The sequence below is a fragment of the Kitasatospora sp. NPDC127111 genome (genome assembly GCF_042677465.1).
Lineage (GTDB): Bacteria > Actinomycetota > Actinomycetes > Streptomycetales > Streptomycetaceae > Kitasatospora.
The window spans coordinates 57,312-113,658 of record NZ_JBHXTG010000014.1 but is presented as its reverse complement, the minus strand read 5'-3'; the positions used below and the strand labels follow the sequence as shown (position 1 = coordinate 113,658).

Below are 56,347 nucleotides of genomic sequence, written 5' to 3'. Positions count from 1 at the left end.
GACGGGTCGACACCTCAGCCGGGTCGAACCGGTTCCAGTCCCACGTGTACGGAGTGTCGCAGTCGGGGCAGCGCAGATTGCACCGGGACAGGCGGACAAACAGGGATTCCTGTCCGGCGGTCGGGCCCTCTCCTTGGAAGGTCGGGCCGAAGCACTCGGCAACGAGCAGGCCCCTGCCGATGGGCACGGCCACGGTCGCGCTCACCGCTCTACCTCGAACTGCGCCCAACTGCTCGCGGTCTCCGAGACCCGCACCGCGGCGAGGCGGCCGGGCACGCCGGGCTCGACGTTCTCCACGAACCAGCCGGCCAGGTAGGCGGCCAGGTTCTCCGAGGTCGGCACGAGATCGGGCAGCACCTCGTTCAGGACCTGATGGTCGAGGACGCTGTCGATCATCGCCTTGACCGGCGCCAGGTCGCCGAAGTCGCTGACGAATCCGGGTCCCGTCAGCTGGTCGGCGGTCAGGATGAACTCGGCCTCGTAGGAGTGGCCGTGCATCCGAGCGCACTGGTGCCCCGCGGGCAGGCCCGACAGCTGGTGCGCGGCCTCGAACCGGAACCTCTTGCCGATCCGGTACCTCCCCCTCAGCGCGGTCACGCCCCTACCTCCGGGCGGACGTAGACGGTCGGGTCGGCGACGCCGGCCAGGGAGAACGCCTCGATGCGCTCGGTGCAGGTGCCGCAGGTCCCGCAGTGCACCTCGCCGCCCCGGTAGCACGACCAGGTGTCAGCGAACGGGACTCCCAGCGCCTGGCCCGTCTCGACGATGTCGGCCTTCGTCAGGCCGATGAACGGGGCCAGCAGCTGGAACTCGTTTGCGAGGAAGCCCTCGTTCCCGGCCCGGGTGACGGCCTCGAACTGGTCGAAGAACTCGCGGCGGCAGTCCGGGTAGATCGCGTGGTCACCGCTGTGGGCACCGAAGGCGACCGCGTCCGCACTGGCGGAGACCGCCGCGGCGACCGCTATCGACAGCATGATCGTGTTGCGGTTCGGCACGACGGTGCTGCGCATGTTGTCCGCGGTGTAGTGGCCGTCCGGAACGGGGACTGCGGGGTCCGTGAGGGCGGAGCCAGTGAACAGTTTGCCGAGCCCGCTGAGGTCCACGATCTCGTGCGGGGCCTGGAGGTGCTTCGCGATGCGGCTGGCGTACTCCAATTCGGTGCGGTGGCGCTGGCCGTAGTCGAAGGACAGCAAGGTGACCTTGCTTCCCTGGCCGACGAGCCAGTAGGCGACGGTGGTGCTGTCGAGCCCACCGGACGCGATCACTACGGCGTGGCTGGGCGAGGTCTTGTTGTTCATCTCCATACTTTCGGTAGTTCTCCGCGTGGAGGGCGGAGAGGTTCTGGCCGGGCAACTTGTAGGTCTGTGTCGCCGGTTGGTTGCCGCTGCGGGAGTTCGTGCGGCTCGCCACTGATACGGGGCAAGCTGCGAGCTACGGGTGTGCGGTCGAGGTGGCTGGCGCTCGGCTCCCCCGCCCCCACCTGACCCGGGGTGCTGCGCCAGCGGTCTGAAGGCCGGATTGCCCGGATGGCTCAGGCGGCCCGCCGGTCAGTGGCTGCCAGGGTGGGGGCCACCTGCGCGCGTTGATCCGACGGGGAAGCCGGACCAGGCACCCCGCCGCCCTCTGGACGGACGTCTCTCTGCGCGCGGACAGCACGTCGTGTGGGCGATGGACGTCCTGGTCCGCGGTGCTCGCGGCGAGGCTGGAACTCGCGGGAAGGGTGACGTTGAGTTCGAACCAGACTGCACGCAGGAGTTTCCCGTCGTCGCCGGCCAACACCTCCGAGCCGATCTCGTCGGTGATCGTCTCGACAATGAACAGGCCGCGTCCCGACTCCGCGTTCGAGTCCGTCGCAGCAGTGGACCGGGTGGCCGGGATCTGGCGGGTGCGGCACGGGTTGATGACGGTGACGCGCAGTCTGCTGCTGGCGCGGTCCACGGTGACCTCGACCCGCAGGTCTTGGCTCGCGTCTTCCCTGCCGACCCCGTGCGTGAGGGCGTTGGTGACGACCTCCGACGCCGCGAGACGCATGGTGTCCAGCTGGTCGGGGGTCAGCGGCAGGCCGCTCAGTTCGCGGAGGAGCTTGTTGCGGACTCCGCCAACGCAGGCGTGCGTGGCGGGGGTGGTGAATGAGGTGATGACGTTGTGCATGGCAGATCCTCCGGGCCGGTCTGGTGGTGCGGCTGGGGGCGAAGCCGGCGAGGTCCCCGCCCGAGTTGATGGTGCGAGGTCGTCGCGTGCTCAGAGAGGGTCGCGGGATGGTCGGTCTTCCGGCAATCAGAAGAAGTTGGGGTTGCGAGCCGAACTCACTGCCTTGGGTCCTCACCGGCCCCCAAACCCGTAACTAGTTGCGGTTTATGGCTCACCATCAGTGAGTTCGCCTACTACGCTGACGGCATTGCGGTCCCCAGGGAGGTCGTCCAATGCCGCACAAGCCGTCCTGTGCCGCGCGGATCAGAGCGACCGCCGCGACGAGTAGCTGGACGCTGGACAGGACGGTCGCGGCGATCGTCGAGTGCTGTGGTGTCAGTCGGCTGCGCGCGCATCGCCTTGCCCGTGGGTGGACACTCCGTCACGCGGTCGACGAGTTGCGTCGGCTTTGTGCTCGGGACGGCATTCCTCAGCCCGGCGTGGACGAAGACCAGTTGGCCGCGTGGGAGAAGGGCCGGATGCCTCGCGGCGGGACCATGGACCTGCTGTGCCGCCTGTACGAGACAGATGCACAAGGGCTCGGACTGGCGGGTGCCTACCATCCGGATACGCAAGCACTGCCGCCGGCTCGCCCGGCGCCACTGCAACAGGCAAGCCCCGGGCCTACGGCGCTGGGCCTTGCCGATCCCGTCAACGAGGCCATCGAGGCGTACCGGCGCGCACTGGACAGCACGCTGGCCAGCACTACCGCCAGCGCCACACACCTGGAGGTCTTGGACGAACAGGTCATGGACCTTCGCCGGGTCTACATCTCCGCGTCGCCGGCCGAGATGCTGTTGCGGCTCCTGCGGACGCTCGAAGAGGTCCGGCTGCTCGCCAGCGACCGACAGCCGGCAACGGTCCAGGTACGGCTGTCGGAGATGATCGCGGTGCTGGCCACTCTCGTGGCCGATGCGCTGATGAAACTGGGGCGCCTCGACCAGGCCCGGATGTGGTACGGCACCGCGCGAGCAGCGGCCGATGATGCCGGCGGAATCGAACTTCGGTCCCGCGTGCGGGTTCAGGCCGCGATGCTGCCGTACTACTACGGGCCTCTCGAACGTGCAGCAGGCCTGGCACGGGACGCCAGGCTGCTGAATCGCGGCCGGGCCACGTCGACCGGGGCCTTCGCTGCCGCAGCCGAGGCTCGGGCTCTGGCGAGGCTCGGCGATGGCGAGGCAGCGCGCACCGCCATCAGCCAAGCACTCGATCTGTTCGAGCGTGCCCCGGCAGGTCCCGATGACGATGCGTGGGCGTTTCCCCGGCGTCGGCTGCTGCTCTACCTGTCGGGCGCGTTCACCGCCCTTGGTGAGGTTCAGGAAGCACTTCGCGTGCAGCAGGAGGCGCTGGCGCTGTACCCCGATCGGACCGGCATCGACCCCGCACTGCTCCGGCTCGAAGAAGCGATGTGCATGGTCCACCAGCGGAGTGCCGAGGAGGCGTGCCAGCTCGCCAGCAGCACCTATCTGGAGGTTCCGGAGGAGCTGCGGACGGAGATCCTGGGCGTGCGCACCATGGAGGTGATCCGCATACTGCCAGTCAAGGTCCGCGAGACTCGTGCGGCTCGGCAGCTCGGTGAACTCCTCGCCCTGCCCGCCAGCCGGATGTGACAGGATCGGCTCCGTACCGGCAGCCTTACGGGTATGACTGTTCCGGGAACCCGGATCGGCGGATTCGCCGAGTCCGAGGTGTTCGCCGTCCTCGAAACCGCCTGCCGTCGAGTCGGCATCGACGCGGCCGACGCCAAGCTGCTGCGAGGCCACACCAACGCCGTCTACCTGTTGGCGTCTGCTGGCGCCGTCGCCAAGGTCGCCAGAGCGGGGACGGCGATTGACGATGTCTGCCGGACCGTCGAGCTGGTTCGGTGGTTGATGGACTTGGAATTCCCCACCGTCGAGCTGCTGCCCGTTGAGCAGCCGGTTGTGGTCGGGCAGCACGCCATCACTTTCTGGCGGCATCTCCCCCAGCCCCAGCGACCCGTGCCGGCGGTCTCCCTCGCCGAGCCTCTGCGCGCCCTGCATCAACTTCCCCATCCTCCTTTCGGGGTCCGCCTGCTTGACACCGTCGCTGCCATCCGGCGCTCCATCGGCGTCACGGTGGCACTGCCGTCTGCTGATCTCGCTTTTCTCAGCGAGCGCGTGTCGGCACTCGAATCGGCTCTCGACAGCGTGGAGTACCTGCTCAAACCCGGTCTTCTGCAGGGTGATCCGCAGCATCGGAACGCGCTGCACTGCGGTGGCGGCGCCGTGCTGTGCGACTGGGACACTGCGTGCTTCGGCGCGCCCGAACTCGATCTCGTGACAGTGGAGATCCACTGCCGGAGGTTCGGGTACGGTCGGGCCCACTACGAGGCGTTCGTAGACAGGTACGGCTTCGACGTCACCGCGTGGGACGGCTACGCGGTCCTCCGTGATCTCCGCGAGCTTCGGATGGTGACGACGAACGCCAAGCGGGCGCCCGCCGGAAGCAACACCCTGGCGGAGGTCCGGCAACGCATCGACGGACTTCGCCGCGCCGATGCCGGGATGCTGTGGAACATCCTCTGAGGAAGGTCACCGGCCGGGTAGCTGAGGCACGGCCCTCGGCATTTCGGCGACTACCCTGCCGTTCGGCCGCGCACTATCACCAGCCGGATGCCCGCGCCGACAATCTGCCGACGGCGCCGGGCGGCGTCCGTTCTGACCCCCAGGTGCGATTCCGTGGGCAGGACCACGGCGTACAAATCGTCCTCTCGGGTGATCCGAGCGACCACGTCGTCGAGGCCGGCACCGTCATTGGTGATCACTTCGACGAGGTTCAACTCCCGGAAGCCACAGAACTCTCGCAGGACATCCGAGAGCGCCGCTTTCCGCCCCGGCGTCCCGGCACCCGGGCTTCGCAGGAGCCCGATGACGCGCGGCGGCGGGATGGCCCGCTGTTCGGTCAGCACTTCGTCGCCTCTCCTCCCGGCAGATGAATCGCTCTTCGTCGCTGAAGTCGAGACTGCCGCAGCGCGGCCGTCGGCGGGAGCACCTAGCGTGGCAGTTGCGTGGCAGTTTTGACGCACAGCCAGGTCGCGGGGTGCTTCGATGGTCGCCGAGCCAGGAGGTGGTCATGGCGCCGGTGGGTGAGTGGACCGGGGTGGAGGCGCGGGCCCTGCGGGAGGCTAGCCGTAGGAGCGTGCGCGGCTTCGCCGCTGAGCTGGGTGTGGCGGTGCGCACGGTGACGAACTGGGAGCGGCTGGGTGCCCAGACGCGGCCGCGCCCGGACACGCAGGCGATCTTGGACACGGCGCTCAGTCGCCTCGACCCGGCTGGGGTGCTGCGGTTCGAAGCGATCTTGTCTCGGTCCGGTCGCTCCACGGTCGCCGTCGTCCAGAGCGGTCCCCACGCGTGGGACTACGAGACGTGGACCGAGGACATCGAGCGCGCCATCACCGCGGCAAGCCGACAGGACTTCACGGCCGCGTCCAACCTGCTCGAACGGTGGCGAACGCGGTGGTCGCCCGGGGAGCTGGATGACCGGGGCCTCTACCTGTTCGCACGGACGACGACTCTGGCCGGCGACTTGCAGCGCGACCGGGGGGTGCTACTCGGACCGTGGTCGGCAGCGCGGTCCTACGCGGACGCGAAGGTGGTGTTCAACCAGCTCGGTATCCCCCGCCGGGTCGCGCAGCTGGACTTATCGCTGGCGGTCATCGCGGAGATGTCCGGTGACCTTCGCGGTGCCGCGTCACGCTACGAGGAGCTGTCCCGCGACGGGCGGCTGAGCGGCCGGGACCAGCTCCGGGCGCAGCTGTGGGTGGGCACCGCGCTGGACAAACAGGGTCTCCATGGGGAGGCGATGCCGCTGATGGCGTCGGCGATCCGGGGGTTCGAGGCGGTCGATGAGCAGGAAGATTGGGCGACTGCGCACCAGAAGCTGGCACTCGCGCACCGCGGCGCCGGGAACCTCGGGGAGGCCACGCGGTTGATCTCGGTGGCGCAGTCGGCCGGCGGCGGCACGTCGCCGTTGCACCAAGTGCGGCTGGCCACCGCACACGGGCATGTCTTGCTGTCCGACAGGGCGACCGTCGATGAAGGACTTGCGGCGCTCGGTAAAGCGGCGGCCACGGCCGCCACGTACGGTATGAGCCACCAACTCCGCAGCATCGAAGGCATCCGCAAGGGCTTCGAACGAGGAGGTGGGAACACCAAGTTCAGGTAATCAGGAGAGAAGAGTTACGTGACAACGACGAAGCGCGAGATCACAGACCAGCAGTGGGCGGACACCGCGCTGCTCTGGGACTACCAGCAGATGAGCCACGATCCGCGGCCGTGCGACGTCGCGATCGGGCTTGGCTCCCACGACCTCGGAGTGGCGGCCGAGACCGCCGACCTGTTCCTGCGCGGCCTGGTGAAGCAGATCGTGTTCACCGGCGGGCCGAACCCGTCCCGGCCGGACCACTTCCCGCGAGGTGAGGCCGTGCACTTCGCCGAGCACGCCATCTCCCTCGGAGTGCCTGAGAACGCGGTGTTGATCGAACCGAAGGCCCGCAACACCGGGCAGAACATCGCTTTCTCCCGCCAGATGCTGGCCGACGCCGGGATGGTCGTGTCGTCGGTGCTGCTGGTGTCCATGCCGTACATGGAGCGGCGGGCCTACGCCACGTGCCGCCAGGTGTGGCCCGAGGTGGACGCGGTGTGCGCGTCCACGCCGATGGACCTGCACGACTACGTGAAATCGATCGGCGACGACCAGCTCGTGATCGACAGCCTGGTGGGTGACCTCCAGCGGGTCATCGAGTACCCGAAGCTCGGCTTCGCCGTCGCCCAGGAGGTACCGGAGAGGGTACACGATGCTTACCAGCGGCTCATCGATGCTGGGTTCACCAGCCGACTTCTCGCCTGACCAGCCGCCCGTCGCGAGCGCGGGGCCGGTGTGTGCGATCCACCAGCCGAACCTGCTGCCGCGGCTGTCCACGGTGGCAAAGATCTTCGCGGCGGACGTGTGGATTGTGCTGGACGACGTCCAACACAACCGTCGCGACTACCAGCACCGTGCCCGCCTCGGCTTCCTGCACGGCCAGGCCACCCGCTGGTTGTCCTTGCCCACCCACCTGCCAGCGGGCCGCGCCACTCTGATCCGGAACGCCCGCCTGGTCAACCCGGCGGGCAGCCGCCGCCGGGTGGAAGGCGTCCTGCGGGAGCAGTACCGGGCGTCGCCGTTCTGGCCATTGTTCGCGGAGCAGCTGCGCCCGATGCTCGACCTGTTCGACGTGACCGACCGGACCGCCGAGATCACCCAGGCGTCCACCATGCTGCTCCTCGACACCCTCGGCTGGACCGGCCAGGTGGTTCGCAGCAGCGAGCTGCCGGCCGGGGCCGGCCGCACCCAGCGGCTGGTGGACCTGTGCCGGGCGGTCGGCGCGGACACCTACCTGTGCGGTACCGGCGGTAGTCGGTATGTCGAACCGGGTCGGTTCGCTGGCGCCGGGATCGAGCTGCGGTGGTTCGCAGCGCCGGGCACCGGGGTCTGGGCTGACTCCCGGTCGGTCAGTGCGGTTCACGCACTGTTGCTCCAGGGCTCTGCCGAAGTGCGGCAGCACCTCGAAGCCGCGCGGTCAGGATCACCGGCCGTGGTTCCTCCGACCCGGCCGCACATCCTTCCCACCCCCAGTCCGCGCATAGGCCGCTTCGACCTGCCCGCCCCACCACGCCGATGACCGTCTCCTGGAGCCCAAGGAGCACGCTTCGTGATCAACTACGACCTGCTGGCCCGCCAGGCGGTGGATGATGGCTTCGACAAGCTCGCCGGCGGGACCGTGGTCCGCAACCCGGCCTGACGGGTGATGCTGCTACGCCGCCGTCCGGACGATGTCCTACCCAGAACTGGGGCTACCCGGCGGGCGGACTCAACTACGGTGAGGATCCGCTGCAAGGCGCCCTACGGGAACTGGTCGAGGAGGGCGGCACCCGCAATGCCGCCCTGGAGTGGACCGACCCCGCTACGCCGCCGATCGTCCTGTCGCGAACGTCCGGAATCTCATCCGTCACCGTTCAACCGAGGGCGGTCGCCATTCACCCAACCCACCGCCGAGGTGCGGATCGAAACGTCGACGGGGCCGACGGCCCAACGGCTTGGGACAACGACCAACGCGCCGGACGCCACGGTGGGCCCTCCGACTCCGGAGAATAGAGCCAGCACTCTGCATTGAGTGTTCACGGATTCACGCCACTGCAGCGGCGGCCCCCATAGCACAAGATCGGCTCGATACGTCGAGCCATCCACCACGAACACTCTGCATGTGCCCACCGATCGGTGTGCATCTCATTCGTTCGCATGGGTGGAATGCAGCATGGAACCGCGCAAGCGCGCCCTGATCGGAGTCCGGCTGTCGGTAGCCACCGATGAAAGTACGTCGCCGGCGCGCCAGCGCGAAAAGGGCCGGCTCATGGCCCAGATGAAGGACTATCAAATCGTCGGCTACGCCGAGGATCTGGACGTCTCTGCCACGAAGTTCCGGCCGATCGATCGTCCACAGCTGGGCGATTGGATGAAGAATCGCCACCACGAGTTCGACGTCATGATCTTCTGGAAACTGGATCGGATCGTCCGAAGTCCGGCCGACCTTTCGGACATGATCCGCTGGTGCGACGAGCACCGCAAGAACCTCATCTTCGTCGATGACACATTCGACCTCTCCAGCGATCTGGGGGAGGCGATGGCCTACATGGCTTCCGTATTCGCCCGAATGGAGGCACGGAAGATATCCGCACGCGTCGCGGATGCCCACCGCTTCCTCAAGGGGACACGTCGCTGGGCCGGCGGCCGACCGCCCTACGGGTACCGGGTCGTCCCGCTGGACAGTGGCGGGAAGGTTCTTGAGATCGACCCGGTGACGTCCGCCATCGTCCGGGAGATGTACGGCTGGGCCATCACCGGGATATCGCAGAGCGAGATGGCCCGCAGGCTGAGCCAGCGAGAAGTGCCGACACCGCGGAACTGGATCCGGCTGCAGAACGGCCTACCCGTCACGCCGGCCCGGTGGAATCCTGCGTCGATCGGGAAGATCCTCACCTCGCCCGCCTGCCTCGGCCTGAAGATGACCGGCGGGTCCACGGGATTCCACAGGATTGTCTACGACGCGCAAGGAGATCCCGTTCGGGCCGCCGACGCGATCCTCACTCCAGATGAGTGGCAGCTCCTGCAAGCGGTTCTCGAGGCGACACGCCCCACTCGAAAGAAGCGGGTGAATGAGTCCTATCCGTACCTTGGCTCGGTCTTCTGCGCCAAGTGTGGACATGTGGCTTACCGCTGGATAAACCGGGTGGGAGGAACGGAGTACGGGTACTACCGGTGTGGCGTCACCGCCGGCAGTTCCGCGAAACGGTGTAACACTGCAGCCCCCATGGACTTCGTCGAGGAGCAGTTCAACGCCATCGTCGCCCAGCTGTTCTCGGCCGTTCCGGTCGTCGAGCCCATACCACCCGGTACTCCTCTGGATAACAGCGAGACAGTGGAATCCATATCCAGGGCAATGACGGATATCCGGGCCGAGAAGGACATGGGCCTCTACGAGTACGAGGGCGGGAAGGAGGAGTATCTTCGCCGTATCAACGGGCTGGCAGAACGTCGCAAGACTGCGGCGCAAGCGGCGCACGTGAGCCCCAGGACATTGCGCCCCACTGGATCGACGTTCGCTTCGGAGTGGGCCAGTAGCGATATCGCTGGCCAGCGGCAGCTCCTCCTGAAGTCCAAGGTGAAGGCCTACATCTGCCGGAACTCCCTCAGTTTTCTCTTCCCCGAGGACCTACGGAAGGAGCTGATCGCTGCCTGAGCGTTCCTCGGGTGCACCGCGGAGATCGGGGTCGCCGGGCCTCAGTCGGCCATCAGGACGGCAACACCGGTGATTCGGTCGGCGGCCAGGTCGGCGAGGGCCGTCGGTGCCTGGTCCATGGGGTAGGGCTGGACATGAACGGTGGGTCGGTGGCGGGTGGCCTCGGCAAGGTAGGCGAGGCCGTCTGCACGGGTGTTGGCGGTGACACTGCGCAGGTTCCGTTCCTGGAAGAGGTGTTGTTGGTAGTTCAGGGTTGGGATGTCGGTGAGGTGGATGCCGGCGACGGCGAGGGTTCCGCCTCGGTCAAGCGCCGCCAACGCGACAGGGACGAGGTCGCCGACCGGAGCGAAGAGGATCGCCGAGTCGAGGGCTTCCGGCGGAGCGTCGTACGCGCCACCCGCGGAGGCCGCGCCGAGATCGAGAGCCAGTCGACGGGCTTCCTCCGCTCGGGCCGCAGGCTACGACCTCGACGAGTAGGTCACCCGCTCCGATCGCAGGCAATGGGCGTTCAACCAGGCGCAGTGGTCCCTCGGCGGCCGGCGCGGTGTGGTCGACGATCCAGGCGGTGGTGGTGGCTGGTGTCGGACGGGCAGGGGCTGACATCTCCGTGCGTCCTTACTCGGCTGCTGGGCGTGGGTACGACAACTCGGACGTCATCGGATCAGTGCAGGTGGCTGTCCGGGCCGATGGTGCCGATGCGCCGACCACTGATCGTGTCCGGCTGGATGCGCACCCAAAGCGGTCGGCTTCCGCCGGCCCACGGTTCCGCCCGCTGCTCCGTCTCGAGTCGCTGGATGGCGTCGACGTCGTCGATGTGCTCTACGGCGCCCGTGATGAGGACGCTCCATCCCGTGCTCAGGTGGTCGTCGACGTGGTCGACCTGGAAGGACACCGTCGTCCCTGGCGTGGGCGCCGCGGCGCCGTTGGGGTCGGTGCGGTAGACGATGGTTCCGGCATCGACGGCGTAGTTGACCGGGAGGACGATCGGGCCCGGCTCGGCTGGCAGTGCAATCCGACCGACTCCCTTCGATCCGAGCCTGTCCCAGCATTCAGGGATCGTGAGGTGGACCAGCGCAGGGCGTGCCGGTGCCGGCCCTTGTCCTGGCGGCGGGTCACTGCGGCCTTCGAGCAGTTCCTGGTAGGTGAGGTCCAACGCGGCGGCGATGCGCAGGAGGCTCGCGGGGTCGAAGTCCGTCCCCGCCGTCAGGAGGAGACGTAGGTAGGTGGGAGCCATGCCGGCCCGTCGAGCGAGTGCTTCCTCGGTGAGTTCAAGTCGGCCCTGCCGTTCGGCGATGCGTCGGACGACGTCCGCGGGGTTCGGTGGGGGTGCGACAGGTGTGCTGGGATCGGCTCGGCGGTTCACGGTGGTTCCTCCTCGCGCGGGCTGAGGCCCGTTCAGGTGCGGAAGAGGGCGACCTTCAGCGCCCCGCTGGCTTCAGCGTCGGCGAAGACGTCGTAGGCGTCCTGCATCTCGTCCAGTCCGAAGCGGTGGGTGATGAGGCCGCCGGCGTCCAGGCGTCCGGCGGCGAGCATGTCGAGCAGCAGCGGAGTGCTGTGGGTGTCGACGAGTCCGGTGGTGATGGTGACGTTCTTGATCCAGAGCTCCTCGAGGTGGAGGGTGGCGGGCCTGCCGTGGACGCCGACGTTGGCCACCCGCCCGCCGGCGCGGACCACTCGCGTGCACAGTTCGAAGGTCTCCGGGATGCCCACGGCCTCAATGGCGACGTCGGCGCCGAGCCCGTCGGGGCTGAGGGCCCGAATGGCGTCCGCGTCCACGTCTCCGGCGTTGACGGCCTCGTCGGCGCCGACCCGTTTCGCCGCGTCGAGGCGGCTCTGCGCGAGGTCGACAGCGATGATCCTGCCGGGACTGTAGAGGCGGGCGGCGGTGATCGCGGCGAGGCCGATCGGCCCGGCTCCGACAATGACGACGGTGTCGCCAGGGCCGACCCGGCCGTTGCACACCCCGACCTCGTACGAGGTGGGCAGGATGTCGGCGAGCAGGAGGGCCGCCTCATCGGTCACCCCGTCGGGGAGCTTGTGGAGCGAGTTGTCCGCGAACGGGGTGCGGACGAGCTCGGCCTGCGTCCCGTCGACAAGGTGGCCGAGGATCCAGCCTCCGCCACCGGTGCACTGCCCGTAGGCGGCCGAACGGCAGAACGGGCAGCGGCCGCAGGCCGAAATGCACGAGACCAGCACGCGGTCGCCCACGGCTGTGGTCCGCACCCCTGGGCCCGTCTCGACGACTGTTCCGACCGCTTCGTGGCCGAGGACTCGGCCTTCGCTCACCTCTGGGACATCACCCTTGAGGATGTGCAGGTCGGTGCCGCAGATCGTCACTGCGTCCACCCGGACGACGGCGTCCTCAGCATCGCGGACGGTCGGGTCGGGGACCTCTCCCCAGGTTCGGCGGCCCGGTCCGTGGTAGGTCAGCGCCTTCATGTCCGATCCACTCCCGTCTCGAATCGCTGGTGCGGGGCGACCTGCGCCGTCGCGCCCTTCTTCCAGCGTTCGCCCGCGAGCACGCGAACGCCATGGGACGATCCGACGAGCTCCTGGTGCAGATCGCCGTCGGTCTGGGGGAACGGGAGCACCGAGGCCTGGTGCTGCCCCTGGAGGGCTCGTTCGTCGGGGCCGCCGCGCGACCCGGCGCGCTGGTAACAAGCACCGATGTCCAGAAGGACCCTCGGATCACGGCAGGCCCGCCCCGCTGGGCGGGCCTGGGTCCGGCGGTGGCGGTGCCGATCGGCACTCCGGAACACGGCCTGCGCGGCGTGCTGATGCTGGCCCGGGCCGCGGGGGCTCCGCTGTTCGAGGCTGCCGAATCGACGCCACCGCCCCAGCGCGATTCCCCTCCATGCTGCTGCCCGGGTCAGGGGTGGGCCGAGAGGCAGGTGGCCCCGTGCGCTGTGGGCCTGTCGGCCCTCGCGGCCGATCGCTGCCGGACTTACGGTGCCGGTATGGGCACGGCGGTCGGCCACGGCTCGCCGGCCCCGCCTACGGGTGGAGGAGCGCCTACGCAGGTGCAGCAGGAGGGTGACGCAGAGCATCCCGGTGCCGTCGACCAGCAGCGGTCCGCCCTCGGCACCGCGGGCCCGGGTCACGCGGCCCCGGCCTCGACGGGATAGTCGGCCAGACGCCATTCGAGCATGCCGTCGGCCAGGCGGGCAGCCTGGCGGCCGCTGCCGGAGAGCAGGCGGACCGCGTCGTGGGAGAGCACACAGTTGGTGCCTCTGCAGTAGGCGACGACCTCGACACTGTCGGGGAGTTCGGCGAGGCGGGCTTCGAGCTGGTCGAGGGGGATGGACAGGGCGCCGGGGATGTGGCCGGCGGCGAACTCCTCGGCGGGGCGGACGTCGATGATGGTGGCGGTGCCGGCCTTAACGCGTTCCAGGAGCTGTTCGCGGGTGAGGTGGTCGGTGTCGTCGGAGCCGAGGTAGGCGGTGCGGGCCTGGCCGGTGGCGGCCCGGTGGGTGCGGGCGACCTGCTGCAGGAGTGCGTACAGGGCGGCGACGTCGTCGCCGGCAAGGCGGTAGTAGATGCGCACGCCGTCGCGGCGGGTGGTGACGAGTCCGGCCTGCTTGAGGGTCTGCAGGTGCGCGGAGGCGGTGGTCAGGCCGAGCCCGGCGGCCTTGGCGAGGGCGTCGACGCTGCGCTCGCTCTGGGCGAGCAGATCGAGCAGTTCCAGGCGCTTGCCGTTCGACAGGGCCTTGCCGGTCTGGGCAAGGGCGTCGAACAGCTGTGCTTTGCGGGTGGGGTCTCCCATGGCATCCTCCATGAATCCATGGAATATTGTATGAGTAGCCGGGCGGGGATGCCACCCCGACCCCTGCCATCCTGGAGGACGCCGTGAGCTTCGCCGCCGAGCACCTGATACCCCTGGTCGACGACGGGCTGGGCAACAGCGCCTACCTGGTCGACCTCGGCGACGGCCGCGCCCTGGCGGTGGACGCTTCCCGGGACCTGCGGTCCCTGCGCCAAGCGGCCGGGCAGCGAGGCCTGACAGTGGCGTTCGCCGCCGACACCCACCTGCACGCCGACTTCCTGACCGGCGCCCTCCAGCTGGCCGCCGGCGACGGGGCCGCCGTGCTCGCCTCGGCTGCCGGCCGCCGGGCCTTCCCCCACACCGCGCTCGCCGACGGCGACGAGGTCGACCTCGGCGGGCTCACCCTGCGGGCGCTGGCCACCCCGGGCCATACCGACGAGCACCTGTCGTTCTTGCTGCTCGACGGCGCCCGGGAGCTCGGCGTGTTCACCGGCGGGTCGCTGATCGTCGGCTCCGCCGCCCGCACCGACCTCCTCGGGGCGGAGCGTGCCGAGGAGCTGGCCCGCGCCCAGTACCGCTCGCTGCGCCGCCTCACCGAGCTCCCGGATGCGACGGCGGTGTGGCCCACCCACGGCGCCGGCTCGTTCTGCTCCGCCCCGCCCGGAAGCGAGCGCACCACCACCATCGGCGCTCAGAAGGCCACCAACGACCTGCTCGCCGCCCCCGACGAGGACACCTTCGTCCGCCGACTGCTCGGATCGCTCGGCTCCTACCCCGCGTACTTCGACCGCCTCGGCGAGATCAACCGCCGGGGCCCGGCCGTCCTGACCACCGCGCCGGCGCTGGAACCACTGGCCCCGGCCGCCGTCCGTTCCTTGATCGCGGTCGGCGCGCGGTTGGTCGATGCCCGCCCGGTCGCCGAGTTCGCCGCCGACCACATCCCGGGTGCGGTCTCGAATCCGCTGCGGCCGGCGTTCGCGACGTGGCTCGGCTGGCTGCTGCCCGACGACGCCACGCTCGTCTTCGTGCTCGGCCCCGGTCAGGACCAGGCGGAGCTGGTCTGGCAGGCCGCAAAGATCGGCTACGACCGGCTCGCCGGGCAGCTCGCGGGCGGCATGGAGGCCTGGCGCGCCGACGGCGGCCCCACCGGGACGATCCGCCTGGTCACGGCCGAGCAGATCGGGGAGCGCCCGGTGCTGGACGTCCGCCAGGGCACCGAGTACGCCGCTGGCCACATCCCCGGCGCAGCCCACGTAGAGCTCGGTGCGCTCGCCGCCCACACCCATGGCGCCGCCGACGGCGCGGTGGTGATGTGCGGTCACGGCGAGCGCGCGATGACCGCCGCCAGCCTGCTGGCCCGCACCGGCGCCCGCGACCTCGCCGTCCTGGCCGGCGGCGCGGACGACTGGGTGAAGGCGACCGGCCAGAGCCTGGAGGACGGCGCATGACCGTCCCGACCGCCGCACCCACCACCCCGAACGGCCCCCTCCGGCTGGGCCTGCGCGCGAACCTGGCCCAGTTCTCCCTGCTGGTCGCGGTCAACGCCCTGGTCGGCGGCATGCTCGGCCAGGAGCGCACCGTCCTGCCGCTGCTCGCCGACCGGACGTTCCACCTGTCCGCATACACCGCCGCCCTGACCTACATCGTTGCGTTCGGCGCGACCAAGGCCGCCACCAACTTCTTCGCCGGAGCGTGGTCCGACCGCTACGGCCGCAAACCGGTCCTGGTCGCGGGCTGGCTGATCGCCCTGCCGGTACCGCTGCTGCTGATCTGGGCGCCCTCCTGGGGCTGGGTCGTCTTCGCCAACGTCCTGCTCGGCGTCAACCAGGGCCTGACCTGGTCCACCACCGTCATCATGAAGATCGACCTGGTCGGCCCCGCCCGGCGCGGCCTCGCGATGGGCCTCAACGAGGCCGCCGGCTACGGCGCCCTCGCCGCCACCGCGATGGCTACCGGCGCCATCGCCGCCCACTGGGGTCTGCGGCCACAGCCGTTCTTCCTCGGCATCGCCTACGCGGCCCTGGGGCTGGGCCTGTCCGTCCTCGCGGTGAAGGAGACCCGCGAGCACGCCCGCGCCGAAGCCGCCCGACACCCCGTGCCGAAGAACCCCGGCCACCACGGCGACTTGACCACCGGACAGATCGCCCGCCTCACCAGCCTCACCGACAAGGCGCTGTCCTCCGCCAGCTGGGCCGGCATGGTCAACAACCTCAACGACGCCCTCGCCTGGGGCATCTTCCCGCTCCTGTACGCCGCGCACGGCCTGTCCATCGCCCGGATCGGCCTGCTTGCCGCCCTCTACCCAGCCGTCTGGGGCCTGGGCCAGATCCTCACCGGCTGGTGGTCCGACCGCATCGGCCGCAAGCACCTCATTACCGGCGGAATGCTGCTGCAGGCCGCCGCCATCGGCCTGGTCGCCGCCACCACGACGTTCCCGGTCTGGGCGACCGCCCAGGTGCTGCTCGGCGCCGGCACCGCCATGGTCTACCCGACCCTGCTCGCCGTCATCGGCGACGTCGCCCACCCCGCCTGGCGGGCCCGCGCGGTCGGCGTCTACCGGCTGTGGCGCGACGGCGGGTTCGCCGTCGGCGCCGTCCTCGCCGGCGTCCTCGCCGACGCCTACGGCCTCACCGCCGCCGTCTGGGCCGTGGCCGCCCTCACCGCCGCCTCCGGCATTCTCGTCGCGGCGCGCATGTACGAGACCCACCCGCGCACCTGACACCCGTACAGCCCGGGCCGGCCGACGGCGCCTCGTGGTCCGGCCACGGCGCCCGTCCCCGAACCGCCGGAAGCCCCGACAACCTGGACGACAGATCGAGCATCCGTGCCACCTCGCTCCCGACAGCCTCCGGCCTACCTCCAGAATCAGAATTCCCGCAAACCAACCAACCGGACCCTCATGGCCGACCAGGTCATCACCGCTGTCCTGCCCTGCGCCAGCGCCGCCCGGCCGGGGAGGCGGCTACCGCCCGGTGACATCCAGCTCGGCGTACATGCCGGCCGCGTAGTGCCAGGGCAGGTTGCACAGCAGCTCGTAGCGGCCCGGCTGCATCGTCAGCGTGGTCCAGCCGGTCGCACCGGAGGCGATGCCGTCCCCTGAGTCGGCGCCGCAGCTGCGCGACGCCTCGCCGACGGCGCCCGACTCGTCGACCTCACCGTCCGCGCCGATGGCGCGCTGACCGGTGGCCTGCCCGGCCGGCAACGGCAGCACGACCACCTCGTGCGGGCGGGCGCCCGCGTTGAACACCCGCAGCGACACCGTCCCGGCCCCGACCGCCGCCGGGCTCGTCGACAGCCGCATCATTCCCATGCCGTACGGGCCAGCGCCGCCCATCATGCCCCGGCCCATGTCGGCCGTCGTCACGTCAACCACCCGCCCCGGCAGCGCCGGGACAGTGCACCGCGCTGCGGAAGCCGGGCCGCGGAAGGCACCGGCCGCCGCGAGCAGCCCGGTCGTCGCGATGCCCAGCGCCACTGCGGCCGTCGCCAGCAGCGCCACCAGCCGGCCGCCCCGCAGGCGCGGCGCGCTCACCTCCGCTCCCGCAGGACCGCCAGGCGCCGCCGGTACTCGATCTTCCCGCGGGCGAACCGCTCCGCGAGCACCTCCTCGGCCCGCCTTGCCGCAGGCGGCGCACCCGGCAGGTCGGGCCGACGGGGCCCGGCGGTGTACCGGACGAGCGCGACCACGCCGGCGGTCAGCCCACCGAAGAGCATCATCATCACGGCCATCATGAACCAGCCGCCCCAGCCCCACCCGTTCCCGTCCCACCACATCATCACGATCGCCATCCCGAACCAGTGCGGCCAACCAGCCCCTCAGCTCCAACAATGCGCCTCCATGGCTCCCGGCAGCAGAGACCGTCGGGCCCACCGGGCGGCCCGAACGGCCCTGCTCCACAGGTGAACGGCGCGTAGCGTCCCTCCCGGGCAACCCCGACACTGAGCCGCCTCTCACCGGGGAGGAGCAAGCAGACATCAAGGCTCTCTGCTCGGATGCGGCAACTGGGTCGGTCTCCACGCCCCATGAGTGTCCGCGGCATCGCAACCTGAACGGGCACCTGCGACCGTCTCCGCCCAGGGGCCCGCAGAAGCATTTCCGGCGCCAAGGCGGGCATCACCAGAGCCCGGGAGCATCCGGACTCCGAGCGAGAACTGGCCCGCCATGACGAACGCGCGACCGATGGACCGGCAAGCCGTATACGACGAGTACCAGCGCGCCGGCAGAACCTTCCACCGCCTCCTCGACACCGCGACCGGAGCCGACCTCGCCCGACCGACGCTCGGCACCCGGTGGACCAACGAGCAGTTGCTGTGGCACATGCTCTTCGGCTACATCATCACCAGGGTGCTGCTCCTCCTGGTGCGGTTCTTCGGACGGCTTCCCCGCAGCGTCGGCAAGGCGTTCGCGCGGCTGCTGGATGCCGCCACGGTGCCGTTCGACTTCGCCAACTACATCGGCCCCACCGGGGCGGTGAAGCTGTTCGGGCGGCATCGGACGGGAGCGGCGTTCGACCGCGTCGTCGCTTCCCTGTGCCGGCGGCTCGCGGCCGAGACCGAGGCCGATCTCGCTCGGGGCATGCACTACCCCGTCCGGTGGGATCCGTTCTTCAAAGACTTCATGACCCTGGCGGACCTCTACCGCTACCCCACCCAGCACTTCGACTTCCACCGCCGCCAGCTCACCCTCGGCAACGGGAACGACTGACTCCCACTCAGCCCGACGTGACCGAAAGCACGCACGCACCGGCTCCCGCCACCGGGGCAAGCCGGCCCCCGTCACCGCGGCCCGTCGAAGGGTCGACGACGGCCGCCGCCTACGGCACGCCGAGGACGCGTCGTAGATCCTCAGGAGTCGGAGCGCCACCGACGCGGCCGTCGGCGGCACGGTAGAGGCGGCAGGACACGCTGGCCAGCCTGCCGGGAGCGGCGAACGGGTCAGTCCCGTCGAGCAGCAACGTGGGCGAATCGTGCATGCCCAGCCGCTCGGCCTCTACCACTACGTGCTGCAGCACCCGACGCCCGGAAGTTCTGCCAGCACCATGGCCAGCCGCTCCGCGAGACCCGGGCCGTTCGGGCACCGAGGAAGGCGTGCGCGTCGCCACCACCGCCATGACCGCGCTCGAAGCCGACGACGAACACATCCACCGAGCCCGGATCAAGTGGGGCCTCTCCCGCATCGACGTCCTCAATGTCACCCTTGAGATCGCGGACCAGGCCACCACCCTGCTGCGCACCCACCGCCTGCACGGCCACAAGTACGCCATCGACGCCGTCCTCGCAGCCATCGCCCGCACCGCCCCGCCCCGTCACCATCATCGACGTCCGCCCCCGAAGACCTGACCCACCTCTGCGGCCCGGCCATTGAGATCATCACGGTCTGAACGGACGCCGAGCTTTCCGGCCGGGCGGGCCGATCACAGAAGTCCTGGTGCCGCTGCTCCCTGGTGACGTACGCGGTCCTGGAGGTGTGGGCTGGACGTGTGGACGGACAAGGGATCAGCGTGGAATTCGACGGTTCCTGCCTTCATGTGCGACCGGCCAACATCATCGAGCAGGGCAGACTCGGTACCGACCACCTGGTCGTACCGGCGACCGAGATCGCATCCTCCGACATCAAGGCCCCCGGCCTGCTGTCGGACGGCCACCTCGATGTGTCCACTCACAGCGGGAAGTGCCACCGACTCTGCTTCACGCGCAGGCAGCATTCGGACTTCCAGGACCTCCATCGCAGGCTGCTCGACGCCATCGGACCGGCGCATGACGCCCCTCCCCCCGATGCGGCATCGCCGGACGACCGACCCCCGTCCCCCACGATCCCCACCGACCGACCACACCGGGAGCCGGTAGGGACGCCGTGGCAGCTCCACACGGCTGGATTTTTCCGTCAGAATGTGGCAGGCGAGTCGTACCACGACGTCGAGCTGAGACGTATCGTGGGCCCGGAGCCGGCAGGCGAGAAGCTGATGGTCGCCGAGCTGCGCCGTGAACCGCGCAACCCACACGACCGCAATGCCATTCGAGTACTCATCGACGGCAACCTCGTCGGTTACATCCCCCGCGAAGAGGCCCCGGCGTACCAGCCCGAGCTGGAGGCCGTCGAGAGCTGGGGCTACCCGGCTCAGTGCCCGGCGCGGGTGTGGTGGCGCAGAGACCAGTGGGACTTCGTGGCTTCCGTGTCGCTCGACATGGCCGAGCCCGGGAGGCTCGTCCCCCTCGCCCGAGCACCAGAGGGACAACTGCTCATGCCACCCGGCCGGTGGTTCCAGGTGAGCGGAGAGGCCGAGCACATGGACGTCCTCCTGCCACTACTCGGCAGGGCCTACTTCCCTGGCAAGGCTTTCGCCCACGCCCGACTTGAGCTGATCGACCGCCCCCGCCCCCGATCGGCGGGCTGGGCCGTGCAAGTCCTCATCGACGGTGATGTGGTGGGCGAGCTGAGCGCGCAGACGTCGTCGAGGCTGCGGCGCCTGTTGGGACCGCTGCGGGACGCACAGGTGCCGTGCTACGCCGAAGCCGAGCTGACCGGCAATTCCCTCGCGGTCGAGGTTCGGGTGTCCTTGACGATGCCCGAAGAACTGTCGCAGGAGTTTGTGAAGCGGGTCGACGCCGCAACCAGCCACCGGGCGTCAGGGATCCCTGAACCGTAGCCGAACCGCCGCGCAGCCATAGGGTGGCGACGGCCCAGCCGCCCTGACCGCCCCCGCCCCGCCCCGCCCCGAGCGGCTCGGGCCAGTGGGCGTCCCTCCCCACGACCCGATTCGAGCAACGCCTTGAGCCCTGTACGGCTGCGCCCCGGACCGAATGCCCTCGTGTCCTGCGGGTGAAAGTGCGGGGCGCGGCCCTGGAAACCCCAGGTGCCCGCCCGCCTTCTCGGCAGGATTACCGTCGGAGCCACCGGAGGTTCAATGTCTCCTCCCCGGCTGCGCCGTAGGTACCACCTGTCGGACAGCTCGGCTGCGAGATCGAGGCTCCGCGGCGAGAGGATGCGCATGGGCTGGCTGGCAACGTCCGCGGGGACACTCATGGTGCTGCTCATCCTGCGGGACGTGTTCCACACCCTGTGGCACCCCACCCGGCACGGCGGCCTCAGCAGACTGGTCATGACACTCGCCTGGCGGACGTCCGCACGGCTCAGCCACCGCCGCCGCAGGTCCGGTCTCGCGGGCCCGCTCGCCATGGTCACCGTGGTGGTCCTCTGGGCACTGACCATCACCACCGGCTGGGCCCTGGTCTACTGGCCGCACATGCCGGACTCCTTCACCTACACAGCCGGTCTCGTGCCCGGCGAGCACACGGGCTTCGTGGACGCGCTGTACGTCTCCCTGGTCAACCTCACCACCCTCGGACTCGGCGATATCGCCCCGACCACCGGCTGGCTGCGCATCGTCGCCCCGCTGGAAGCCCTCATCGGTTTCGCCCTGCTGAGCGCCACCGTCTCGTGGATCCTCGGCATCTACCCCGCCCTCGCCCGGCGCCGCGCACTGGCCCTGCGGCTGTCCCACCTACAGCCGGGCCAGACCCAGGGCGCGGCACCCCGCCCCGAGAGAGCGGACCTTCTCGACAGCCTCGCGAAGAACATCGCGGTCATCTCCGTCGATTTCATGCAGTACGCGGAGTCCTACTACTTCTACGACGGCGACGACCGCACCTCGCTCGCAAGCCAGGTCGACGGCGCGCTCAAGCTCGCCGACCTCGCCGCAGTATCCGACGATCCAGCGGTCCGGCAGTCCGGGAAGGTCCTCGAAGCCGCCCTCGAAGACCTCGCGGCCATCCTGGACGAACGGTTCCTCCGCACCGCTGGCACGCCGCGACAGACCCTCACGGCGTACCGACTCGACCACGGACAGCACGCCGGTACTCCGGCTTGAGAGGACTCACCCACCCCTTGCCCTTCCGGACAGGCTGCATTCCCGGGCCGTGCCGGTCGAAGGCCGGCTGGCCGCGGCCGGCTCCGTGATGGACAGCGCGGACGGCCTCACTCTCCTTCCCGGACAGCACCGAGCACGCACCCATCGGCTGGACCGCCGACCGGGAGACGGCGTGCAGAGAGCGGGTCATCGCGGCGCTGCAGCGCTCCGTGACGCCACATGGCCCGGGTATCCGCGGCTGGGCCCCGTTTTACCAGAAGACGCAGCCGCGCCCCGGGCCTCGTCGCCCGGACGACGCTCGCCGCGGGGCGTGAGTTGACGGTCCTGCCCTGATGCAGGACTGGATGTCCAGCCCTCGCAATATACCCGTCGGGGTATATTGGAAGTGGAGGGAATGCCCTCCTTCCAATTGATCGCAAGGAGTTCTGCCATGTGTCGACGTACCACGTGCCGCACCTGCGGCAAGGCCACCTATGCGGGGTGCGGCATGCACGTCGACCAGGTGCTTGCCGGAGTTCGCAAGGCTGACCGCTGCAGCTGCGACCGGAGCGCAGGCAAGGGCGGAGGCTTCCTGGCGAGGCTGCTGGGCCGCCGCTGAGCGGGCGAGCGGGCGCCAGTTGATCGGGCCGTGTCGGGAATCCCCGACACGGCCCGATCCATCTCCACCAGCCGCTGCTCGGCCGCAGGCGCGGCGGACCACCGCGTGGACGTGCGGTTCGGCCCAGTTTCTCCGTCCATACGCCCGTTGCCTGCAGGCCGCGCATCGGCGGCCCCAACGAGCCCACCTGACGAGACGGCAGGACTGCCGGGAGCGGGAGCGCAGTTCGGCGCTCCCGCTCCCGACAGTCGGTGTCCGGGTCAGCCGTGGGAGAAGGTGACCTTCGGCAGGACGCGGTCGAGCCAGGCCGGGGTGTGCCAGGCGGCCCGGCCGGTCAGCCGGAGGATGACCGGGAGCAGGACGAGGCGGACCAGCGCCGCGTCCAAGAGCACGGCGACGCCGAGGACGATGCCCATCTCCTTGGGCGGCAGCGGACCGGACAGGGCGAAGGTGAAGAACACCGCGACCATGACGCCGGCCGCCGCGAAGATCACCCGGCCGGAGTGGGCGAGGGCGCCGACCATCGCCTCCTTCGGGTCACCGCTGCGTTCGTAGTGCTCCTTGGCGGAGGCGAGCAGGAAGACGGTGTAGTCCATCGCGATCGCGAAGATCATCGCGAAGAAGAACACCGGCGCCCAGCCGTCCAGGAAGCCCTGCGGCTTGAAGCCGAGCAGCCCGGCGCCGTGCCCGTCCTGGAAGACCAGCCGGGCGACACCGAACGCGGCGCCGGTCGACAGCAGGCTCGCCGCCGTGCCCAGCGCCGAGATCAGCGGCGCGCGCAGGGCGACGAGCAGCAGGACGAAGCCGAGCGCCATCACCACGCCGATCACCAACGGGGTCTTCTCGGTGAGCAGGTGCTGCAGGTCGAGGTTCTCCACGGCCGCGCCGCCGACCAGGGTGTCCGCGGGGAGTTCGGCCCGCAGGGTGTCGACGGTGTGCGCGAGGTCGGGGCTGGACGGGTCGACAGTCGGCACGGCCTGGATCATCGACCAGCCGGAGCCGTCGGCGGCGCCCTGCGCAGGCATCACACCGGCGATGCCGGGCGTGGCCGCGACCTGCGCCGCCACGTCTGCGGCCTCACCGGCGGGGGTGACGATCTGCAGGGTGCCCGGGGCGCCGGGGCCGAACGCCTGCTGGACGGCGGTGTAGCCGGCGCGGGCGCTGTCGTGGGCGGGGATGACGGTGATCGAGGGCATCGCGGTGCGCAGCCCGATGACCGGTGCGGCGAGCGCGATCAGGGCGGCCAGCGCGAGGGCGCCGTAGCGCAGCGGGTGCTTCCACAGGCGTTCGCCCCAGGCGGCGAAGCGCGGTGAGCGGTGCTCGCCGGACTTCACCCACGGCAGGGCGAGCGCGTCGACGCGGTACCCGAGCTTCCCCAGGACGGCGGGCAGCAGGGTGAGGGTGGCGGCGAGCACGAACAGGACGGCGAGCATGATGCCGCCGGCCATCGAGCGGAACGCCGGGGAGGGGACCAGCATCACGGCGGACAGGCTGACCAGGACGGTCGCACCGGACAGCAGGACGGCCTTTCCGGCGGTGTCCATCGTCTCGGCCACCGCTTCGGCGCTGCTGAGCGAGCGCCCCATGCGGGCGCTGCGGAAGCGGACGACCAGGAAAAGCGCGTAGTCGATGCCCAGCGCGAGGGCGAACATCATCGCGAAGTTCATCGCCCAGATGGAGACCGGGAACAGATGGCTGATCAGGACGAGCGAGCCGGCGGACGCGGCGAGCCCGGCCATGGTGAGCAGCAGCGGCAGTCCGGCGGCGACCAGGGAGCCGAAGGCGAGGACCAGGATGGCGAGCGTCACCGGCCACGACATGATCTCGGACTTCATCATCGCGTCGTGGTTGGCCTTGTTGAAGTCGCTCCACAGCACGGAGGCTCCGGTGGCGTGGACGCTGATCCCGTCGGTGGACAGGGCGTTCAGCGGGCCCTTGAGGTCGTCGGCGGCGCGCACCATGTCGTCCGGGGACGCCTTGGCACCGGCGAGCAGGATCGCGGTGCGGCCGTCCTGGCTGATGGTCGCGCCGGGCTGCGGCGGGACGACGGTGGAGATCCGGGGGTCAGCGGCGACGACGGCCTCGGCCTTGCTGATCACCTGCTGGACGGCGGGTTCGGTGACCGGCCGGTCGGCGGTGACCACGATTTGCAGGGCGGTGGAGGCGTTGCCCGCGAAGTGCTGTTCGGCGACCTGACGGACCTTCACGGACTCGGAGCCGTTGGCCTGCCAGCCGGCGCCGGACAGCGCCGACGTCACTTGGGGGGCGAACGCGCCGAGGCCGATCACGACGAGCAGCCAGCCGGCCAGGACGGCCTTGAAGTGCCGTACCGACCAGGCGCCGAGCCGGCCGAGCAGGCCCGGGGTGCCGGGCGGTTCCGACGGGGGCGAGGTGGACGGCCGGGCGACGGCCGTGTCCGGGTGGTTCACGTGATGCTCCGTTCCTGGGGCGGCCCGATGGGCGCAAAATACGGGTAGGGGTATATGGAAAGCCCGAGAAAAGGGCCCGCCGCAGCGGGCCCGGAGGGCGCCGGTCAGCCTGCGAGGCTGTTCAGCGCCGCACGCAGACGGGCGGCCGCCTCGTCGGCGACGGCCTCCAGCGCGGGCTGCTCGGTGACCCGCACAATGAGCTGCGGGTCCATCGCTTCGACCACGGTGTGCCCGTCGGTCGCGCGGACCACGACGTTGCACGGCAGCAGCAGTCCGATGCGCCGGTCGGCCTGGAGGGCGCGGTGGGCGAGCGGCGGGTTGCAGGCGCCTAGGATCAGGTAGTCCTCCATCGCCTCGCCGAGCTTGACCCGAAGGGTCTCCCGGACGTCGATCTCGGTGAGGATGCCGAATCCCTGCTCGGCGAGTGCGGCCCGTACGCGCTCGACGGCGTCGGCGAAGGGCAGATCCAGGGTGATGGGGATTCCGTAGTCCATGCTGAGCTCCAATCGCGGTGGACGGTCAGGCGGGTTCGGCGGCCAGCTCGCGGCCGGAGAGCGACCAGGCGGCGACCCCGCCCCGGACGAAGGCGGCATCGAAGCCGGCCCTGGTGAGCAGCTCGGCACCCACCCGGCTCCGGTTCCCGGACGCACAGACCACCATGACCGGGCGGCCGCGCGGCAGCGACGCGAGGCCGCCCGCCAGCATCCCCAGCGGGATCCAGCGGGCGCCCGGCACATGCCCGGCGGCGAACTCGAACCCCTCGCGTACGTCGAGCACCAGAGCACCCTGCACCCGCGCGGCGACGAACGCCTCGATGCCGAGCTCTCGGACCATGACCCCAACCCTCCATACCCCATGGGGTATATCAAGACTATGGCAGCACCGGAGAGAAGTGACGCATTCCACCGCAGGCCGCCAGACGTGTCGCCTTCGCGCGCGACGGCGGGGCCGACCGGATCGGCCCAACCGCCCCGCTGCCCGGGCGGGTCGACGCATGCGTGGGGCCGCGCCTGACGGTTCACGCCCGCCGGGCGGCGGGCGGCCGGGCGTCAGGCGAGGGCGAGGAAGAGCTTCTCGAGTTCGGCCTCGCTCATCGGCGGCGCGTCGCCGTCGACGGTGGCCATGCACTGACGCATACCGCTGGCCACGATCTTGAACCCGGCCCGGTCCAGCGCGCGGGATACGGCAGCGAGCTGGGTCACGATGTCCTTGCAGTCCCGTCCCGCCTCGATCATCGCAATGACGCCGGCGAGCTGCCCCTGCGCCCGGCGAAGGCGGTTGAGGACCGCGCCGACCGCATCGTCGTCGACCTGCATTTCCGCACCTCCAGAGTGTCATTCTCCGACCAGCTTACCCCCTGGGGTATAAATCGGGTCGCGGGCCGGGCTTGCAGGCCGACGGGCCCTGCCGGGCCGGGCCGGTCGACTCTGGGCCGCCGGCCGGCGCCGGGCTGTACTGGAGCCCCGGCCCGACCACCACCGGCCGCCAGGCGGCCCGCCTGACAGGAGCAGACCTTGACCTCGTCCACCGAGAGCACCCCTCCCCTCGACTCCGGGGCAGCCCTCCCCCCGGGCCGGATCCGCATCGAGCATCTGAGTCGGGACAGCTACGAGATCGCGGTCCGCGGCCACCGACTCGTGGTGGACCAACCGGTCGACGACGGCGGCCAGGACACTGGCCCCACCCCGACCGAACTGTTCGCCGCGTCGCTCGCCTCATGCGTGGCGTTCTACGCCGGCCGCTACCTGACCCGGCACGGCGTCGATCCGAAAGGGCTTCGGGTGGACGCCGGCTTCACCATGGCCGCCGACCGCCCCGCCCGGGTCGCCGAGGTGACCCTCACCGTGGAGCCGCCCAAGGGCCTGGACCCCGCCAGGTACGACGCGCTGCTCGCCGTCGCCTCGCGCTGCACCGTTCACAACACGCTCCACCAGCCCCCGACCGTCCGCATCGAGGTGACCCCGCCCGACAGGCCGGAATAGCCGACCGCGCTTCACTGTTCACATACCCATGGGGGTATTTACGAGAGGAGAACGGCCATGGCCACGGTCGAGCTGACCGAGAAGAACTTCGACGAGATCGCCGGCGGCGAGGGCATCGTGCTGGTGGACTTCTGGGCCGCCTGGTGCGGTCCGTGCCGGATGTTCGCACCCGTCTTCGAGCGCGTCTCGCAGAAGCACCCGGACATCGTGTTCGGCAAGGTCGACACCAAGGCGCAGCAGCAGCTCGCCGCGGCCTTCCAGATCTCCTCGATCCCGACCCTGATGGCAGTGCGCGACGGCGTCGTCCTCTACGCCCAGCCGGGCGCGCTGCCGGAGGCCGCCCTGGAGGACGTGATCCGCCAGGTCCGCGCGGTCGACATGGACGACGTCCGCCGGAAGATCGCGGCTGCTGCCGCATAGTCAACCAGCCCGCCGAGCCGGGGAGCCGCGAGATCGGCTCCCCCTCGCCGCATGAACGCCGCCTGGATACCAAAACCGCGGGCGGCGGACTCATCCTCCGACTCTTCGCCGCGCCTTCCGAGTTGTTCCACGAACCGCTCGTCTCCGGCGCCCGCGGAGCCCGGCCGCCGCCGCTCGCACAGCGGCGGGAGCAATCCTTCCACCCTCCTCTCAATACTTTGAACTCTTAGATGTCAAGTATCCGAATCAACCCGCACTCTCGATTAGGAACATCTAAGCCTTGTGCCGTGGAGGCCAGCCCCCCTATTGTCATGCCATCCACCCCGGGGCGGAGGCCTAGGGGCAGCAGAAGGGGGTTCGGCATGCTCAACATCGGACTTGGCGCCTACCGGACGTGGGCGGAGGACGAGTACGGGAGGTCGTCGGCCGGATGGCGCCCGGGCCTGTCCGACGAAGAGGCGTACGCGGCAGCGAACGGCCGCTGGAAGTTGGGAGCCCGGGCCGACCGCGAGCGTTACGTGGTGTTCAGCGCGATGGGCATCGTGGTGCTGGCCGTGGAGATCGACCACATCTCGGCTCCGGACGCGGACGGCCGCCGCACGATCCACGGCACGATCCTCAAGCCCGGCAGCCCGATTTACGACAAGTATGTGGGCAACGAGTCACCGGTGGAGAAGAGCCAGAACCCGGTGCAGTACTTCGGTTCACCGTTCGACCGCACGGACTGCGCGTGCGGATGCGGCGAGGATGTCCCGTCCGGGCGCGACTTCCTCCCCGGGCACGATCAGCGGGCCATTCACGACCGGGTCAAGCTGGTGGGCGGCGTTCTGCCCTTCATGGACTGGTTCGACGTGACCTGGCCGGAGACCAAGCCGCAGTCCTGACGCTCTGAGCGCGGTGCCCCTGCCGATCCATCCCGGCAGGGGCACCGGAACCACTCAACCCACTCCTGATCTGCAGGAATGCCAGGTCGGCAGCGTCCCACCCCGACCCCACAAGGCGCTCGGCGCGACCCCGGACCGCACCAGCCGTCCTGCGGCTCGGCGCCAAGGAACCTGGACGGCCCCACCCGATCGGCACCTTGAGACCGACCGCGCTGCGGCCGACGTTCTCCGGCTTCGGCCACAGCCCCTTTTCAGCGCAGGTCGACCGTGACTTTCGGCGGGTGCCGGAGTGTGTTGGTGACCGCGCACCTGGAAAGTGCCTCGCGCAGGGCGGGGTGCCTCTGCGGGTCGAGACCGGGTGGAAGGGCGAGGACCAGCCGCAGGGAGGTGATCCTGGCGGGCTGGTCGTCGAGTTCATCGAAGTGGGCGGTGACGCGCACGGTGTCGTGCGGTAGTCCCTGCGCCTGGAGGAAGCGCGCGGCGCGTTCAGCGGCGCAGGTTGCCGCAGATGCCACCAGCTGTTCCACAGGGGAGGGTTCAGAGGTGCCGCGTCCCGCGGTGAACAGGTGGCGGCCGCGCGCGGTCGCGGCCCAGCTGCGCGGGCCTGCCGGTGCGACCTCGACCACTCCCCGTCCGGATCTGGACGATGACTCGTTCTCGGTACGGGCGGCCTGGTCGAGCAGGCGCTGCGCGAGTTCACGCGCCTCGGCCGGGCTGAGTCCGGCCCAGATGCGGGAGGTTCCGCCCGTCTCGGGTCCGACGTCGAGGGTGACCCTGCCGATCCGGGCCGCCGGCCCGTCAACTTTTAGCTGTCCCACGTCGATCCGCCGCCCGCATGCGGTCACGAGCGGCTCAGCCGCCTGATCGATCACCTTCGCCATCGCTCCCACAACCCTTCTACGAATACCCCTATGGGTATTTATGGAAGCGGTTGGGGAGCGGCGCGTATTCCTTCCGAACCAGGGCCCGGTTCAGGCTGCGGGCTGGTGGGCGGCGGCCCAGGCGGCGTAGCCGCCGAGGAGGTCGGAGACGTCCTCGAAGCCGTGGTGGCGCAGGAGGCTGGCGGCGATGGAGGAGCGGTGTCCGCCGGCGCAGTGCAGGACGAGCGGACGGTCGGCGGGGACCTCGGCCAGGCGGCGGGGCAGCTCGTTCAGGGCGATGTGCAGGGAGCCGTCCACCGCTCCCTCGGCGCGCTCGCCGCAGGTGCGGACGTCGATGACGAGCGGCGGCTGCTCGGCCGCGAGGGCGGTGTTCAGCTGGTCGACGGTGAGGCGGCTGGCCGAGGTGAGCTGATCGGCGAGGTCGGCAAGGGTGGTCTCCGGGTCGGCGAGGTGGCCTGCGGTGCGGTCGAAGCCGATGCGCGCGAGCCGGGTGACCACCTCCTGCTCCTGTCCGTCGGGTGCCACGACCAGGATCTCGGCGTCCGGGGTGAGGACGGCGCCGGCCTGTTCGGCGAAGCGGCCGTCGGCGGGGACGTTGATGGAGCCGTGCAGGTGTCCGGCGGCGAACTCCTGGGGGCTGCGGGCGTCGACGACGACGGCTCCGGCCGCCCGGCGGGTGCGGAACTCGTCGGCGGTGAGCGGGTGGTGGGCCTGCGCGGTGTCGAAGAGGGCGCGGTCCTGGCGGTTGAGCGTGGCGTCGTAGCCGAAGTAGCCGGGCGCGGCGGACTGGCCGGCGGTGACGATGGCGACGAAGTGGTCCTCGCTCATCGGCTGGCAGGCGTAGTTGGTGGCGCGCTGCGCGCCGATGGTGGACTGGCGCTCGGTCGAGAGGTTCTTGCCGCAGGAGGAGCCGGCGCCGTGCGCGGGGAAGACCCGGACCTCGTCCGGCAGTGCCATGAGCTTGTTCTGGACGCTGTCGTGGAGCATCCGGCCGAGTTCGTCCGCGGTGACGCCGACGGAGGCGAGCAGGTCGGGCCGGCCGACGTCGCCGATGAACAGCGCGTCGCCGGTCAGCACGCCGTACGGGACGGCGTCGGCGGCCCGCTCGCACACCTGGACGCTGATCGACTCGGGCGTGTGCCCGGGGGTCTCCATGATCTGCAGGGCGACGTCGCCCAGGTGGATCCGCTCGCCGTCGGCGAGGTGGCGGATCGGGTACTCGGTCTCCGCCCGCCGCCCGTAGCCGATCCACGCCCCGGTGCGGTGCGCCAGCTCCAGGTGGCCGGCCAGGAAGTCCGCGTGGAAGTGGGTGTTGATCACGCCCTCGATCGTGAAGCCGTGCGCCTCGGCGTCCGCGACGTACTCGTCGATGTCGCGGCGGGGATCCACCACCACCGCACGGCCGGTGGTCTCGTCGGCGATCAGGTAGGAGGCCTGGGAGAGGCAGTCGAGGTAGTACTGGGCGAAGAACACGCGAGTCTCCTGGTTCCGGAGGTCTGGGGCCCTGGACGCGGCACGCGGACGGTCCGCGACGTGGACCCTGAAAAATACGGGGTGGGGTATCCCTTGCTCCCCAAGATACCCCCATGGGTATTATCGGAAGCAAGGGGCGGCCGGACGGCCGTCGTCGCGGACGGCTCACCGTCTTCCCGCCCGGTCGCCCGGACGGGCCCGCCCCCTCGGCGTCACCGCCGCGCGGGCGCCCCCGCTCCCGCTGTTCATCGCACGCACCCCGGAGGCCAAGCCATGTCCCTGCCCCACCCGTCGACCGTTCCACCGCAGGTCGCACCGGTCGAGGCCGACTCGATGGCCGCGTCCGGCGAGGCGGTCCTCCTCGACGTGCGCGAGCAGGGCGAATACGCCGCAGGACACGCACCGGGCGCGGTGTGGCTGCCGCTCATCGCCCTGGCCGCGGGCGCGGAGCCACCGGCGGCCGGCCGTACGGTCCTGGCGATCTGCCGCTCGGGCAACCGCTCGCAGCGGGCCGTCGACCTGCTGGCCGCGCGCGGCGTCACCGCCGTGAACGTGACAGGCGGGATGCACGCCTGGGCCGAGGCCGGGCTGCCCGTCGTCACGGCCGAGGGCGCGGACGGACAGGTCATATGACCGCGATCGTCCTCGCCCTGATCGCCGGTGCCGTGGTCGGCCTGGCGCTGGGCGGACTCGGCGGAGGCGGCAGCATGCTGGCCGTCCCCGCCCTGATCTACCTCCTCGGCTTCACTCCCGCCCACGCGGGCACCGCCGCACTGCTCATCGTCGCAGCGACCTCTCTGACCGGCCTGCTCGCCCACGCCCGCGCCGGACGAGTGCGCTGGCGCACCGGACTGCTGTTCGCCGCCGCCGGCCTACCCCTGGCCGCCGCCACGGGCGCGCTCTCCGACCACCTTCCCGCCCCCCTGCTCACCACCGCGTTCGCGGTGCTGGCGGCGTTCGCCGCCTGGCGCATGCTCGCATCCGCCCGCAAGCCCAAGGACGCCGCGCGGAACCGTCCCGACGACGCGGCGGGCGACCGGCCCGCCGAGGGCGCCCCCGCACGCTCCGCCGCCGCCGGCGCGGGGCTCGGCGCGGTCACGGGCCTGCTGGGAGTGGGCGGCGGGTTCCTCGCCGTACCTGCCCTGGTCTCCGTCCTCGCCTTCACCATGGCCGAGGCCGTCGGCACCAGCCTGCTGGTCATCTCCGCCAACTCCCTCGCCGCCCTCGTCCCCCGCCTCGGCGCGACCGGCGGCCTCGACTGGGCGGTCATCGCCCCGTTCACCGCCGCCGCCCTACTCGGCGCCTGGGACGGAAAGCGCCTCGCCGACCGCTTCAGCGGCCGCACCCTGCAGACCGCCTTCGCCGTCGCCCTGCTGGCCGTCGCCGCCCTCATGCTGGTCGACGCCCTGCGCTGACCCCCGCACTCCGCCCGGGCACCCCCGGCCCGGGCGGTCCCCCTTGCCCGAAAGGACCCGCCACCCCATGGCAACGCCCCTGACCGTCGAACAGCTCCACCCCAAGCTGGAGCAGCTCACCGTCATCGACGTCCGCTCCCCCGGCGAGTACGCCGCCGGCCACATCCCAGCGCCCACAACATCCCCCTCGACCGGCTCGACGAAGCCCTGCCCGCCCTGCGCGCGGCCGCCGAACGCGCCGAGATCGCCGTCGTCTGCGCCTCCGGCAACCGCTCGGCCACCGCCTGCGAACAGCTCGCCGCCTCCGGCATCACCGCCCTCACCCTGGTCGGCGGCACCACCGCCTGGGTCGGCAACGGCCACCCGGTCAACCGCATGCCCGGCGCCCGCAACGTCTGGGCGATGGACCGTCAGGTTCGCTTCGTCGCCGGCTCCCTCGTCGTCGCCGGCGTCCTGGCCGACCTCGCCCTCCCCGGCGCCCGCTGGCTCTCCGCCGCCATCGGCGCCGGACTCGCGTTCGCCGCCGTCACCAACAGCTGCGCCATGGGCGCCATGCTCGGCAAGCTCCCCTACAACCGGCCCCGCACTGGCGGACCCGACCTCGACACCACCCTCACCGCCCTCCACCGGTAACCGCCTACCGCCGGGGCGCGCCGGACCGGCGCGCCCCGGCGTTCGACCACTACCGAGTGCTCCCGTCTGGCTCCGAGAACCCTGCTCGGGTACCGGGCAGGTCAAGAATGCCCGGAGGCATGTCCGAGGTCCCAGGCGAGGGGCAAGTCCCCCGGGAGCCACGCGCGCGGGTCGCATGCTCCGAGCCGGGCGGGTACCCGTTCCTGTGCGCCTCGTCCACTGCGCTGAGCTCGGCGTCGGTGGAAAAAACTTCGGATCGGACCTGTAGGTGCCGACGGTCTGCGGCTCGGGCGCGGCAACTCCGGTCCGACCGAGGGTCAGCCGCCGAACCCCTGAAACCGCGGGTGTACAGGCCGCTCGGGGGTCCGGGAGGATGCGGTGCATGAGAGGCCGTTTCCCGCCGGAGCCCGACTCACGACCCCCCTCGCGCCGGCCACGGACACCGAGTGCCCGATCTCCTCGGCCGAGCCCGCACTCATCGAACGCGCCCGTCGAAGAGTCGCAGAATCCGCCGCCCGGCGGGAACCGGGCGACCGGCCCCGCCCCCGTTCCGCCGTTCACTGCGCTCGTCGCGGGGTGGCGCTCGGGAGAGGGCAGTCTGCCGACCACCTCGGCCGGGGTGGAGCTGTGCGCCCTGGCAGTGTTCCTGGGCCTGCGCGTGGTCAACGTCGGCCAGTTGCTGATCTCGCTGCCGAGCGCATTACGGGACACCACCTCGCCGGCCCTGTTCGCTGCCGCCCTGTCCGTCTACCTCGCCGAGTCGGCGTTCCTTGCGGCCGCCACCGTCCGCGCACGCGGCTACCTCGACGCGCGACTGGGACGCGCGGACGTGGCCGTCGCCGTGGTCGTTCTCCTGGCACAGCCCTGGTACGTCGCACCCGGAGACCTCACCGGCAGTTGGACCGCCTGGGGCTTCGCCTGCACGCTCGGCTCGGCCTGCGGAGCGGCCATCGTCTTCCCGCGTCGTCGCGGCACCGCCGTCGCGGGTCCTCGCCCTGACCGCTGCCTACCTGGTGGGCAGCCTTCCCTGGGCGCTCCCCTCCGTGCGGAGCACCGTGGTCTCCAACGCTTTCTCCTACGCGGGATTCGCCCTGCTCACCCGCCTGCTCGCCGGGTATCTGCGACGTCTGGCGAGCGCCGCCGAGCGGGCCCGGCAGGCCGCGGCGCAATCCGCAGCCGAGGCCGCCCGGCTCGCCGAGGTCGACCGCCAGCGGACCCTGCTGCACGACAACATCAGTGTGCTCAGCCTCCTCGCCCGCCAGGATCTGCCGCCCGAGTCGGCGGAGCCGCTGCGTCATCAGGCGGCAGTCTTGTCCCGCAAGGTCCGAGCGTTCATCGACGACAACGACGGCGTACCACTCCGGTCGACGGGTCCGGCCTCCACCAGACCGGGGCCCGGCGGCGACGGCGGGCCCCGCGAGCTGATCGCCGTCGTGCGGTCCGCCGCGGAGGGCTTCTGGGAACTGCCGGTCACCTTCAACTTGGACCTCGCCCGTGGCATCGCGCTGCCGGGACCGACCGCCGCCGCCGTCGAGGCCGCGACCGCGACCCTGCTGCACAACGTCCGCCTCCACGCGCAGGCGCACGCCGTCGTCGTCCACGCGGACGCCGACCGCGCCGCGGGCGAGTGGGAGATCACCGTCCGGGACGACGGGCGCGGCTTCGACCCGGCGTCCACGGCACTCGGCTTCGGCCTGCGCGTCCAGGTGACGGAGACCCTGGCACGCCACCGCATCCGCGTCCAACTCGACTCGTTCCCGGACGACGGCACCACCGTCACACTCCGCGGCCCCTGGGAGGAACCGGCATGACCACCGAGCAGTCACAAAGCCCGACGGCAGCAACCCCCGCACCGCGAGTGGCGGCCGTCGACGACAACACCATCATCCGGGACTCGCTCTGCCCGCTGTTCCCCGGCTGGGACGTCGTCGGCTGCTTCCGGGACGCCGAGGCCCTGCTGGCCGCACGCCCGGAAGCGGACGTGGTGATCGTCGACCTCAACCTCGCTGGCACCGGCCCCGCCCCTGCCCTCCAGGGCCCCGCCGCCGTAAGAGCGGTGGCCGAGGCCGGATACAGGGTGCTCGTCTACACCAGCGAGGTGCGGCGCACGATCCTGGTCGACTGCCTGACCGCGGGCGCCCAGGGGATCGTGCACAAGGCCGAACCGCTGCCGGCGCTCGGCGACGCGGTGGACGCCGTGGCGGCCGGGCAGGTCGTCATCACCCAGGAACTGACCGGGCTGGCCGAACTCGCCGAGCGCCGCGACCAGTTGCCCAATCTGTCGCCGCGCGAACGCGAGGTGCTGGCCGGGCGTGCCCGCGGCGAGTCCTTCCGCAGCATCGCCCGCCGGCTGTTCATCACGCCCCAGACCGCGACCGGCTACATGAACAGCGTCAAGACCAAGTTCGCGGCCTACCTGCGCGACCACTCCCCCGCCGACCTGGAGTACTACCTCGGCCTGGAGCCTTCCGGTCTGACCGACTGGCAGCCGCCGACGACCGGCCCGCGCTGAGCCCGCACCTACCCCCCGATTTCGCGGGTACCGCCAACGCCCCGGCGGCGAAAGACTCATGGGCGTCTACCGGTGAGGACGACACACCGGAAACCCCGCGGACTATCGGGAGGAACAGCCGTGGCCACCGGGCACTCGGTCGTGGTGCTCATCGGCAGGAAGGTGTAGAGCCGGCCGCGCGTCAACGGCTTGCCCACCGGGACCGCCACCACCACCTCGGCCGACCCGCGCCACTTGTCCCATGCCGTGCCCATGTCGCCGCTGGCCGCGATGGCGGGGAGGACGCGCTCCTCCGGCACGCTGCTGCGGACCAGGACCAGCTTCAGGCGCCCCCGGCGCAGCGCCACTTCCTCGATCCTGAGGCTGCGGGCCTTGTACAGCGTCGTCACCCGCCGCCCGAAGACGGCGCGTTTCGGGGCGGCACCGACCTCGGCGTGGGTCACCACGACCGTGGCCAGCCGGTCGAGAAAGAGCTCGAACGGCGCGCTGTCGTCGATGAGTTCGCGCAGCTGTCGGGCGGCCGAGGCGCGGGCGGCGGCGTCCTTGAGGGGCAGGCGGACGACGGTGACGATCCCGTGGCGACGGAGCTGCCGCACCGGCTCGGGGATCTCGCCCACCGGCACCGGGACGGTCAGCGCGGACAGGTTGGCGCGCAGCTTGTCCGCCGCGCCGGGGTCGTCCGGGGCCGCCTCCGCCGCGATCCGGTCGAAGTCCGACGGCAGGGCGAAGCGGAAGCAGTAGCCGTCGAACGCCTTCGCGGCCGGAGCCGAGACGCTGTACAACTCCGGGGCCTCGGTCAGCTCACGGACGCTCTTGAAGCCCACCCCCTTGTGCCCGATGCCCTCGTCCGGCCGCTTGCTGGACGACGCGACCCGGCACAGCGCGCCGAAGCGCTTCGGCGTCAGCTCACGGCCGCCGTTGGCCACGTAGAGGACCCCGTGCTCGCCCTCGGTCTCGTCGAGCAGGATCTCCACCCGCCCGCCGCCCGGTGTGGCCAGGTGCGCGTCGTGGGCGTTCTGCAGGAGCTCGACGATCACCCGCCCCTTGTACTCGGGAGCCAGTACCTCCTCGATCACGTCCTTCAGCTCGCGCGAGGTCGTGTCGCCCTCCGCCAGGCCCCTCAGGCAGATCCGCGCCTTCCTCACGGACTGCGCCCACACCTGCCGCCGACGGGAACCCGCCGCCCCGGAGCCCTTCAACCGCCGCCTCCCCGTGCCGTACGAAATCATCCGCGGCCACGCTACTGGGGCACGCATTTGGTCATGCTCAATGGGTCCGAGACCTTGATCCATCAGCTCGGTCTTGTCCAGCACCGTGCCCAGCACGTCGCCAGGACTACTTCAGTGGGTGAGCGGACGGCCCGCGCGGACCGCCTCACAGTCGTGCAGCGCCAAATTGTCGCAGCCGCCGACTGTGCTACCGCACGCGATGGAGCCAGACCCGATGCTCTTACGCCAACCAGGCTCAGCGGTCCTCGACGATGAAACACGCCCGCTGGTAGAGCTCGTCGAACGTGATGATCTCGACGTCCTGGATGGACGTCCGGTACAGCTCGAAGGAGCTGATCTTCTCCGGGTTCACGGCACCGTTCTGGATGAACTCTTGCAGGCTCCCGATCACCACGACCTGCCGGGGGCGGGTGGTGGACAGCCCGACTTCGATCGGGGTGCCGTCGTCCTCGTAGATGCGATCGAGGAACTGACGGGAGATGAGCTGCTGGGCCTTGTTGGCGGTCTTCTGCACCTGGGCCACGCCCCCGCCCAGCTCCTTCGATGCCTGGTAGACACCCGATCGGTACGGGGTTCCGGCGAGTAGCTCCGTCTTGTGGGTCTTGATCTCGCAGAAGAGCATGCTGCTGATCAGGCCCTTGGAACGCATGATGGCGTCGATGCGCTTCCCGGCCCCGCCGAAAATACTGGCGCCTGTGGTGATGCGTTCCAGCTTGCCGTCGTCGATGGACTCACAGGCGATGAGGTTGAGGCCGTACCCGAAGATCCACTGATTCTCCTCGAAGAAGGCCTGCCAGACCGCCTCCGGCCCGCGTGTCGTGGCCAGGCTCTCCGCCTGCTGGAAGTAGTCCGGATCAGTAAGCAGCCGCTCAAACCTCTGGAGCTGTTCCTTGCGGTTGCTGATCAGCCGGATGTCCTCTTCCGTGAGTCCGCCGCCGATCGCGGTCCTGACCGCACCGAGAACCATCGTCCGGTCCTGGCCGGTCAGCAGCTGGGCCAGCTGTGCTTCGTCCCCGGTCACCAACTGGTGGAGGTCACCGGGGGTGCTCAGGCCGGCGCAACTCTGAAGGAAGTTGATGACCTTCCAGAAGTTCTCGTGAACGTCGCCGGTATCGACGAGCGCCTTGACGGCCCGGGTGGCGCTGGTGTCAGGCATCATCTGGGAGATAGGGGTGTCCCCCGCCTTCTTCTTGTCCTTCTTCCAGAGCTTGATCCTCGGCGTGTAGCTGTTGCCCTTCTTGATGATGGTGACGCTGAGCAGGGTCGCTACCTGAGGCCGATCATCGAGGACGAAGTCGGTGATCATTCGGCGTGCACGGGTGTCGTAGAGGTGCTGGAGCCCATCGCCGTCTTGGGAACCGCGGATCTCCAGGCTGGCGAAGTCCCCCCGGGTGACGTCGAACTCGGTGGTGGTGAAGGGGAGACGGAAGCCGCGAACGATGGGGGTGGCGGGTGCGATGCCCTGGGTCCGCCAGTCCGGCGAGATGTTGGGCATGGGCCGGGGATCGCCTTCGACCACGAGGCCCTGGACGTCGGTGCGCCCGAGCTGACCGAGCACGGTCTCCAGAGACCGCCAGATCAATCCCTTCGTCTCTTCGGTGAAGGCGTGCAGGAGCTCACGCTCCACCGTCAGGAGCGCCTCGTACGTGTCCGCCGTCCAGCCGTCACCCGGCATGGGGTGAAAGAAGCCACCGTCACGGCGCAGGGTCAGAACCGCGGTGCGCAGCAAGTCCCGTGCGCTCTCCTCGCCAGCGCAGTCCAGAAGGCTGTAGGTCTGGCCCAGGACCAGGTCGAGCTTGCCCGTGTCCGCATCGCCCAGCGGCAACGGGACCAACGGGCCCGTCGGCGCAACACGGACCGGCGTATACAGCGGACGACCGGAAACGAACTCGTAGGAGCGCAGGCCCCATCCGTCCGGCGCCAGAAGCCGGTTCAGCTCCTCAACATGCGCCAACGCCTCCTCGACACCGGCCGCGACCTCGGGATGGACCAGCCGTGCCAGAAAGGCGAGCAACACCTCGTCCGGCCCCTGGGCAAGCTCCAACCTGGGATCCTCGAAGATCCAGTCGTCGGCCAAGTCGTCGTTGTTGAACCGGTGCTGCTGGATTTCGGCCCGGACAGTTGGGAGTCGGCCTTCCTCTGACGAGCGTCGATCCAGATCGTAGAGGTCCTCGAGGAACGTGACTTCGTCCAGCCTCCCCCACCAAGGGCGCGACATCCCGCGCACGTACGTGAAGATGTCTTGCCGCGTCACCGCCGTGATCTCGGGTCGCGCGTGTGCCGGGGCGGGGTCACTGGACGTCATGCCTCCATGATGGACGGCCGGCATTGTCAGGAGGCTGGCTATCGAGAGATTCCGTTCTCGCGCGGGCATCAGGAAGTCTGGCTGGCTGCGAGGACATCGCAGCATCCCCAGGCGAGGCCGGGGGTGTCGGCAAGGGTCTGGCCGTCCTCAACATCGCTCCAGGCACACGACATTGTGGGAGGGAGGCGTCTCTCGCAACGATGTGTCGTACGCCCATGGACTGACCTCAGCCCACGCTTGCGAAGACTGACCCGGTTCGCGGCCCCACCCAACCCACGACCAATTCGGGCCGACGACGATCCACGGCATGAGCGTGCGGTGTTCGCGGTTGGTTCCGTCAACGGTCGAGGCTTCCGAGACGCTCCTCAACCCCGATGCTTCGGTTGAGGACCATGGTGTCGATCAGGTCGAGTGCTCGGCTCGCGACGTCGGTGTGAGGATCGTGGGCGTAGATGCTGGTGACGATCTCGCCCAGTGCGTGAGCGTGAGCGGCGCTGGCTTTGGTGAAGTCACCGGCTTCGTGCCCGTGGAGTTCGAAGAACCGCTTGGCGATGTCGAGGACGAGACTCGGGTATATCTCCTGGAGATTCTTGGCCGCGCTGATGGCTGGCTCGGGGTTCAGTGCGAAGGCCCGGGTGTCAGGTGCGGCGGCGAGAAGAGCCTCGACGGTTGGGTGGTCGGCACCAGGGACATTGCGGACGGCGGTGCCAGCCTCCTTCGCCACGTCGTCGGCGGAGTCATCGCACAGGATCAGCAGCGCGTAGATGAGGCTCTCGGGGAAAGCCGTGAGGGGCTGGAGTTCCGACAGGGCGGTCGCAAGACCGATACGCTCGGGCACCTGTCCGTCCACGAGTTGCTGGACGGTGGAATCGGCGCACGAGCCCGAGTCGGTCGCGCAGGCGTAGGTGGCAACGGCCGCCGCATTGTTTGCCGCCCGCTCAGCAACCGCAGCGAGGAGCCTGTCCGCAGGCGATTCCTGGGCCACGCTGGCGCGCATGTGCAGCATTCGCGTGACGAACGGCTCGACAGCAGCGTAGTTGCGCCACCCCGCTCTGTTGAGGAGGGCGCGGAGCGGCTGGGTGGACAGCAGGATCCGAGGGTCAGGCGGATAGTCCGACTCAGGGATGACAGCCACGCCGGGGGAGTCAAGCGCGACGGTGGCAATCTCCGTATGCTGGCCGTACTCAGCGGACTGGACCATGCTCGCGACCTGAAGGGCCGACATACGCAGCATCAGGTCGGGGCTGGCAGCGAGTCGAAGGAGTTCATCCCGCAGGGTAGGGGCGGCCTCCGCGCGGCTCTCGGCGAGGCTCCTGAGCGCTTCCAGCGCGATCCACTCGCCGCGCTGCCAGCTTGCGTGAACGAGGCTGTCGGCAATGTCGCGGCCGTACTCCATCAGCTTCAGCTGCACCTGGTCGGGCGTGGCAGACTCGGCGGGCACCGCTTCCTCGGGCAGCTTGGGCACGAGACTGGGGCGCGGGCTTGCCGCTGCGCCCGGTGTGCTGGCCAGACCGAGTAGGCCGCGCAGGGTGTCCGTGAGGTCATCGATCGTGTAGGCGGCCTCGGCCAGATCTCCGTCGGTGATGTGCGGCGCAGTGCGCGCGATGAGCATGGCCAGGTCGTTGCCGCAGGTACTCGCGTGCGGTGACGCAGCCTTCACGGTGCGCAGCGCCTGTGCCACGGTCGCCTCGGCTGCTGTCCCCGCCTTGTCGATGCCGCGTAGGACGGCCGCGATGTAGACCACGGGGATGGCCTTTTCGCGTTCGAGGAGTGCGGCAAATCGTTCTGGGTCTTGTTGGGTTGCCGCGGTGATGACGTCGGCGAAGCTGGTAGCTCCGCCGAGGAGTTGGCCGTCGTCTGTCCAGATAGGGCCGTCAGCCGTGTGTTGCTGCAGTTCGTGGACGAGCTCGTCATCCGGCATGGTCTGGACGGCTTCCAGGCTGACGGGCGACTGAAGCTGTGCCCCGAGGCTGCGGGCTGGCTGGGCGGGGCTGGTGGCGCCGCGGGCGCCGAAAGTGGCGTCGAGCTGGTTGCGGCGTTTCAGGATGTCCGGGTCGAGAAATTGTTCGGGGATGGCGGAAAGGAGACGGTGGGCGAGAAAGCCCTGAGGGACCGTTCCGCTCTTCTCCGCCGGGCTGGTCGCGGAGGCGGCGCGCTGCTGGACCGCCCTCGTCTGTTCGAGGGTCCGGTGTTCGCAGACATGCGCCAGCGCCTCGGCCGAGAGCTCGTTCAGGTCGCGCAGCGAGCCCTGAGCGAGCGCAAAGGGCCCGTTGCTGAGCCAGGCCACTGCGTCGTCGAGTAGATCGGGGTGGCCGGAGGAGAAGCCTGCGGCCGCAAGGACCTGCTCGACGGCGAGGTCGGATGTGGCCATGCTCCGAACGGCGGCGTGGGCTTCCGGGTCGCCGGCGGCCGAGGACGCGCGGAGCGCAGCCGTCAGGTGGCTGAAGACAGCATCGTTGCCGTGGCTGAACCCGGTGTATCCGGAGGGAATGGGGTCGAAGGTCGCATCCCGCTCTCCGTTGCGGGTGATCTGTCCGGTGCGGGTGGCGATGCTCGCGGCGCGCACGACCGGCAGGATGTGGTGAACGAAGTCGGCCGGGGCGTCCTGCGCGAGTGCGGCGAGGATGTCCGAGTCGGTGCGAGTGGTCCCCAGGAACTGGATGGCGCTGGGCTCCGGCAGTGCGACCGGTGGGCTCGGCGTCTCGCTGCCGAGCTGGGCTCTGCCCTCACGCTGCGCCGGTTCAGCCTCTCGGGAGGCCTCAAGCACATGCAAGTCGAGCAGGCGCTGCAGGTAGGCGCCGACGATTCTGGCCCCGGCTGCAGCCGCGCTGCCCTTCATTCCGTAGAGCAAGGTGTAAACGTCGTGGTTCGGACCGTCGATGGCGCCGGCCTTGATTAGCGTTTCGAACAACCGCACCACGCTGTCGCTTTCGGCTAGCGGCGCCAGATTGATCACGGCGATGATGCGGCGGGCCCAGTCCGGATCCGTTGCGTGAGGCTGGAGGAGCGCGGCAACTGGGTCGGGGTGGTTGCGCACCAAAAGTCTGCAGAGCCAGGCCCCGAAGTCGACCATGCCCGGATCGGAGAGGAAGGGCTCGATGACGCCCTCGGCGAGCAGCAGGTTGCCGAAGGACTGAGAGCTCGCGGCGCGGGCATGGGCCCATTCGGCGAGCGGCTCGGAGCGGGCGTCGCCCAGGACGGTCAGCGCCTGCCACTCTTGCGTCGTCGGGTCCGGCACGCTGGTGACCAGGGCGATCACCAGTTCCTTGATGTGCGGGCGGACGTCATCGGCCGCGAGCACGTCCCGGACATCCCGCAAGTACTGGTTCCGGTCCTGTTCGCGTTCGAGGGTCAGGATCTGGCGGACCTGGGAGCGGCGGAACAGGTGCTGCTCGTCGCTGCGCAGAAGGTCGAGCAGGGACAGGCCCGCGCGGGCGTGGTGGTGAGCGTAGGCGTAGTCGAAGAACGCCTCGTGGGCAAAACCGATACGGCCGTCAGCCTCGCGTAGCCAGCCGGCGCTGATGAGCTGATTTACGGTCAATCGGTTCCCGCTCAGGCGTGCAGCAGGAGCGGTCAGCTCCTGCCGTTTACTCAGCTCCTCCGCGAGGGCGCCCGTGACCTCTTCGACCGGTGCGTTCGGAATGGCGTGGTTGACCTGGCGGACAACGCTGTCGAAGAACTTGTCGAAGAGCTGCAGGCGGGTGCTGATGCCAGCGACATCCAGGGTGCCGCGTTGCTGCAGGGTCACCAGCATGCGCAGGTGCAGTGGGGAACGGAGGATCTCGCGCAGTGCGGGGGCCAGCGCGGCCGGATCGATGCCTGCGGTGTCCAGCGCCCGGTGTACGTCTTCGGCTGGCAGCAGGCCCAGGTCGACGGAGCGGCTCTCAACGGCTGGCGCGGAGAGGGTCAGCATGCGGTCGTCCTCGTTGAAGTCGAACGTCCGGCAGGCCAATAGGACGCGCACTCCGGATGTCTTGGCCTGCCTCACGGTCTCGGTGACGGCCCGGAATCGCTCCGGGTGGCGTCCAGACGCGCTGCTGTAAGCGTCCACCTGGTCCAGAACCAAAACGGCCGGCCCGCCCGCGGCCAGCCGCGACAGCACGAGGGCCGGTGACTCGGGCAGACCGAGCACGGCCCCCAGACCGGAGGCGTCCTGGAACGCATCCAGACGGTCCAGGCGGGCGGCCAGCACGAGCGGCCTCGGTCCGCTCCCAGCCGCTGGGGGCGTCGTGAGCTGCTCAACGACCTGACCCAGCATGTCCGACTTTCCCATGCCAGCAACGCCGGTCACCGTCACGATGTCTGGCCCATCGGGAGAGGTGACAAGCCCAGCAATCGTCCCGGCTTCCGCACGGCTGATCTCGGCCAAGGGACCCCGGTCCTCAACGACGCCCTCCGCGTAGCGCCGGTTGGCAGCTTCGATCTTCGCGCGGGTGCTCGGGTCTCGGCCCCAGTCGTTGGGCGCCAGGTCCTCGGCGGTCAGGTAGTCCCACACCTCCTGGGCAGTGATCACCTGACAGAGATGCTCCTGAAGGTAGGTGCCGAGGAGACTGACCACGGTCGCCGGGGATCCGCTCACCAGCATCCGCGCGTGCACGTCCAGGCGGTCCAGGAGGTCGGGCTCGCTGATCACTCCGACTCTGACGCGCTTGAGTGCCTGCCAACACTCCTCTGGGGTCCACCAGTCCCAGTCCTGGCGAATCCTGGTCCAGGAGTCATTCTTTTCCTTCGCACCGGCGAAGACCTCCTCGAACTCCTGCAAGCTACTGGCGAGCACCGCGCTCTCGGTGAAGTCCTGGAGGTGCGAGGCAGACAGGGTGGAACGGAACTCGCACCTGGCCGTCGGCTCGTTCCTGAGCTGAGTGCCGAAAGCCTTGATCACGCCGTTGGCCACTAGCTTCGATACGGTCCACTGCTCGTCGCCGGCCAGCTGCCGCTTGACCTGGGTGAAGGTCCGGGTGCCGTCCTCGCTCTCAACCCACCACTCGAAGGAGTCCTCGCCGGGCTGCTCGAAACGCATTCGGACCGAGTCGTGCTTCTCGTCCAGCAGTTGGAGCAGGCGCAGGACCGCGAGCCGGCCCTCGTAGCGGTTGCCGATCTTGTCGGCAAGGCCCCCTCTGGGTGGCATGGGTTCGCCGTACTCCTCTCGGTCAGATGAGGCTTTGCTGTTCGGGTGCAACGGTGACCGGCGACCGTAAGGACGAGGGGCAGGCAACCGCTGCGGCTTGGACCATACCGCTGCCAGGCCACCACGGCAGTCCCCGTGGCCTTCTCGCGACCCCAGCGAGTCGTGGCACCAATCGGCTTCCGGTGTACCGACTCATATGCCTTCCTGCATCGTGCGCCGTTTGGCCTGCATCCGTGCCTCGAGTTCGGCGGGTAGGTACCAGCCCTGGATGCTCGCGGTCATGTAGAGCCGGGCCTTGAGGCCGATCAGCAACTGGCGGCGGCGCTCCTGGTCGGCGAGGGCCCACTCGTCCGCGAGGGTACGGCCGGTTTCGACGTCGACCCAGGCGGCGGGTCGCTGTGGGAGGGCGGCAAGGCGGCGCCGTTCGTCGACGAGAGTTTCGAGGGCTTCGGAGTACTCGTCATCGCCACCGGGATAGTCGAACAGGCCGCGGCGCTTCTCCTCGCGGAGGTCCTTCATCGCCTGCGCGACGTGGTTCAACTGCTCGGTGTGATCCTCCCCGGGGATGAACCGGCGGATCGTCATCGGCAGGCCGGCCAGGCGGTCGACCAGCTCCATGATCGCGGCGGTGACCCGCTCCCCCTTGACCGACTGCCCTCGGCATGCGGGCTTGCCGGTCTTCCGCACACACCGGTAGTACTCATAGACCCGACCATTGCGGGCATGATTCTCCTGCCGGTACAGCCTGTCACCACAGCGGTCGCAGTGCACCACCCCCAACCACGGCGCAGCCCCGTTCGAGCGCTCTCTGGTCACCGCGCGCTCGTCCATCGCCGCCTGGATCGCCGCCCACTCCTCGTCGGTGAAGAGCGGCTTGGCCATCCGGATCGGCATGCCCTTCGTATCTCGGGCGAGCTTGCGGGCCTTGACGGAGCGGCCGATCAGCTTGAGGCCCATCGTGGCCGGCGAGCGGAGGATCTTGCCGATGCTGGAGGCGTTCCAGTGGTTCGACGGTGGTGTCTTGCGCTTGCTCGAGTAGGCCTCGCCCTGGTTCTTGAACACGTGGGTGGCGGGCGTGTCGAAGCCGGCGGCTTCCAGGGCCGTGGCGATCATCCACTGGCTCTGCCCCTCCAGGAGCAGCTTGCCCATGTACCGGACCGCCTCGGACGTGACCGGGTCCGGCTCCAGCGTCCGCCCGCCACCCGGACGGTCGACGATCCGGTACCCGTACGGCGGCTGCCCGCCCGCCCACCGGTCCGTCTTCCGCAGATGCCTGTGCGCACCGGCCACCCGGGCCTTGATCCGCTTGAGCTCCATCTCCGCGAAGATCGACGCCAGCATCAGGAACACCTTCGCCAGCTCGTTCCCGAACGACGACTCGCGGCCCTTGCGGTAGTCCAGGGTGATCCCGTCGACGGTGAAGACGAGGACCTTGCGGTTCTCCTCCGCCCAGTGCGCCACATCCGCGCAGTCCTTCGCCGACCGGAACGCCCGGTCCACCTTCGCCCACACCATGGCATCCCACTCACCCTGCCGATCGGTGAGCCACGGCCCCAGATCCGGACGCTTCCACGGAGTGACCTCCGCCGACACGTCCAGGTCCTCGAAGGACCCGACGATCTCCCACTCCTTCGACAGCGCATGCCGCGCGGCCGACTCCGCCTGGACCAGGTGCGAGACCTTGCCCTCGTCCCCGTGCGTGTCCGACACACGCGAACCAACCACCGCCCGAACCGGCGCCACAGTCGTCATACTGCCCACGGGTAGTCCCCTCCGCCCATGCCAGCAGACGCATACGAACCACCCCCATTCGAACGGGTGGACTCTTTTGGAAAACGCGTCGTTCCGCTGGAGGATTGATTATCTGATGGCCAGTCAGGGACTCGCAGCTCGGTGCACCGAGGCCTACGTCGAACGCCCCGCCTCCCATGCCGAGCGCTGGTCCGACCACGCACCGGTCACCGCGGTCTTCGACTTCGGTCAACTCCTATAGCACTGAGGGAAGATGAGACGGCCAGGCATGGCCGCCTCGGTTATCGTCCCGCATGCCCAGGGTGAAGCCGAGGTTGCCATCGGCCATCGCTGGACTGCTCCCATGACGGAGCGGGCGCACCGTTCGGGGTGGAGCGGCCAGTCGGCCGGGCGGGGAAACGCATCGATTTGTCAAAGTCCGGATCGGGCGGTCGTCACCGCCCGGGACGGCGGTGGGGCAGCGATGCGTCATCGACGGATCACACAGTATGGATCTGGCGCCCGGTGATGTGCGCCGGGGTGACCCGAATCCACAGGCTGCGGACGCCACCGGCCCAAGGCTGGGCGCCGGGCTGGTCCGCCAGATGGCGGATGGTTTCGGGATCGGTGACGTGCTCGGCGGTTCCGGTGATCAGCACGCTCCAGCCGTCCCGGTGGTGCTCGTCGATGTGATCGACCTGGAAGGAGACCTCAATGCTGTCTTCGGCTGCCGCCGCCCCGCGTGGATCCGTCCGGTAGAGCACAGTCCGGCCGTCGACAATGTAGTTGACGGGGAACACGGCAGGTCCCGGTTGGACGGGCAGGGCGATGCGGCCGATCCCGTGGGTGCCGATGCGGTCCCAGCACTCCCTCGCGGTCAGCTTCATCAGCGCCGGGTGGCGCGAGGCGCTCTGCTGCCCGGGCGGAGGCTCGGCTCGGCCTTCCATGAGCTCGGCGTAGGTCATGTCCAGCGCAGCGGCGATGCGTAGCAGGCTGGCCGGGTCGAAGTCGGCTCCCGCCTCGGTCAGGAGCTGGAGGTAGTGCGGAGACATGCCGGCACGGCGGGCAAGCTCCGCCTCGGTGAGGCCGAGTTGCTGCCGCTGCACCTCGATCCGGCGCAGGACCGCCGTCGCAAGAGGGCCTGCTGCGTTTGCCGGGCGTGCGGTGTTCTCGTTCACGGTGTCCTCCCGGAAGGACGTTCGCCTCCAGCATCCCCCGGATCGGCCGGAGGCCGATGGGGCCGGGAGGGCAAGCGCCCGGGCCGATCGGCCCTGTCCAGGGACGATCCTCTCCTCCGGCGGTACTTCCGAGCAGGCAACACGGCCGCCGTCTACTGTGGGCAGTGGCAGCAGACGGGCGTGAGGAGCCTCGGAGGCGGCGGTGGGCAGCGCATCGGACGAGGGACCGGCTCCGCTGCCGCACCTGCGCCTGGATGAGCTGCTCGATGAACTTCAGGCCCGGCTGGACGCGGCCCGCGGCACAAGGGACCGGGTGCACAGCCTGCTGGAGGCCGTGCTGGCGGTGGGTCGCGACCTGGAGCTTGCCCAGGTGCTGCGCCACATCGTCGATGCCGCCGTGACCCTGGTCGACGCCAAGTACGGAGCGCTCGGGGTGATCGGCGAGGACCAGCGCCTCGCCCAGTTCATCCCGGTCGGCGTCACCGACGAACAGATCGCGCGGATCGGCCCCCTCCCATCCGGCCACGGGGTGCTCGGCGAGCTGATCCGGCACCCGGAGCCCCTGCGCCTCGCGGAGATCTCCGACCACCCCTCGTCCTACGGGTTCCCCTCTCATCACCCCCAGATGCACACCTTCCTGGGCGTACCGATCCGGGTCCGGGGCAAAGTCTTCGGCAACCTCTACCTGGCCGAGAAGCGCCGCGGCCGGGAGTTCGACGCCGAGGACGAGTCCGTGCTGTCCACGCTCGGCGTGGCCGCCGGGGTGGCGATCGAGAACGCCCGCCTCTACACGCGGGCGCGGCTGCGCGAGCGGTGGCTGACCGCGAGCGCCGAGGTCACCAGCAGCCTGCTGTCCGGCAGCTCCGAGCAGGACGTGCTGAACCTGCTGCTCACCCGCGCGAGCGAGATCGCCGGCGCGGATCTGTCCGTGGTTGCCCTCCGCCCGGCTGGCTCCACCGACCTCGAGGTCCATCTGGCCTCGGGACTGGGTGAACGGGAGCACCAGGGGCTCGTCCTCCCGCTGGAGGGATCGTTCATCGGTGCCGCCGCGCGCTCCGGCGGCCTGGTGGTGAGCACCGACGTACAGAAGGACCCGCGGATCACGGCGGGGCCCCCGCGCTGGGAGGGCCTGGGCCCGGCCGTGGCCGTGCCGATCGGCACCCCGAAGGGCGGCGTACGAGGTGTGCTGATGCTCGCCAGGGCGCAGGGCAAGCCGCTGTTCGACGCGGACGAGTCCGACCCGCTGCTGGGCTTCGCCGGGCAGGCGGCGGTCGCGATGGAGCTGGCCGAGCGGCGCCGCGATTCCGAGCAGGTGGCGCTGCTGCAGGAGCGCGACCGGATCGCCCGGGACCTGCACGACCTCGCGATCCAACGGCTGTTCGCCACCGGGATGACCCTGCAGGGCGCGGTGCGGTTCATCGACCACCCGGAGGCCTCCGACCGGGTGCTGCGCGCGATCGACGACCTGGACGAGACCGTGAAGACCATCCGGGCGACCATCTTCGGCCTGCGCGCGCGGGAGGCCGGCCCTGCCGCCACGGGTCTGCGCTCGCGGACCGTCGACGTGGTCGCGCGGGCGGGAGCCGTGCTCGGGTTCACACCGGACCTCCGGATGACCGGATTGTTGGACGTCGCGGTACCGCCCCAGGTGGCCGACGAGGCGATCGCCGTGCTCGAGGAAGCGCTCTCCAACGCAGCCCGACACTCCGGTGCGAGCAGCATGGAGGTCTCGCTCACCGCAGGGGCAGACCTGCTGGTCACCGTGACCGACAACGGCACCGGGCTGTCGGAGGGCGGCCGCCGCAGCGGGCTCGCCAACCTCGCCGAGCGTGCCGCCGCCCTCGGCGGCAGCTTCGACGCCCACACGCTCCCCCACAGTGGCACGGAGCTGGTGTGGCGCGTCCCCCTGCCGTCCTAAGCCGTGGTGTCCAGTACCTCGGACAGCGGCAGCCGCGGCGTCGGGGCGCCCTCGGGACCGTAGCCGAGCCTGATCAGCATCTGCACGTACGCCGGCCCATGGTGGGCGTCGCGGGTGGCCCACCGCAGGTACGGCCACTCCATCGCCTGGTGCAGCAGCGAGGCCCGCACGCCGTGCACCGTGGCGCGCAGCAGGACGTGTTCCAGTGCGAGCCCTGTCCGTAGCCAGTCGACGGGCCGGTCGTGTTCGGTGGCGAGGACGGCGATGCGCGGTTCGGTCTCGAAGGCGGCGGGCGGCAGGTGCTCGGCCGGGCGGATGGCGGAGAAGTCGCGCATCGGGAGGTGGCCGGCCCGGTCCTGCGGTCCGAGGGCGGCGGCCGGGATGCCGTACGGCTCGGCGCCCGGACCCTGGATCCAGCTGCGGCTCTCGCGGCTGCGTGCCGCGTCCGTGGTGTTCTGCCGTTCCGCCTCGGCGGTCAGGTGCAACAGGCGGTCGGTCTCCTCGCGGTCCGGCAGGTAGAGCGTCGTCTCCTCCGTGTGGGCGGCCTCGACGAGCTCGGCGAGCACGGCGGCGGGGACAGGCGGCCCGGTGAACGGGCTGCGGATGGTGTGGCGATGCCAGATCGCGTCGTACAACTCCTTTGTGGAGGGCAGCTCGATGGGTGACGACATGTCGAGGCGGATGTCGGCCAGCAAGTCGGGTTCGCCCGGGTCGGGCAGCAGCCGTACCTCCGGTGCCCAGCCGAGGTGCCGGGCGGCGGTTCGCAGGTTAAGGACCGCGGCGCCGACCGAGATGTGCAGCGCCCGCCCCTGGGGGTCGGTGGTCGGCAGCGACCGGCCCCGGACAGCGCGGACCTCCAGGGTGGAGGTCTCCGGGAGCAGCCGGTAGTGCCAGGGCTGGGTGTTGTGGATGGACGGCGCGGCCACCGCGGCGGAGATCAGCTGCTCCAGGGCTGCGGCGTCGAGAGCCATGACGGTCATGGCGGCCTCCGTACCAGGTCAGTCGGGGGTGGGGCCGCGGCCGGAGCGCAGGGTCTCCAGGCGCTGTCGGTACTCGTCGGCGTCGATGTCTCCGCGGGCGAAGCGCTCGGCGAGCAGTTGCTCGGGGGGCGTGCGCTCGGAGGGGGGCGGAGCGGCGGGCGGTGTGCCGGGATGGTGCTGCGGGGCGCGGCCGAGGTAGCGGACCAGGGCGACGACACCGAAGATGATCAGGCCCCAGAAGAGCAGCATGCTGACGGTCATGAAGCCCCAGCCCCAGCCGTTCATACCGTGGTCGGTCCAGTACATCATCGCGGGCTCCTCGCCGATGGCCGGTGGGCTGCGGGGGCGTGTGCCCTCACCACCACGGTGCGGCGGGCCCGGCCGGCGGCGCTTGGGCCGTTCGACTCCAATGGCTGGGCCGCGCGGCTCAGTGCGGGTGCGCGGGGTTCTCGGACGTGCCGTGCTCGGATTCGGCATGCGCGGCGAGGACGGCGGCCTGGAGGCGGCGTTCGACGCCGAGTTTGGCGAGCATGCGGGAGACGTGGTTCTTGACCGTCTTCTCGGCGAGGTAGAGCTCCTTGCCGATCTGACGGTTGGTCTTGCCCTCACCGACCAGGGCGAGGATCTCCCGCTCGCGCGCCGTGAGCTGGTGCAGCGCGGCCTCGGTGTCGCTCTCCTCGTGGTGGCGCAGGCTCTCCATGAGCTTCCGGGTGGTGGCGGGGTCCAGCATCGACTGGCCGGCAGCCACCGTCCGGACGGCGCTCACCAGATCGGCTCCCTTGACCTGCTTGAGGACGTAGCCGGCCGCTCCCGCCATGATCGCGTCCAACAGGGCGTCGTCATCGTCGAAGGAGGTCAGCATCAGGCAGACCAGCTCGGGCATCCGGTCGCGCAGCTCGCGGCAGACCGTCACGCCGTCGCCGTCCGGCAGCCGGACGTCCAGGACCGCGACCTGCGGGCGCAACGCAGGTACCCGGGCCAGGGCCTGCGCACAGGTCGCCGCCTCGCCCACCACCTCGATGTCCGGTTCGGCCTCCAGCAGGTCGCGCACACCGCGCCGGACCACCTCGTGGTCGTCCAGCAGGAAGACCTGGATTGGCTGCTCGCTCTCGCCGGTCTCGGTCGCGTCCATGACTGACTCCTGGGGGCACGGGGCGTGGCCTCTGCTTCGATTCTGCCCGTCCGTTCGATGGACCGCATGGCCCTGTTCGGCGGACCGCCCGACGCGCACAGTGGTGGCAGCGGTACCCGGAGGTGAGGCCATGGCGACGGCCTGGCGGGCCGAGTGGCGGCGGCCGGTTGCCGAGGGAGTGGGAACGTTCTTCCTGGTTCTGGTCGCCGCAGGCGGGGGTGTGGTCGACGCGGCCACCGGCGGCGCGGTGGGCCGTCCTGCCTCGGCGATCGCGCCCGGCGTGATGGTGCTTGCCCTGATCTACACGCTCGGCGAGACCTCCGGCGCGCACCTGAACCCCGCCGTCACGCTCGCCTTCGCGGCACCGTACGGGCGACCGGGCCGATGGCCGCAGCTGCCGATGACCAGCAGAGCCGCCTCGGTCCCGGCCAGCAGGCCGATGGCGCGACCGCGCGCCTCGCTCACGCCTGGCAGACCCGGAGCCGCACGCTGCGGCAGCGGCCAGGCGTGGGCCAGCCGGAGCGACACGCCACGGGCTTCGGCCTCGGCGGCAGCCCAGTGGGCGGCGGCAAGGCTCTCGGGCGAGCCGTCGACGGCGGCGAGAACGGATGCCGGGAGGAGAGCGGGCTGCATGGCGCGGGCCGTCTTCACGCCGGGCTGGTGAGCCGAATGGCGACGTCGACCACGCCGGGCACAGCGCTGACCAGGCGTTCGAGCACCGGCAGCGCCGTGACGTCGGGCAGTCCGCCGCTGAGGGTGATCCGGCCCTCCTTGGCGCGGACGTCGACGCCCGCGGCCTGTTCCGGACCGAGGGTGGCGACCAGTTCGAAGCGGACCTGCTCGGTGAGGTCCTCGTCGGTGCGCAGGTGCACCCTGAGCAGGTCGCCACGGCTGACGATGCCGACCAAGCGGTCCTCCGCGTCCACCACCGGCAGGCGCTTGAGGTGGCCCCTGGCCATCGTCCGGGCGGCCTCGGCGGTGGGGCTGTCGGGGTGGACGGTCACGGCGGGGACGGACATCATCGCGCCGGCGGTGAGCTCCCGGGCGTGCTCGGGGTCGCGGTCCTGCGCCACCAGCAGGTCCGCCTCGGAGACCACGCCGATCACCCGGCCGTCGCCGGCCAGCACCGGGAGGGCGCTGACCTTCCAGCGTTGAAGGGTCTCGACGATCTCGCGGAAGGGCGCATCCCGCCCGACGGCGACGACGGCGTGGGTCATGACCTCGCGGACGGTGTTCCAGTGCTGTTCCACGGCGTGCTCCTCGGGTGGGTCGGCCCGGGACCGGGGCCGCCTTCGCGCAGGGCGCTCCAGGAGACCGGCCCGAGCAGGTCGGAGAGGCGTTGCAGGACGTCCAGGAAGAGGTCGTCGATGGCGAGCAGGCCGACCGGCCGCCCCGCCTCCAGGACGGGCAGGCGCCGCACGCCGGACCGGCGGAAGGCGCGGTACGCGGCGGCGAGATCCTGGTCGGCGTCGATGGTGACGGCAGGCGCGGACATCAGCACGCCGACCGGCGTCTCCGGGGTGGCCCCGGTGGCCAACACCCGGACGACCAGGTCACGGTCGGTGAGGACGCCGTGGAGAACGCCGCCCTCGGCGACCATGAGGCAGCCGACCGCCTCCGCCTCCATCCGGCGAGCCGCCTCCAGCGCCGTGGCGTCCGGAGCCACCGTGATCGGCGGGGTGACCATGAGATCGGAGACTCTCATCGCTCCGGCTCCTCCAGAGTGATGCTCACCTTCGGTGGCCGGCCGAGGGTGTTGTGCACCGTGCAGTGCGAAGCGACCGCGAGCAGGCCGTCGGCTCTCTCGCGGGGCAGCTGCGGAACCGTCAGGTGAACGGTCATCGAGGTGATCCGGGCCGGTCGGTCGGTGGCCATGGTGTGGTCGACGGTCACCCGCAGGCCGTCGCGGGCGATGCCGTGGCGATCCAGGTAGCGGCCCGCGTAGTGGGCGACGCAGCCGGCCAGCGCGGCGGAGAGCAGCTCGACCGGGGTCGGTCCGGTGTCGGTGCCGCCATCCGGTACCGGCTGATCGACCGTCAGGAGATGCCCCCGGGCGGTGATCGCGTAGACGTCGCCACGGACTCCGACGGCTTCTACGTGTCCCGGCGTTCGCTGCGCCGGCCGCTCGACGGCGGCGGCCTGCTGGAGCAGGAGACCCGCCAGCTCCCTCGCCTCGCCCGGTGTCAGCGAGGCCCAGACCTCGCTCCGGTCGGACGGCTCGCAGGCGGTGTCCAGCACCACTCGACCCAGGCCGGATGGCAGGACGCCCGGGGCGAAGCGGGAGACCGCGATCGTCCGTCCGCACCGGGTGTGGATCAGGCTCTGCGCGTTCGGAGCCGTCCTGGTCTGCATGGTGGGCCTCCGCGGCTGGGCTCCCCGTTCCAGCACAGCGCGGGAACCGCCGCGGCAGCCAGGGCTGTGCGGTCCCGCGAAGTGGGCCGACCGGCCCTGCCAGTCACCTGCCGCACACCGCCCAATCAGGATCTGATCCCGCGAGAAGCGAGTGATCCCTTCCCGTCTCGCCGTGCCATGGGCCGTAGGGCCCACCGGGGAAGGGTCCTGGTCGGACCCCGCAGCAGGGACCACGGCCTCTGGGGCCCGGGGGCGACGCCGGGCGATCGTGGAGACCTCACCGAGGAGGTGGCCACGATGGAACGGATCAAGGTCGCCAAGCACCCGAGTCGCCCACAGCCGCGTCCCCCGCTCGATCTGCGGACCCCGTCCGGCCGCCCGATGCCCTACTGAACCCGGAGCCGGAGATGCGCCGTGTCATCTGGTTCGCCGACCTCGGCCGTGAGGACGTCGGTCTGGTCGGCGGCAAGAACGCCTCCCTCGGGGAGCTGATCGCACACCTGGGCCCGTCCGGTGTACGCGTGCCCGACGGCTTCGCCACCACGGCCGACGCCTACCGCGAGTTCCTCACCACCGCGCGCCTGCGCGAGCGGATCGCCGAACAGCTCGACCGACTGCGCACCGGCACCCCGCTCGCCGAGGTCGGCTCGGCGATCCGTGCCGATGTCCTTGGCACTCCCCTGCCGGCCGCCCTCGAGCGCGAGCTCTGCGACGCGTACGGGCACCTCGCCCGGAACGCCCGGCGGACCGACCCCGACGTCGCCGTACGCTCCAGTGCCACCGCCGAGGACCTCCCCCAGGCCAGCTTCGCCGGGCAGCAGGAGACCTTCCTCAACGTCCGAGGCCGCGAGGCGCTCCTGGACGCCTGCCGGCGCTGCTTCGCCTCGCTGTTCACCGACCGGGCGATCGACTACCGCGAGCGGATGGGCTTCGACCACCTCGCGGTGGCGCTCTCGGCCGGGGTGCAGCTGATGGTCCGCTCGGACCTGGGCGGGGCCGGCGTGGTGTTCACCCTGGACACCGAGACGGGCTTCCCCGAAGTGGTCCTGATCAGTGCGGCCTGGGGGCTCGGCGAGACAGTGGTCAGCGGGCAGGTCGATCCGGACGAGTACGTGGTCTTCAAGCCACTGCTCAAGGACCCGGGGCTGAATCCGGTGCTGCGGGCCTCCATCGGCCCCAAGCGCCGCAAGGCGGTCTACGCCGAGCAGGGCCTGACCCGGACCGTCGACACCACACCCGAGGAGCGGCGCCGGCGAGTCCTGGACGACGCCGAGGTGCGGACGCTCGCGCAGTGGGCGGTCGCCATCGAGGAGCACTACGGCTGCCCGATGGACATCGAGTGGGCGAAGGACGGGACGCACGGTGAGCTGTTCATCGTCCAGGCCCGGCCGGAGACTGTGCAGTCCCGCCGCCGTGGGGCCGTGCTGCGGCGCTACCGACTCACCGGCACGGGCGAGCGGCTGGTGGACGGCATCGCTGTCGGCGAAGCGGTCGGGGCCGGCCCGGTCTGCGCGCTCGCCAGCCCCGTCGAACTGGACCGATTCCCAACCGGCGCCGTCCTGGTCACCTCGATCACCGATCCCGACTGGGAGCCGCTGATGAAGCGGGCCTCGGCGATCGTCACCGACCACGGCGGCCGCACCTCCCACGCCGCGATCGTCAGCCGCGAGCTCGGTGTACCGGCCGTGGTCGGCACCGGACGGGCGACCGGCGTCCTGGCCGACTGGCAGGAGGTGACGGTCTCCTGCGCGGAGGGCGCCGAGGGGCACGTGTACGCCGGACGGATCGGCTTCGAGGAGTCCGAGACCGACCTCGGCTCACTGCCCGAGACCCGCACCCGGGTGATGCTCAACCTGGCCGACCCCGCCGCCGCCTTCCGCTGGTGGCAACTCCCGGCGGACGGAGTGGGGTTGGCCCGCATGGAGTTCATGGTGGCCCATCAGGTGCGGGCCCACCCGATGGCGCTCGTCCACCCCGAGCGGCTTCTCCCCGAGGACCGGCGGCAGATCGACGCCCTCACCGAAGGCTATCCGGACCGGACCGCCTACTTCGTCGACCGGCTTGCCGAGGGCGTCGCCCAGATCGCCGCCTCCCGCTGGCCGAACCCGGTGATCGTCCGGACCAGCGATTTCAAGACCAACGAGTACGCGCGGCTGATCGGCGGCCGGCCGTTCGAGCCGGTCGAGGCCAACCCGATGATCGGCTGGCGCGGCGCGAGCCGCTACTACGACGAGCGCTACCGCGAGGGATTCGCCCTGGAGTGCCGGGCGCTTCGCAAGGCCCGCGACGAGCTGGGCCTCACCAACGTCGTGGTGATGATCCCGTTCTGCCGCACGCCCGAGGAGGGTGACCGGGTGCTCGCTGAGATGAGCCGCAACGGCCTGACACGCGGTCGCAACGGGCTGCTCGTCTACGTAATGGCGGAGATCCCGTCCAACATCGTGCTCGCCGAGCGATTCGCCGAACGCTTCGACGGCTTCTCCATCGGCAGCAACGACCTCACCCAGCTCACCCTCGGTGTCGACCGCGACTCCGACCTGCTCGCCCACCTCTTCGACGAGAGCAACCAGGCCGTCACCCGCTCCATCGAGAGCCTGATCGCCACCGCCCACGCGGCCGGCCGCCCGGTCGGCCTCTGCGGCCAACGCCCCAGCAATGACCCCGAGTTCACCCGCTTCCTGGTCCAGGCCGGGATCGACTCGATCTCCGTCACCCCGGACAGCTTCGCCGCCGTCAAGCAGCGGGTGGCCGACGCCGAGCGCGAATGACCGGCGCCCCGGGACCACCTCGGCGGGCGATCCGGCCCACCGGCGACCGCGGCGGACCCGCCAACGCGAGCCAGATGCGAGCCGCCTGAATGCAGGATGCGACGAGGACGAGCGTGCTGGCGCCGACGAGCAGACCGACGCCCGGACTCGGGGCGGCATGCAGCCCCCGGTACAGCGCGCCCATCGCCAGCACGGCCACCAGCGTCAACGTCCAGAGCCACCGCCGGGCCCGCCGGCAGCCAAGATCGCTCATCCATGACCCTAGATGAATGATGCGAAGGGTTAGTGGTCGTAGGCGGTCAGCGAGCGCATGACGGGTTGGCCGGTGCGGTCGTTGTGCCAGATCGCGGATGTCAGCGCGAGGATGCGTTGCAGGACCCGGACCATCACCCCGGCCGGGGTGCGGCCCTGGTGGCGTTCGAGGTCGAGTTGACTCTTGAAGGCCTGGTTGACGGACTCGATCACCTGCCGCAGGGGCTTGAACAGCTGTGATCCGGCTCGTTAGGGTTCGCCCTTGCGGGCTGGCCGCAGCAGGTGGACTCCCCACTGGGCGAGTTCGCGTTCGAAGGCGGCGCCGTAGTAGTTCTTGTCGCCGATCAGGGTCTGCCCCGGCCTGGCGGCTACCAGGTCGGGCTCGGCGTGGAGCATGCCGAGCAGGGTCTGGCGTTCGTCGGCCTTGGCACCGGTCAGGGCGAAGGCGATGGGCAGGCCGTGCAGCGTGCACACCAGGTGCAGGCGCAGGCCCCAGAAGAAGCGGGAGTGGCTGGCGCAGTAGCCGTA

General features: G+C 70.3%; 51 protein-coding genes and 4 pseudogenes (2 of these 55 only partly in view). 25 read left to right on the top strand and 30 right to left on the bottom strand.

Annotated features, from left to right (window positions below):
- The 4 genes from ACFVHB_RS12340 to ACFVHB_RS12325 form a co-directional block, all read right to left on the bottom strand.
- A protein-coding gene (locus tag ACFVHB_RS12340; protein ID WP_380319278.1) for a 7-carboxy-7-deazaguanine synthase QueE crosses the window boundary here: on the bottom strand, positions 1 to 205 show its beginning. Its footprint begins 506 nt before the window's first position; only the first 205 of its 711 coding nucleotides appear in the window; its start codon is at positions 203 to 205; its stop codon lies beyond the left edge, outside the window.
- Positions 202 to 597: a 6-pyruvoyl tetrahydropterin synthase family protein gene (locus ACFVHB_RS12335; protein WP_380319275.1), complete on the bottom strand. Its 396-nt coding sequence runs from the start codon at positions 595 to 597 to the stop codon at positions 202 to 204. Before ACFVHB_RS12335 ends, ACFVHB_RS12340 begins: the two co-directional genes overlap by 4 nt.
- Complete coding sequence (gene queC, locus ACFVHB_RS12330; RefSeq protein WP_380319272.1) at positions 594 to 1,298, bottom strand: 7-cyano-7-deazaguanine synthase QueC; 705 nt, start codon at positions 1,296 to 1,298, stop codon at positions 594 to 596. Before queC ends, ACFVHB_RS12335 begins: the two co-directional genes overlap by 4 nt.
- 133 nt (positions 1,299 to 1,431) lie before the next feature.
- Entirely contained in the window at positions 1,432 to 2,151 is a 720-nt protein-coding gene (locus tag ACFVHB_RS12325) for an ATP-binding protein (protein WP_380319269.1), read from the bottom strand.
- Between the two features lie 272 nt (positions 2,152 to 2,423).
- Here ACFVHB_RS12325 and ACFVHB_RS12320 point away from each other — a divergent pair, with 272 nt between their 5' ends.
- A complete protein-coding gene (locus ACFVHB_RS12320; RefSeq protein ID WP_380319266.1) occupies positions 2,424 to 3,800 on the top strand; it encodes a helix-turn-helix domain-containing protein in 1,377 nt (458 codons plus the stop codon).
- 33 nt (positions 3,801 to 3,833) lie between these two features.
- Positions 3,834 to 4,736, top strand: a complete 903-nt coding sequence (locus ACFVHB_RS12315) for a phosphotransferase family protein (protein WP_380319263.1) — start codon at positions 3,834 to 3,836, stop codon at positions 4,734 to 4,736.
- Between the two features lie 50 nt (positions 4,737 to 4,786).
- Here the strand turns inward: ACFVHB_RS12315 and ACFVHB_RS12310 are convergent, their stop codons facing one another.
- The gene (locus tag ACFVHB_RS12310; protein ID WP_380319261.1) at positions 4,787 to 5,119 is read right to left on the bottom strand and encodes a hypothetical protein; all 333 of its coding nucleotides are present in this window, start codon (positions 5,117 to 5,119) and stop codon (positions 4,787 to 4,789) included.
- A gap of 230 nt (positions 5,120 to 5,349) precedes the next feature.
- Between ACFVHB_RS12310 and ACFVHB_RS12305 the strand changes: the two genes are divergently transcribed.
- From ACFVHB_RS12305 to ACFVHB_RS12285, 5 genes are all read left to right on the top strand, one after another.
- Positions 5,350 to 6,375 (top strand): hypothetical protein, encoded by a 1,026-nt coding sequence (locus ACFVHB_RS12305; protein ID WP_380319258.1) that lies wholly within the window; start codon positions 5,350 to 5,352, stop codon positions 6,373 to 6,375.
- Positions 6,376 to 6,393: 18 nt separating this feature from the next.
- Positions 6,394 to 7,059 (top strand): YdcF family protein, encoded by a 666-nt coding sequence (locus ACFVHB_RS12300; RefSeq protein WP_380319255.1) that lies wholly within the window; start codon positions 6,394 to 6,396, stop codon positions 7,057 to 7,059.
- Positions 7,007 to 7,873, top strand: a complete 867-nt coding sequence (locus ACFVHB_RS12295; RefSeq protein WP_380319252.1) for a WbqC family protein — start codon at positions 7,007 to 7,009, stop codon at positions 7,871 to 7,873. Before ACFVHB_RS12300 ends, ACFVHB_RS12295 begins: the two co-directional genes overlap by 53 nt.
- Before the next feature lie 116 nt (positions 7,874 to 7,989).
- Positions 7,990 to 8,346 (top strand): NUDIX domain-containing protein, encoded by a 357-nt coding sequence (locus ACFVHB_RS12290; RefSeq protein ID WP_380319353.1) that lies wholly within the window; start codon positions 7,990 to 7,992, stop codon positions 8,344 to 8,346.
- Positions 8,347 to 8,506: 160 nt separating this feature from the next.
- Entirely contained in the window at positions 8,507 to 9,988 is a 1,482-nt protein-coding gene (locus tag ACFVHB_RS12285) for a recombinase family protein (RefSeq protein ID WP_380319249.1), read from the top strand.
- 41 nt (positions 9,989 to 10,029) lie between these two features.
- Here the strand turns inward: ACFVHB_RS12285 and ACFVHB_RS12280 are convergent, their stop codons facing one another.
- From ACFVHB_RS12280 to ACFVHB_RS12265, 4 genes are all read right to left on the bottom strand, one after another.
- Positions 10,030 to 10,305, bottom strand: coding sequence for a hypothetical protein (locus ACFVHB_RS12280; protein ID WP_380319246.1), 276 nt, complete (start codon positions 10,303 to 10,305; stop codon positions 10,030 to 10,032).
- A 344-nt stretch (positions 10,306 to 10,649) separates the two neighbouring features.
- Positions 10,650 to 11,351, bottom strand: a complete 702-nt coding sequence (locus ACFVHB_RS12275; RefSeq protein ID WP_380319243.1) for a helix-turn-helix domain-containing protein — start codon at positions 11,349 to 11,351, stop codon at positions 10,650 to 10,652.
- 32 nt (positions 11,352 to 11,383) lie between these two features.
- Positions 11,384 to 12,427, bottom strand: a complete 1,044-nt coding sequence (locus ACFVHB_RS12270; RefSeq protein WP_380319240.1) for a zinc-dependent alcohol dehydrogenase family protein — start codon at positions 12,425 to 12,427, stop codon at positions 11,384 to 11,386.
- 658 nt (positions 12,428 to 13,085) lie between these two features.
- Entirely contained in the window at positions 13,086 to 13,751 is a 666-nt protein-coding gene (locus ACFVHB_RS12265) for an ArsR/SmtB family transcription factor (protein WP_380319237.1), read from the bottom strand.
- 83 nt (positions 13,752 to 13,834) lie between these two features.
- On the opposite strand from ACFVHB_RS12265, the gene ACFVHB_RS12260 reads away from it, so the two are divergent.
- Both ACFVHB_RS12260 and ACFVHB_RS12255 read left to right on the top strand, forming a co-directional pair.
- On the top strand, positions 13,835 to 15,199 hold the full coding sequence (locus ACFVHB_RS12260) for a rhodanese-like domain-containing protein (protein ID WP_380319234.1): 1,365 nt from the start codon (positions 13,835 to 13,837) through the stop codon (positions 15,197 to 15,199).
- The gene (locus ACFVHB_RS12255; RefSeq protein WP_380319231.1) at positions 15,196 to 16,470 is read left to right on the top strand and encodes an MFS transporter; all 1,275 of its coding nucleotides are present in this window, start codon (positions 15,196 to 15,198) and stop codon (positions 16,468 to 16,470) included. Before ACFVHB_RS12260 ends, ACFVHB_RS12255 begins: the two co-directional genes overlap by 4 nt.
- A gap of 243 nt (positions 16,471 to 16,713) precedes the next feature.
- Here ACFVHB_RS12255 and ACFVHB_RS12250 read toward each other — a convergent pair whose 3' ends face one another.
- Entirely contained in the window at positions 16,714 to 17,283 is a 570-nt protein-coding gene (locus ACFVHB_RS12250; protein WP_380319228.1) for a plastocyanin/azurin family copper-binding protein, read from the bottom strand.
- The gene (locus ACFVHB_RS12245) at positions 17,280 to 17,540 is read right to left on the bottom strand and encodes a hypothetical protein (protein ID WP_380319226.1); all 261 of its coding nucleotides are present in this window, start codon (positions 17,538 to 17,540) and stop codon (positions 17,280 to 17,282) included. Before ACFVHB_RS12245 ends, ACFVHB_RS12250 begins: the two co-directional genes overlap by 4 nt.
- A 373-nt stretch (positions 17,541 to 17,913) precedes the next feature.
- Between ACFVHB_RS12245 and ACFVHB_RS12240 the strand changes: the two genes are divergently transcribed.
- From ACFVHB_RS12240 to ACFVHB_RS12225, 4 genes are all read left to right on the top strand, one after another.
- Positions 17,914 to 18,456: a DinB family protein gene (locus ACFVHB_RS12240; RefSeq protein WP_380319223.1), complete on the top strand. Its 543-nt coding sequence runs from the start codon at positions 17,914 to 17,916 to the stop codon at positions 18,454 to 18,456.
- Between the two features lie 383 nt (positions 18,457 to 18,839).
- The gene (locus ACFVHB_RS12235; RefSeq protein ID WP_380319220.1) at positions 18,840 to 19,091 is read left to right on the top strand and encodes a hypothetical protein; all 252 of its coding nucleotides are present in this window, start codon (positions 18,840 to 18,842) and stop codon (positions 19,089 to 19,091) included.
- 161 nt (positions 19,092 to 19,252) lie between these two features.
- Positions 19,253 to 20,398, top strand: coding sequence for an HIRAN domain-containing protein (locus ACFVHB_RS12230; protein WP_380319217.1), 1,146 nt, complete (start codon positions 19,253 to 19,255; stop codon positions 20,396 to 20,398).
- 375 nt (positions 20,399 to 20,773) lie between these two features.
- Complete coding sequence (locus ACFVHB_RS12225; protein ID WP_380319214.1) at positions 20,774 to 21,619, top strand: potassium channel family protein; 846 nt, start codon at positions 20,774 to 20,776, stop codon at positions 21,617 to 21,619.
- An 858-nt stretch (positions 21,620 to 22,477) separates the two neighbouring features.
- On the opposite strand, the gene ACFVHB_RS12220 is transcribed toward ACFVHB_RS12225, so the two are convergent.
- The 4 genes from ACFVHB_RS12220 to ACFVHB_RS12205 form a co-directional block, all read right to left on the bottom strand.
- A complete protein-coding gene (locus ACFVHB_RS12220; RefSeq protein ID WP_380319211.1) occupies positions 22,478 to 24,646 on the bottom strand; it encodes an MMPL family transporter in 2,169 nt (722 codons plus the stop codon).
- Positions 24,647 to 24,750: 104 nt separating this feature from the next.
- The gene (locus ACFVHB_RS12215) at positions 24,751 to 25,140 is read right to left on the bottom strand and encodes a DUF302 domain-containing protein (RefSeq protein WP_380319208.1); all 390 of its coding nucleotides are present in this window, start codon (positions 25,138 to 25,140) and stop codon (positions 24,751 to 24,753) included.
- 25 nt (positions 25,141 to 25,165) lie between these two features.
- Complete coding sequence (locus ACFVHB_RS12210) at positions 25,166 to 25,480, bottom strand: rhodanese-like domain-containing protein (RefSeq protein ID WP_380319205.1); 315 nt, start codon at positions 25,478 to 25,480, stop codon at positions 25,166 to 25,168.
- A gap of 215 nt (positions 25,481 to 25,695) precedes the next feature.
- Positions 25,696 to 25,962 carry a metal-sensitive transcriptional regulator gene (locus tag ACFVHB_RS12205; RefSeq protein WP_360626860.1) on the bottom strand — a complete coding sequence of 89 codons (267 nt, stop codon included), beginning with the start codon at positions 25,960 to 25,962 and terminating at the stop codon, positions 25,696 to 25,698.
- Between the two features lie 198 nt (positions 25,963 to 26,160).
- Between ACFVHB_RS12205 and ACFVHB_RS12200 the strand changes: the two genes are divergently transcribed.
- From ACFVHB_RS12200 to ACFVHB_RS12190, 3 genes are all read left to right on the top strand, one after another.
- On the top strand, positions 26,161 to 26,628 hold the full coding sequence (locus ACFVHB_RS12200) for an OsmC family protein (protein ID WP_380319202.1): 468 nt from the start codon (positions 26,161 to 26,163) through the stop codon (positions 26,626 to 26,628).
- A gap of 57 nt (positions 26,629 to 26,685) precedes the next feature.
- Positions 26,686 to 27,048 carry a thioredoxin gene (gene trxA, locus ACFVHB_RS12195; RefSeq protein WP_380319199.1) on the top strand — a complete coding sequence of 121 codons (363 nt, stop codon included), beginning with the start codon at positions 26,686 to 26,688 and terminating at the stop codon, positions 27,046 to 27,048.
- A 362-nt stretch (positions 27,049 to 27,410) separates the two neighbouring features.
- Positions 27,411 to 27,932: a hypothetical protein gene (locus ACFVHB_RS12190; RefSeq protein WP_380319196.1), complete on the top strand. Its 522-nt coding sequence runs from the start codon at positions 27,411 to 27,413 to the stop codon at positions 27,930 to 27,932.
- Between the two features lie 251 nt (positions 27,933 to 28,183).
- Here ACFVHB_RS12190 and ACFVHB_RS12185 read toward each other — a convergent pair whose 3' ends face one another.
- Together ACFVHB_RS12185 and ACFVHB_RS12180 are read right to left on the bottom strand one after the other, a co-directional pair.
- A complete protein-coding gene (locus ACFVHB_RS12185) occupies positions 28,184 to 28,813 on the bottom strand; it encodes an OsmC family protein (protein ID WP_380319193.1) in 630 nt (209 codons plus the stop codon).
- 90 nt (positions 28,814 to 28,903) lie between these two features.
- Entirely contained in the window at positions 28,904 to 30,286 is a 1,383-nt protein-coding gene (locus ACFVHB_RS12180) for a rhodanese-like domain-containing protein (RefSeq protein WP_380319190.1), read from the bottom strand.
- 273 nt (positions 30,287 to 30,559) lie between these two features.
- On the opposite strand from ACFVHB_RS12180, the gene ACFVHB_RS12175 reads away from it, so the two are divergent.
- The 5 genes and pseudogenes from ACFVHB_RS12175 (at position 30,560) to ACFVHB_RS12155 (ending at position 34,846) form a co-directional block, all read left to right on the top strand.
- Entirely contained in the window at positions 30,560 to 30,919 is a 360-nt protein-coding gene (locus ACFVHB_RS12175; RefSeq protein ID WP_380319187.1) for a rhodanese-like domain-containing protein, read from the top strand.
- A complete protein-coding gene (locus tag ACFVHB_RS12170; protein ID WP_380319184.1) occupies positions 30,916 to 31,701 on the top strand; it encodes a sulfite exporter TauE/SafE family protein in 786 nt (261 codons plus the stop codon). Before ACFVHB_RS12175 ends, ACFVHB_RS12170 begins: the two co-directional genes overlap by 4 nt.
- Before the next feature lie 67 nt (positions 31,702 to 31,768).
- Positions 31,769 to 32,334 (top strand): annotated as a pseudogene (locus tag ACFVHB_RS12165) (rhodanese-like domain-containing protein).
- 1,055 nt (positions 32,335 to 33,389) lie between these two features.
- Positions 33,390 to 34,145, top strand: coding sequence for an ATP-binding protein (locus ACFVHB_RS12160; protein WP_380319182.1), 756 nt, complete (start codon positions 33,390 to 33,392; stop codon positions 34,143 to 34,145).
- Complete coding sequence (locus tag ACFVHB_RS12155; protein ID WP_380319179.1) at positions 34,142 to 34,846, top strand: LuxR C-terminal-related transcriptional regulator; 705 nt, start codon at positions 34,142 to 34,144, stop codon at positions 34,844 to 34,846. Before ACFVHB_RS12160 ends, ACFVHB_RS12155 begins: the two co-directional genes overlap by 4 nt.
- A gap of 56 nt (positions 34,847 to 34,902) precedes the next feature.
- Here the strand turns inward: ACFVHB_RS12155 and ACFVHB_RS12150 are convergent, their stop codons facing one another.
- The 4 genes from ACFVHB_RS12150 to ACFVHB_RS12135 form a co-directional block, all read right to left on the bottom strand.
- Positions 34,903 to 35,991 (bottom strand): sacsin N-terminal ATP-binding-like domain-containing protein, encoded by a 1,089-nt coding sequence (locus tag ACFVHB_RS12150; RefSeq protein ID WP_380319176.1) that lies wholly within the window; start codon positions 35,989 to 35,991, stop codon positions 34,903 to 34,905.
- 319 nt (positions 35,992 to 36,310) lie between these two features.
- Positions 36,311 to 38,380, bottom strand: a complete 2,070-nt coding sequence (locus tag ACFVHB_RS12145) for a Shedu anti-phage system protein SduA domain-containing protein (RefSeq protein ID WP_380319173.1) — start codon at positions 38,378 to 38,380, stop codon at positions 36,311 to 36,313.
- A 337-nt stretch (positions 38,381 to 38,717) separates the two neighbouring features.
- Positions 38,718 to 43,508 carry an NACHT domain-containing protein gene (locus ACFVHB_RS12140; RefSeq protein ID WP_380319170.1) on the bottom strand — a complete coding sequence of 1,597 codons (4,791 nt, stop codon included), beginning with the start codon at positions 43,506 to 43,508 and terminating at the stop codon, positions 38,718 to 38,720.
- Positions 43,509 to 43,700: 192 nt separating this feature from the next.
- On the bottom strand, positions 43,701 to 45,260 hold the full coding sequence (locus ACFVHB_RS12135) for a recombinase family protein (RefSeq protein WP_380319350.1): 1,560 nt from the start codon (positions 45,258 to 45,260) through the stop codon (positions 43,701 to 43,703).
- A gap of 97 nt (positions 45,261 to 45,357) precedes the next feature.
- Here ACFVHB_RS12135 and ACFVHB_RS12130 point away from each other — a divergent pair.
- A pseudogene (locus tag ACFVHB_RS12130) lies at positions 45,358 to 45,501 on the top strand (exodeoxyribonuclease III); the annotation flags it as partial.
- Between the two features lie 238 nt (positions 45,502 to 45,739).
- Here ACFVHB_RS12130 and ACFVHB_RS12125 read toward each other — a convergent pair.
- Entirely contained in the window at positions 45,740 to 46,417 is a 678-nt protein-coding gene (locus ACFVHB_RS12125) for a helix-turn-helix domain-containing protein (RefSeq protein WP_380319167.1), read from the bottom strand.
- 202 nt (positions 46,418 to 46,619) lie between these two features.
- Between ACFVHB_RS12125 and ACFVHB_RS12120 the strand changes: the two genes are divergently transcribed.
- Positions 46,620 to 48,335 carry a GAF domain-containing protein gene (locus tag ACFVHB_RS12120; RefSeq protein ID WP_380319164.1) on the top strand — a complete coding sequence of 572 codons (1,716 nt, stop codon included), beginning with the start codon at positions 46,620 to 46,622 and terminating at the stop codon, positions 48,333 to 48,335.
- Here the strand turns inward: ACFVHB_RS12120 and ACFVHB_RS12115 are convergent.
- The 3 genes from ACFVHB_RS12115 to ACFVHB_RS12105 form a co-directional block, all read right to left on the bottom strand.
- Complete coding sequence (locus tag ACFVHB_RS12115; RefSeq protein WP_380319161.1) at positions 48,332 to 49,315, bottom strand: Acg family FMN-binding oxidoreductase; 984 nt, start codon at positions 49,313 to 49,315, stop codon at positions 48,332 to 48,334. The two genes, ACFVHB_RS12120 and ACFVHB_RS12115, sit on opposite strands and share 4 nt — an antisense overlap.
- 18 nt (positions 49,316 to 49,333) lie before the next feature.
- Positions 49,334 to 49,624 carry an SHOCT domain-containing protein gene (locus ACFVHB_RS12110; protein ID WP_380319158.1) on the bottom strand — a complete coding sequence of 97 codons (291 nt, stop codon included), beginning with the start codon at positions 49,622 to 49,624 and terminating at the stop codon, positions 49,334 to 49,336.
- A gap of 118 nt (positions 49,625 to 49,742) precedes the next feature.
- Positions 49,743 to 50,447 (bottom strand): response regulator, encoded by a 705-nt coding sequence (locus ACFVHB_RS12105; protein ID WP_380319155.1) that lies wholly within the window; start codon positions 50,445 to 50,447, stop codon positions 49,743 to 49,745.
- Between ACFVHB_RS12105 and ACFVHB_RS12100 the strand changes: the two are divergent.
- Positions 50,335 to 50,796 (top strand): annotated as a pseudogene (locus ACFVHB_RS12100) (aquaporin); the annotation flags it as partial. The gene ACFVHB_RS12105 and the pseudogene ACFVHB_RS12100 sit on opposite strands and share 113 nt — an antisense overlap.
- Here ACFVHB_RS12100 and ACFVHB_RS12095 read toward each other — a convergent pair.
- From ACFVHB_RS12095 to ACFVHB_RS12080, 4 genes are read right to left on the bottom strand one after another with little or no spacing between them, the layout of a single operon-like run.
- Positions 50,748 to 51,080, bottom strand: a complete 333-nt coding sequence (locus ACFVHB_RS12095; protein ID WP_380319347.1) for a universal stress protein — start codon at positions 51,078 to 51,080, stop codon at positions 50,748 to 50,750. The pseudogene ACFVHB_RS12100 and the gene ACFVHB_RS12095 sit on opposite strands and share 49 nt — an antisense overlap.
- 14 nt (positions 51,081 to 51,094) lie before the next feature.
- Complete coding sequence (locus ACFVHB_RS12090) at positions 51,095 to 51,697, bottom strand: CBS domain-containing protein (protein WP_380319152.1); 603 nt, start codon at positions 51,695 to 51,697, stop codon at positions 51,095 to 51,097.
- Positions 51,661 to 52,152 (bottom strand): cyclic nucleotide-binding/CBS domain-containing protein, encoded by a 492-nt coding sequence (locus tag ACFVHB_RS12085; protein WP_380319149.1) that lies wholly within the window; start codon positions 52,150 to 52,152, stop codon positions 51,661 to 51,663. Before ACFVHB_RS12085 ends, ACFVHB_RS12090 begins: the two co-directional genes overlap by 37 nt.
- Positions 52,149 to 52,799 carry an OsmC family protein gene (locus tag ACFVHB_RS12080; RefSeq protein ID WP_380319146.1) on the bottom strand — a complete coding sequence of 217 codons (651 nt, stop codon included), beginning with the start codon at positions 52,797 to 52,799 and terminating at the stop codon, positions 52,149 to 52,151. The genes ACFVHB_RS12085 and ACFVHB_RS12080 overlap by 4 nt, the downstream gene beginning before the upstream one ends.
- Positions 52,800 to 53,206: 407 nt before the next feature.
- Between ACFVHB_RS12080 and ppsA the strand changes: the two genes are divergently transcribed.
- On the top strand, positions 53,207 to 55,567 hold the full coding sequence (gene ppsA, locus ACFVHB_RS12075; RefSeq protein WP_380319143.1) for a phosphoenolpyruvate synthase: 2,361 nt from the start codon (positions 53,207 to 53,209) through the stop codon (positions 55,565 to 55,567).
- Between the two features lie 282 nt (positions 55,568 to 55,849).
- Here ppsA and ACFVHB_RS12070 read toward each other — a convergent pair.
- Positions 55,850 to 56,347: pseudogene (locus tag ACFVHB_RS12070) on the bottom strand (IS982 family transposase) (it continues 417 nt past the right edge of the window).

Coding starts and splice junctions, on each gene's coding strand:
- queC (WP_380319272.1), bottom strand. CDS start 1,298: ATGAACAACAAGACCTCGCCCAGCCACGCCGTAGTGATCGCGTCCGGT.
- ACFVHB_RS12325 (WP_380319269.1), bottom strand. CDS start 2,151: ATGCACAACGTCATCACCTCATTCACCACCCCCGCCACGCACGCCTGC.
- ACFVHB_RS12320 (WP_380319266.1), top strand. CDS start 2,424: ATGCCGCACAAGCCGTCCTGTGCCGCGCGGATCAGAGCGACCGCCGCG.
- ACFVHB_RS12315 (WP_380319263.1), top strand. CDS start 3,834: ATGACTGTTCCGGGAACCCGGATCGGCGGATTCGCCGAGTCCGAGGTG.
- ACFVHB_RS12295 (WP_380319252.1), top strand. CDS start 7,007: ATGCTTACCAGCGGCTCATCGATGCTGGGTTCACCAGCCGACTTCTCG.
- ACFVHB_RS12285 (WP_380319249.1), top strand. CDS start 8,507: ATGGAACCGCGCAAGCGCGCCCTGATCGGAGTCCGGCTGTCGGTAGCC.
- ACFVHB_RS12270 (WP_380319240.1), bottom strand. CDS start 12,427: ATGAAGGCGCTGACCTACCACGGACCGGGCCGCCGAACCTGGGGAGAG.
- ACFVHB_RS12265 (WP_380319237.1), bottom strand. CDS start 13,751: ATGGGAGACCCCACCCGCAAAGCACAGCTGTTCGACGCCCTTGCCCAG.
- ACFVHB_RS12255 (WP_380319231.1), top strand. CDS start 15,196: ATGACCGTCCCGACCGCCGCACCCACCACCCCGAACGGCCCCCTCCGG.
- ACFVHB_RS12245 (WP_380319226.1), bottom strand. CDS start 17,540: ATGGCGATCGTGATGATGTGGTGGGACGGGAACGGGTGGGGCTGGGGC.
- ACFVHB_RS12240 (WP_380319223.1), top strand. CDS start 17,914: ATGACGAACGCGCGACCGATGGACCGGCAAGCCGTATACGACGAGTAC.
- ACFVHB_RS12225 (WP_380319214.1), top strand. CDS start 20,774: ATGGTGCTGCTCATCCTGCGGGACGTGTTCCACACCCTGTGGCACCCC.
- ACFVHB_RS12215 (WP_380319208.1), bottom strand. CDS start 25,140: ATGGACTACGGAATCCCCATCACCCTGGATCTGCCCTTCGCCGACGCC.
- ACFVHB_RS12210 (WP_380319205.1), bottom strand. CDS start 25,480: ATGGTCCGAGAGCTCGGCATCGAGGCGTTCGTCGCCGCGCGGGTGCAG.
- ACFVHB_RS12205 (WP_360626860.1), bottom strand. CDS start 25,962: ATGCAGGTCGACGACGATGCGGTCGGCGCGGTCCTCAACCGCCTTCGC.
- trxA (WP_380319199.1), top strand. CDS start 26,686: ATGGCCACGGTCGAGCTGACCGAGAAGAACTTCGACGAGATCGCCGGC.
- ACFVHB_RS12190 (WP_380319196.1), top strand. CDS start 27,411: ATGCTCAACATCGGACTTGGCGCCTACCGGACGTGGGCGGAGGACGAG.
- ACFVHB_RS12185 (WP_380319193.1), bottom strand. CDS start 28,813: ATGGCGAAGGTGATCGATCAGGCGGCTGAGCCGCTCGTGACCGCATGC.
- ACFVHB_RS12175 (WP_380319187.1), top strand. CDS start 30,560: ATGTCCCTGCCCCACCCGTCGACCGTTCCACCGCAGGTCGCACCGGTC.
- ACFVHB_RS12170 (WP_380319184.1), top strand. CDS start 30,916: ATGACCGCGATCGTCCTCGCCCTGATCGCCGGTGCCGTGGTCGGCCTG.
- ACFVHB_RS12155 (WP_380319179.1), top strand. CDS start 34,142: ATGACCACCGAGCAGTCACAAAGCCCGACGGCAGCAACCCCCGCACCG.
- ACFVHB_RS12145 (WP_380319173.1), bottom strand. CDS start 38,380: ATGACGTCCAGTGACCCCGCCCCGGCACACGCGCGACCCGAGATCACG.
- ACFVHB_RS12140 (WP_380319170.1), bottom strand. CDS start 43,508: ATGCCACCCAGAGGGGGCCTTGCCGACAAGATCGGCAACCGCTACGAG.
- ACFVHB_RS12135 (WP_380319350.1), bottom strand. CDS start 45,260: ATGACGACTGTGGCGCCGGTTCGGGCGGTGGTTGGTTCGCGTGTGTCG.
- ACFVHB_RS12115 (WP_380319161.1), bottom strand. CDS start 49,315: ATGACCGTCATGGCTCTCGACGCCGCAGCCCTGGAGCAGCTGATCTCC.
- ACFVHB_RS12110 (WP_380319158.1), bottom strand. CDS start 49,624: ATGATGTACTGGACCGACCACGGTATGAACGGCTGGGGCTGGGGCTTC.
- ACFVHB_RS12105 (WP_380319155.1), bottom strand. CDS start 50,447: ATGGACGCGACCGAGACCGGCGAGAGCGAGCAGCCAATCCAGGTCTTC.
- ACFVHB_RS12095 (WP_380319347.1), bottom strand. CDS start 51,080: ATGCAGCCCGCTCTCCTCCCGGCATCCGTTCTCGCCGCCGTCGACGGC.
- ACFVHB_RS12085 (WP_380319149.1), bottom strand. CDS start 52,152: ATGAGAGTCTCCGATCTCATGGTCACCCCGCCGATCACGGTGGCTCCG.
- ACFVHB_RS12080 (WP_380319146.1), bottom strand. CDS start 52,799: ATGCAGACCAGGACGGCTCCGAACGCGCAGAGCCTGATCCACACCCGG.
- ppsA (WP_380319143.1), top strand. CDS start 53,207: ATGCGCCGTGTCATCTGGTTCGCCGACCTCGGCCGTGAGGACGTCGGT.